This is a genomic window from Nocardioides sp. OK12, from assembly GCF_024341885.1.
GTDB classification, from domain to species: Bacteria; Actinomycetota; Actinomycetes; order Propionibacteriales; family Nocardioidaceae; genus Nocardioides; species Nocardioides marinisabuli.
Window position 1 is genome coordinate 1 of sequence record NZ_BNET01000009.1, and the last position, 55241, is coordinate 55241.

General features: G+C 74.3%; 56 protein-coding genes and 1 riboswitch (1 of these 57 running past the window's edge). Of the genes, 22 read left to right on the forward strand and 34 right to left on the reverse strand.

Annotated elements, in window-relative coordinates; genetic code table 11:
* Window positions 1-73: 73 nt before the first annotated feature.
* From OCU29_RS18655 to OCU29_RS18665, 3 genes are all read right to left on the reverse strand, one after another.
* Window positions 74-739 carry a hypothetical protein gene (locus OCU29_RS18655; RefSeq protein WP_261821104.1) on the reverse strand — a complete coding sequence of 222 codons (666 nt, stop codon included), beginning with the start codon at window positions 737-739 and terminating at the stop codon, window positions 74-76.
* The gene (locus OCU29_RS18660) at window positions 727-1575 is read right to left on the reverse strand and encodes a YwqG family protein (RefSeq protein WP_261821105.1); all 849 of its coding nucleotides are present in this window, start codon (window positions 1573-1575) and stop codon (window positions 727-729) included. Before OCU29_RS18660 ends, OCU29_RS18655 begins: the two co-directional genes overlap by 13 nt.
* A 100-nt stretch (window positions 1576-1675) precedes the next feature.
* On the reverse strand, window positions 1676-2305 hold the full coding sequence (locus tag OCU29_RS18665; RefSeq protein WP_261821106.1) for a YdeI family protein: 630 nt from the start codon (window positions 2303-2305) through the stop codon (window positions 1676-1678).
* A 93-nt stretch (window positions 2306-2398) separates the two neighbouring features.
* Between OCU29_RS18665 and OCU29_RS18670 the strand changes: the two genes are divergently transcribed.
* Window positions 2399-3424: an SGNH/GDSL hydrolase family protein gene (locus OCU29_RS18670; protein WP_261821107.1), complete on the forward strand. Its 1026-nt coding sequence runs from the start codon at window positions 2399-2401 to the stop codon at window positions 3422-3424.
* 10 nt (window positions 3425-3434) lie between these two features.
* Here the strand turns inward: OCU29_RS18670 and OCU29_RS18675 are convergent, their stop codons facing one another.
* Complete coding sequence (locus tag OCU29_RS18675) at window positions 3435-4091, reverse strand: histidine phosphatase family protein (RefSeq protein WP_261821108.1); 657 nt, start codon at window positions 4089-4091, stop codon at window positions 3435-3437.
* 37 nt (window positions 4092-4128) lie between these two features.
* On the opposite strand from OCU29_RS18675, the gene OCU29_RS18680 reads away from it, so the two are divergent.
* Window positions 4129-4851 (forward strand): SGNH/GDSL hydrolase family protein, encoded by a 723-nt coding sequence (locus OCU29_RS18680; RefSeq protein WP_261821109.1) that lies wholly within the window; start codon window positions 4129-4131, stop codon window positions 4849-4851.
* Window positions 4852-4985: 134 nt separating this feature from the next.
* Entirely contained in the window at window positions 4986-6005 is a 1020-nt protein-coding gene (locus tag OCU29_RS18685; protein ID WP_179616517.1) for a glycoside hydrolase family 26 protein, read from the forward strand.
* Window positions 6006-6032: 27 nt separating this feature from the next.
* Here OCU29_RS18685 and OCU29_RS18690 read toward each other — a convergent pair whose 3' ends face one another.
* Window positions 6033-6788: a sortase domain-bontaining protein gene (locus tag OCU29_RS18690; protein ID WP_261821110.1), complete on the reverse strand. Its 756-nt coding sequence runs from the start codon at window positions 6786-6788 to the stop codon at window positions 6033-6035.
* 123 nt (window positions 6789-6911) lie between these two features.
* Here OCU29_RS18690 and OCU29_RS18695 point away from each other — a divergent pair, with 123 nt between their 5' ends.
* The 4 genes from OCU29_RS18695 (at window position 6912) to OCU29_RS18710 (ending at window position 9499) form a co-directional block, all read left to right on the forward strand.
* Window positions 6912-7133: a hypothetical protein gene (locus OCU29_RS18695; protein ID WP_179616515.1), complete on the forward strand. Its 222-nt coding sequence runs from the start codon at window positions 6912-6914 to the stop codon at window positions 7131-7133.
* Window positions 7130-7579 carry a hypothetical protein gene (locus OCU29_RS18700; protein WP_179616514.1) on the forward strand — a complete coding sequence of 150 codons (450 nt, stop codon included), beginning with the start codon at window positions 7130-7132 and terminating at the stop codon, window positions 7577-7579. Before OCU29_RS18695 ends, OCU29_RS18700 begins: the two co-directional genes overlap by 4 nt.
* Window positions 7580-7605: 26 nt before the next feature.
* Window positions 7606-8691 (forward strand): alanine racemase, encoded by a 1086-nt coding sequence (locus tag OCU29_RS18705; protein ID WP_261821111.1) that lies wholly within the window; start codon window positions 7606-7608, stop codon window positions 8689-8691.
* A 73-nt stretch (window positions 8692-8764) separates the two neighbouring features.
* Entirely contained in the window at window positions 8765-9499 is a 735-nt protein-coding gene (locus OCU29_RS18710; protein WP_261821112.1) for a peptidylprolyl isomerase, read from the forward strand.
* A gap of 28 nt (window positions 9500-9527) precedes the next feature.
* On the opposite strand, the gene OCU29_RS18715 is transcribed toward OCU29_RS18710, so the two are convergent.
* Complete coding sequence (locus tag OCU29_RS18715; RefSeq protein WP_261821113.1) at window positions 9528-9992, reverse strand: OsmC family protein; 465 nt, start codon at window positions 9990-9992, stop codon at window positions 9528-9530.
* Window positions 9993-10104: 112 nt separating this feature from the next.
* Here OCU29_RS18715 and OCU29_RS18720 point away from each other — a divergent pair, with 112 nt between their 5' ends.
* Window positions 10105-10389 (forward strand): Fe-S cluster assembly protein HesB, encoded by a 285-nt coding sequence (locus OCU29_RS18720; RefSeq protein WP_179616510.1) that lies wholly within the window; start codon window positions 10105-10107, stop codon window positions 10387-10389.
* Between the two features lie 51 nt (window positions 10390-10440).
* Here OCU29_RS18720 and OCU29_RS18725 read toward each other — a convergent pair whose 3' ends face one another.
* The gene (locus OCU29_RS18725; protein ID WP_179616509.1) at window positions 10441-10584 is read right to left on the reverse strand and encodes a hypothetical protein; all 144 of its coding nucleotides are present in this window, start codon (window positions 10582-10584) and stop codon (window positions 10441-10443) included.
* A gap of 198 nt (window positions 10585-10782) precedes the next feature.
* On the opposite strand from OCU29_RS18725, the gene OCU29_RS18730 reads away from it, so the two are divergent.
* Entirely contained in the window at window positions 10783-11781 is a 999-nt protein-coding gene (locus tag OCU29_RS18730) for an NADP-dependent oxidoreductase (RefSeq protein WP_179616508.1), read from the forward strand.
* 211 nt (window positions 11782-11992) lie between these two features.
* Here OCU29_RS18730 and OCU29_RS18735 read toward each other — a convergent pair whose 3' ends face one another.
* Both OCU29_RS18735 and OCU29_RS18740 read right to left on the reverse strand, forming a co-directional pair.
* Window positions 11993-13702, reverse strand: a complete 1710-nt coding sequence (locus OCU29_RS18735) for an aminotransferase class V-fold PLP-dependent enzyme (RefSeq protein WP_261821114.1) — start codon at window positions 13700-13702, stop codon at window positions 11993-11995.
* An 88-nt stretch (window positions 13703-13790) separates the two neighbouring features.
* Window positions 13791-15593: a hypothetical protein gene (locus tag OCU29_RS18740; protein WP_261821115.1), complete on the reverse strand. Its 1803-nt coding sequence runs from the start codon at window positions 15591-15593 to the stop codon at window positions 13791-13793.
* A gap of 147 nt (window positions 15594-15740) precedes the next feature.
* Here OCU29_RS18740 and pepN point away from each other — a divergent pair, with 147 nt between their 5' ends.
* Window positions 15741-18221: an aminopeptidase N gene (pepN, locus tag OCU29_RS18745; RefSeq protein ID WP_261821116.1), complete on the forward strand. Its 2481-nt coding sequence runs from the start codon at window positions 15741-15743 to the stop codon at window positions 18219-18221.
* A 15-nt stretch (window positions 18222-18236) separates the two neighbouring features.
* Window positions 18237-19070 (forward strand): formate dehydrogenase accessory sulfurtransferase FdhD, encoded by an 834-nt coding sequence (locus tag OCU29_RS18750; protein ID WP_261821117.1) that lies wholly within the window; start codon window positions 18237-18239, stop codon window positions 19068-19070.
* A gap of 91 nt (window positions 19071-19161) precedes the next feature.
* On the opposite strand, the gene katG is transcribed toward OCU29_RS18750, so the two are convergent.
* From katG to OCU29_RS18765, 3 genes are all read right to left on the reverse strand, one after another.
* A complete protein-coding gene (gene katG, locus OCU29_RS18755) occupies window positions 19162-21381 on the reverse strand; it encodes a catalase/peroxidase HPI (RefSeq protein ID WP_261821118.1) in 2220 nt (739 codons plus the stop codon).
* 88 nt (window positions 21382-21469) lie between these two features.
* Window positions 21470-21871 (reverse strand): Fur family transcriptional regulator, encoded by a 402-nt coding sequence (locus tag OCU29_RS18760; protein WP_218877250.1) that lies wholly within the window; start codon window positions 21869-21871, stop codon window positions 21470-21472.
* 105 nt (window positions 21872-21976) lie between these two features.
* A complete protein-coding gene (locus OCU29_RS18765) occupies window positions 21977-22999 on the reverse strand; it encodes an NAD(P)/FAD-dependent oxidoreductase (protein ID WP_261821119.1) in 1023 nt (340 codons plus the stop codon).
* 72 nt (window positions 23000-23071) lie between these two features.
* On the opposite strand from OCU29_RS18765, the gene OCU29_RS18770 reads away from it, so the two are divergent.
* From OCU29_RS18770 to OCU29_RS18790, 5 genes are all read left to right on the forward strand, one after another.
* Window positions 23072-24259: an exonuclease SbcCD subunit D gene (locus OCU29_RS18770; RefSeq protein ID WP_261821120.1), complete on the forward strand. Its 1188-nt coding sequence runs from the start codon at window positions 23072-23074 to the stop codon at window positions 24257-24259.
* Window positions 24259-27384, forward strand: a complete 3126-nt coding sequence (locus tag OCU29_RS18775) for an SMC family ATPase (protein ID WP_261821121.1) — start codon at window positions 24259-24261, stop codon at window positions 27382-27384. Before OCU29_RS18770 ends, OCU29_RS18775 begins: the two co-directional genes overlap by 1 nt.
* Window positions 27385-27394: 10 nt before the next feature.
* Window positions 27395-28933 carry a TldD/PmbA family protein gene (locus OCU29_RS18780; protein ID WP_261821122.1) on the forward strand — a complete coding sequence of 513 codons (1539 nt, stop codon included), beginning with the start codon at window positions 27395-27397 and terminating at the stop codon, window positions 28931-28933.
* A complete protein-coding gene (locus tag OCU29_RS18785) occupies window positions 28933-30348 on the forward strand; it encodes a metallopeptidase TldD-related protein (RefSeq protein ID WP_261821123.1) in 1416 nt (471 codons plus the stop codon). Before OCU29_RS18780 ends, OCU29_RS18785 begins: the two co-directional genes overlap by 1 nt.
* 107 nt (window positions 30349-30455) lie before the next feature.
* Window positions 30456-31004, forward strand: a complete 549-nt coding sequence (locus OCU29_RS18790; RefSeq protein ID WP_261821124.1) for a hypothetical protein — start codon at window positions 30456-30458, stop codon at window positions 31002-31004.
* A 13-nt stretch (window positions 31005-31017) separates the two neighbouring features.
* Here OCU29_RS18790 and gcvP read toward each other — a convergent pair whose 3' ends face one another.
* The 15 genes from gcvP to OCU29_RS18865 all read right to left on the reverse strand — a co-directional run bounded on the left by gcvP (window position 31018) and on the right by OCU29_RS18865 (window position 44850).
* The gene (gene gcvP / locus OCU29_RS18795) at window positions 31018-33834 is read right to left on the reverse strand and encodes an aminomethyl-transferring glycine dehydrogenase (RefSeq protein ID WP_370463688.1); all 2817 of its coding nucleotides are present in this window, start codon (window positions 33832-33834) and stop codon (window positions 31018-31020) included.
* A gap of 162 nt (window positions 33835-33996) precedes the next feature.
* Window positions 33997-34106, reverse strand: a riboswitch (glycine riboswitch).
* A gap of 47 nt (window positions 34107-34153) precedes the next feature.
* Complete coding sequence (locus OCU29_RS18800; RefSeq protein ID WP_306799040.1) at window positions 34154-34735, reverse strand: MerR family transcriptional regulator; 582 nt, start codon at window positions 34733-34735, stop codon at window positions 34154-34156.
* Between the two features lie 232 nt (window positions 34736-34967).
* Window positions 34968-35441, reverse strand: a complete 474-nt coding sequence (locus tag OCU29_RS18805) for a bifunctional nuclease family protein (protein ID WP_179616494.1) — start codon at window positions 35439-35441, stop codon at window positions 34968-34970.
* Between the two features lie 60 nt (window positions 35442-35501).
* A complete protein-coding gene (locus OCU29_RS18810) occupies window positions 35502-36194 on the reverse strand; it encodes a MerR family transcriptional regulator (RefSeq protein ID WP_179617499.1) in 693 nt (230 codons plus the stop codon).
* A 57-nt stretch (window positions 36195-36251) separates the two neighbouring features.
* Entirely contained in the window at window positions 36252-36812 is a 561-nt protein-coding gene (locus OCU29_RS18815) for an FHA domain-containing protein (RefSeq protein ID WP_261821126.1), read from the reverse strand.
* A gap of 109 nt (window positions 36813-36921) precedes the next feature.
* Window positions 36922-37308, reverse strand: a complete 387-nt coding sequence (gene gcvH, locus OCU29_RS18820) for a glycine cleavage system protein GcvH (protein ID WP_179616492.1) — start codon at window positions 37306-37308, stop codon at window positions 36922-36924.
* A 31-nt stretch (window positions 37309-37339) separates the two neighbouring features.
* On the reverse strand, window positions 37340-38098 hold the full coding sequence (locus OCU29_RS18825) for a DUF881 domain-containing protein (RefSeq protein ID WP_218876364.1): 759 nt from the start codon (window positions 38096-38098) through the stop codon (window positions 37340-37342).
* Entirely contained in the window at window positions 38091-38423 is a 333-nt protein-coding gene (locus OCU29_RS18830; RefSeq protein WP_179616491.1) for a small basic family protein, read from the reverse strand. Before OCU29_RS18830 ends, OCU29_RS18825 begins: the two co-directional genes overlap by 8 nt.
* On the reverse strand, window positions 38420-39331 hold the full coding sequence (locus OCU29_RS18835) for a DUF881 domain-containing protein (protein ID WP_261821127.1): 912 nt from the start codon (window positions 39329-39331) through the stop codon (window positions 38420-38422). The genes OCU29_RS18830 and OCU29_RS18835 overlap by 4 nt, the downstream gene beginning before the upstream one ends.
* Window positions 39324-39923: a CDP-alcohol phosphatidyltransferase family protein gene (locus OCU29_RS18840; RefSeq protein ID WP_179616489.1), complete on the reverse strand. Its 600-nt coding sequence runs from the start codon at window positions 39921-39923 to the stop codon at window positions 39324-39326. Before OCU29_RS18840 ends, OCU29_RS18835 begins: the two co-directional genes overlap by 8 nt.
* A 91-nt stretch (window positions 39924-40014) precedes the next feature.
* The gene (locus tag OCU29_RS18845) at window positions 40015-41082 is read right to left on the reverse strand and encodes a hemolysin family protein (RefSeq protein ID WP_179616488.1); all 1068 of its coding nucleotides are present in this window, start codon (window positions 41080-41082) and stop codon (window positions 40015-40017) included.
* Window positions 41075-42436 (reverse strand): hemolysin family protein, encoded by a 1362-nt coding sequence (locus tag OCU29_RS18850; protein ID WP_179616487.1) that lies wholly within the window; start codon window positions 42434-42436, stop codon window positions 41075-41077. The genes OCU29_RS18845 and OCU29_RS18850 overlap by 8 nt, the downstream gene beginning before the upstream one ends.
* Window positions 42437-42575: 139 nt before the next feature.
* Complete coding sequence (locus tag OCU29_RS18855) at window positions 42576-43370, reverse strand: spermidine synthase (RefSeq protein WP_261821128.1); 795 nt, start codon at window positions 43368-43370, stop codon at window positions 42576-42578.
* Complete coding sequence (locus OCU29_RS18860; RefSeq protein WP_261821129.1) at window positions 43367-44008, reverse strand: GNAT family N-acetyltransferase; 642 nt, start codon at window positions 44006-44008, stop codon at window positions 43367-43369. The genes OCU29_RS18855 and OCU29_RS18860 overlap by 4 nt, the downstream gene beginning before the upstream one ends.
* Entirely contained in the window at window positions 44005-44850 is an 846-nt protein-coding gene (locus OCU29_RS18865) for an alpha/beta fold hydrolase (RefSeq protein WP_261821130.1), read from the reverse strand. Before OCU29_RS18865 ends, OCU29_RS18860 begins: the two co-directional genes overlap by 4 nt.
* 148 nt (window positions 44851-44998) lie before the next feature.
* On the opposite strand from OCU29_RS18865, the gene OCU29_RS18870 reads away from it, so the two are divergent.
* Complete coding sequence (locus tag OCU29_RS18870) at window positions 44999-45130, forward strand: hypothetical protein (RefSeq protein ID WP_258016968.1); 132 nt, start codon at window positions 44999-45001, stop codon at window positions 45128-45130.
* Between the two features lie 34 nt (window positions 45131-45164).
* Window positions 45165-45308 carry a hypothetical protein gene (locus tag OCU29_RS18875; RefSeq protein WP_179616483.1) on the forward strand — a complete coding sequence of 48 codons (144 nt, stop codon included), beginning with the start codon at window positions 45165-45167 and terminating at the stop codon, window positions 45306-45308.
* Here the strand turns inward: OCU29_RS18875 and OCU29_RS18880 are convergent.
* The 6 genes from OCU29_RS18880 to OCU29_RS18905 all read right to left on the reverse strand — a co-directional run bounded on the left by OCU29_RS18880 (window position 45305) and on the right by OCU29_RS18905 (window position 50543).
* Complete coding sequence (locus OCU29_RS18880) at window positions 45305-46576, reverse strand: NADH:flavin oxidoreductase (protein WP_261821131.1); 1272 nt, start codon at window positions 46574-46576, stop codon at window positions 45305-45307. The two genes, OCU29_RS18875 and OCU29_RS18880, sit on opposite strands and share 4 nt — an antisense overlap.
* A gap of 39 nt (window positions 46577-46615) precedes the next feature.
* Entirely contained in the window at window positions 46616-47374 is a 759-nt protein-coding gene (locus OCU29_RS18885) for a hypothetical protein (RefSeq protein WP_218876363.1), read from the reverse strand.
* Window positions 47371-48009: a SatD family protein gene (locus OCU29_RS18890; RefSeq protein ID WP_261821132.1), complete on the reverse strand. Its 639-nt coding sequence runs from the start codon at window positions 48007-48009 to the stop codon at window positions 47371-47373. Before OCU29_RS18890 ends, OCU29_RS18885 begins: the two co-directional genes overlap by 4 nt.
* Before the next feature lie 31 nt (window positions 48010-48040).
* On the reverse strand, window positions 48041-49300 hold the full coding sequence (locus OCU29_RS18895; protein WP_261821133.1) for an alpha/beta fold hydrolase: 1260 nt from the start codon (window positions 49298-49300) through the stop codon (window positions 48041-48043).
* Window positions 49301-49343: 43 nt separating this feature from the next.
* Window positions 49344-50054, reverse strand: coding sequence for a flavodoxin family protein (locus OCU29_RS18900; protein WP_261821134.1), 711 nt, complete (start codon window positions 50052-50054; stop codon window positions 49344-49346).
* Between the two features lie 84 nt (window positions 50055-50138).
* Window positions 50139-50543: a heavy metal-responsive transcriptional regulator gene (locus OCU29_RS18905; RefSeq protein WP_261821135.1), complete on the reverse strand. Its 405-nt coding sequence runs from the start codon at window positions 50541-50543 to the stop codon at window positions 50139-50141.
* 55 nt (window positions 50544-50598) lie between these two features.
* On the opposite strand from OCU29_RS18905, the gene OCU29_RS18910 reads away from it, so the two are divergent.
* The 4 genes from OCU29_RS18910 to OCU29_RS18925 all read left to right on the forward strand — a co-directional run bounded on the left by OCU29_RS18910 (window position 50599) and on the right by OCU29_RS18925 (window position 54442).
* Entirely contained in the window at window positions 50599-50898 is a 300-nt protein-coding gene (locus OCU29_RS18910) for a thioredoxin family protein (protein ID WP_261821136.1), read from the forward strand.
* A gap of 32 nt (window positions 50899-50930) precedes the next feature.
* Window positions 50931-52283, forward strand: a complete 1353-nt coding sequence (locus OCU29_RS18915; RefSeq protein ID WP_261821137.1) for an NAD(P)/FAD-dependent oxidoreductase — start codon at window positions 50931-50933, stop codon at window positions 52281-52283.
* A 72-nt stretch (window positions 52284-52355) separates the two neighbouring features.
* On the forward strand, window positions 52356-53417 hold the full coding sequence (locus tag OCU29_RS18920) for a YHYH protein (protein ID WP_261821138.1): 1062 nt from the start codon (window positions 52356-52358) through the stop codon (window positions 53415-53417).
* Window positions 53418-53428: 11 nt separating this feature from the next.
* Entirely contained in the window at window positions 53429-54442 is a 1014-nt protein-coding gene (locus tag OCU29_RS18925) for a hypothetical protein (protein WP_261821139.1), read from the forward strand.
* Window positions 54443-54448: 6 nt separating this feature from the next.
* Here the strand turns inward: OCU29_RS18925 and OCU29_RS18930 are convergent, their stop codons facing one another.
* Window positions 54449-55241 carry the 3' portion of a universal stress protein gene (locus tag OCU29_RS18930; RefSeq protein WP_261821140.1) on the reverse strand. It continues 116 nt past the right edge of the window, so 793 of the gene's 909 nt are visible here — the last part of the coding sequence; its start codon lies beyond the right edge, outside the window; the stop codon is at window positions 54449-54451.

Consider the following 55241-nt stretch of genomic DNA (forward strand, 5'->3'; position numbering starts at 1 on the left):
ACCACCGGCCCCACTCAGCGATCGGCAAGGCGACACCCATCACCAGGTTGGACAACCTGGCTGGACATCACACCTAGGGCTGCTGGAGACGATCCAGCCACGGGTGGCCCGGCGCGGTCTGCTCGACCGCCCGCCGCAGCCACGCGCGCTTCTGCGACGTCAGCACCGGCAGGCACGCCTCCAGGTCGGGGTCGTCCTTGGCCCGCCCGAGCCGGGCCTTGTAGGACAGCACGATCTCGGGCGCCAGGTAGCGGATGCCGTCGTCGGCCACCCACGTCACGTCCTCGACCCGGGCGTCCTCACCGGGCAGGAACTTGTGGGTCCAGCGCCCGTCACGGTCCGGCGTCAGGGGCACGTCGACCACCCACGGGTCCGCCGCGCTCGCGCGCAGCCACAGCTGGCTGGCGGGGTCCTCGACGTCGGCCCACCGCTCCCCCAGCGGCCGCAGCACGCCGCCCGCGTTGCTCCAGACGTGCCAGCGTCCGCGCAGGTGCTCGACGAGGGCCGGCACGTCGCAGGCCAGGATCGAGACGTCGAGGTCCTCGTGCTCGCGGCGGAACCCGGTCGCCGCCTCCACCGCCCAGCCGCCGACCACCCACCACGGCCGGTCGAAGCCGGCCATCTCGGCGGCCATCTGCAGCGGCGTCAGCGGCGCCCACTCGCCGTACAGGCGCAGGAACGCCTCGTCGTCCGCCTGCTCCGCGGGGCTGCGGACGAGCGGGACCCTCAGCTCGCCCACTCCCACCACAGCCGCGAGACGTCACCCGCGGCCAGGGCCTCGGGGTCGCCGAAGAGGTGGGCGTTGCCGACGTCGCCCCACTCGAAGAGCCCGCCGGCCATGCCGACCAGCACCTGCGACGAGCCGTACGCCGGCACGTCGGGGGCGCCCTGCACGAACGACGGCCAGCCGCCGACGTGGACCCCGCTCCACCGACCGTGCTCGGCCACGGCCTGCTCGAGCGCCTCGACGAGGTCCTCGCGGGTCTCGAGCAGCTCCTCGAGCGCAGCGAACGCCTCCGGGGCGGCCGCCACGTCGTCGGCCAGGTTCTCCCAGCCCAGCGGCAGCGACCAGATGGACGTGAACTCCAGCGCCACCGGGTGCTGCGGGTCGGCCAGCGGTGAGTCGTCGCTGGTGAAGACCGGCGTCGTCGAGGTCACCTCGACCGGTCGCGCCAGCGCGGCGGCGTCGTACCAGCGGCACAGCAGACCGCGGGTCCCGGCGGTGTCGTCGAAGGTGAGCCCGTGGGTCGAGTCGTCACGCACGAACATCTGCAGCAGCCCCTCGCGCGGGAAGCCCGGCAGGGCGGGCACGTCGGCGAAGGCCACCTGCAGCACGAAGTGCATCGGCCACTCGTCCGGGTCGCGGGGCCACTCGGCGTCGTCGGGCAGGAAGGGGTGCCCCCCGACGTAGGAGCCGGTCACGGGCGGCGCCACCGGCGTACGCCGGCGCAGGACGCCGGTGCGCTCGGTGTCCTCGCTGACCAGCCCGGCCGCACACGGGCGCAGCAGCGAACGCACCCCCGAGCCGGGCGGTGCCGCCGCCACCAGCGCGTCCAGCGCCTCCGCGTAGCCCACGCCGCTCCCCTCCCACGCACGGACCGGTGCCGCACGGGCGGCCCAGCATCGCAGCGGGCGCCTCCCCTGTCACCCACCCCGTCACTCACCGGGGTCCGGTTCAGCCCTGCGCGCGCTCCCCCACCGCCGCCCGGTCGGCCACCGCCGCGACCCGGCGGGCCCGGGTCTCCGGGCGCACGGCGCTGATCACCCACCACAGCATCGCCTTGCGGGCACTGGGCGGGAAGCCGTCCCACGCGACGCGGGCCGCCGGCGCTGCGTCGAGGGCGGCGGCCAGGTCGTCGGGCTCGACCAGGTCCTCCACCGGGTCGAGCACCGTCCACCAGCCGTTCGCGCGCGCCACCTCCACGGCCCGGCGCCCGGCGTCGGTCATCAGGCCCGCGGCCTCCAGGTCGGTGACCCGCTGCCGGTTCAGCCGGGTCCACGTGCTCCTCGCCCGGCGCGGCGTGAGCAGCTGCAGGCTCCGCTCGTCGTCGAGGTTGGTCATCGTCGAGTCGATCCAGCCGAAGCACAGCGCCTCCTCGACCACCTCGGGGTAGGGGCACCGCGGCCTGCCCGTCGCGCTGCGCCAGGAGCACAGCCACACCCCCGGCGCCACGCCGTGGTGCTCGGCCAGCCAGGCGCGCCACTGCGCGCGGGTCTCGGCGTGGAAGACCGGGTAGTCGAACCTCCAGGTCGCCGGGTGCTCCGACGACGACTGCGGTCCCCCCGCCTCCGGGTCTGCTGCCACCGCTCCAGCCTAGGCCCGTCGGATACCCCGTGTGGTACCTATGGGTGACCCGGGTCACATCGGGGTGACCCTGTCTCGGATCGGAAGTCTCACGTGGCTGCTCGTCCCACCGGCCGCGCCCTCCGGCGCGCCGCCCTGCCCCTCGCCGTCCTCGGCGCCCTGCTCTCCCCCGGGGGTCCCACGACCCCGGCCGTCTCCGCCGACCAGGCCGGGCCGTCGTACGTCGCCCTCGGGGACTCCTACTCCTCGGGCACCGGCACCCGCTCCTACGTCGCCGACGGCACCGACTGCCTGCGCTCGACCAAGGCCTACCCCAGCCTGCTGGCGGCCCGTCGCGGCTACTCGCTCAACCTGCGCGCGTGCTCGGGCGCGGTGGTCGCCGACGTGACCGCGGCCCAGCTCGGCGCGCTCAGCGCCTCGACCGCCTACGTCACCATCTCCGTGGGCGGCAACGACGCCGGGTTCGCCGACGTGCTGACCACCTGTGCCACGCCGTGGTGGATGGCCAGCTGCACGAAGGCCGTCGACGGGGCGCGCAGCTTCATCAACACCACCCTGCCCGGGCGGCTGTCCACCCTCTACTCCCAGATCCGCACCCGTGCACCGCAGGCGCGCGTGGTGGTCGCCGGCTACCCACGCATCTTCGGCGACGAGGACTGCAACGCGCTCACCTTCTTCTCCGCCTCCGAGCGCGCCCAGCTCAACGCGACCGCCGACCTGCTCAACCAGCGGCTGCGCGAGCAGGCCGCGGCCCGCGGCTTCGGCTTCGCCGACCCGACCAGCCGCTTCGTCGGCCACGCTGTGTGCGCCGACACCGAGTGGCTCAACGGCCTGTCCTACCCGGTCGTCGAGAGCTACCACCCCAACGTCCCGGGCCACGCCCAGGGCTACCTGCCCGCCGTCGAGGCCCAGGTGCCCGCCGGGACCGCCCGGCCCACCGGGGAGCGCCGGGTCCCGGCCGCCGAGATCGCCCGCAGCCAGCGGCCGTACGCCGACCTCGACGCCGGCATCGAGCCCGCCGTGGTGCTCGCACCCGACCTCGACAGCCGCCGGGCCCGACGGGCCGCCGACCGGGCGGGCGTCGACATCGAGCGGTGGCGGGCCCGCCAGCAGCGCTGAGGCCCGCGCCTCAGGGCGCGTCGAGGTGCCGCACGTCGCCAAGCACCTCGACGCGCCGGTCACCGGTCGCCGGGTCCTCGCGCAGCGTGGTGATGCTGCCCGGCGGCGTCCGGAAGCGCACCCTGCCCACCACCTCGAGCGGCAGCCCCAGCCAGGCCGTCACCACGTAGGTCGCGGCTCCCCCGTGGGTGACCACCACCAGGTGCTCGGGAGCCGCGGCCAGGTGGCGCTGCACCGCGGCGTGCACCCGGCCCACCACCTGCGCACGCGTCTCCGAGCCTGGGACGCCGTCGTGGTGGTGCAGCGCGTCGTCACCGGGGCCCGGCGGGCGCCACGGGTGGGTGCCGACCGGGTGACCCTCGGCCTCGCCGTAGGACTGCTCGCGGAGGCCGGCGTCGAGATCGACCGCCGGCGCGCGACCGGCGACGCGGGCCAGGGCGCCCGTCACCGCCTCGGCGGTGCGTCGACAGCGCCGCAGGTCCGAGGAGACGACCGCGACCCGCTCCCCCGACCCGAGCGGCGGCGCCAGGGCGGTCGCGAGCGCGGCAGCCACGGCCGCTGCCTGCGCCTCGCCGCGCGCGGTGAGCGCGGCGTCGTACCAACCGCCGACCAGGCCCTCGACGACGTGGGTCGCCTCGGGGTGGACCAGCAGGTGCAGCGTCACCATGGCGACCTCTCGTGGGGGTGTCGGACATGATCGTCACATGAGCCGACCGCCCGCCTACGCCAACCGCACCGGCCGACCACCCGGCCGCACCGTGCGGGCCCTGGGCGTCGTGGTGCCGGGTGTCGCCCGGGTGCGCCGGCAGGCCGAGCCGTACGCCGACGCCTGGCACGCGCGCTCCCGCGAGGCGGCGCTCGCGCCGGGGCGGCGCTGGGTGGTCCTCGGCGACTCGATGTCGCAGGCGATCGGCGCCGAGGGCCCCGACCGGGGCTGGGTCGACCAGCTCCTCGGCCGGCTCGGGCCGGCGGGCGCGGACCTGCAGGTGGTGAACCTGTCGGCCACCGGCGCGCGGGTGCCCGACGTCGTCGACCAGCAGCTGCCGGCCTGGGCGGCGCTGCCGGCCGCGCTCTCGCCCCTGCCCGACCTGGTCACGGTGATGGTCGGCTCCAACGACCTCTTCAGCGGCGCCCGGCACCGCACCCGGCTGCCCGACGCCATGGCCGAGCTCGTCTCGCGGCTGCCGCGCGGCAGCGTGGTCACCACGCTCCCCCAGCCCCGGGCCGCGGCCAGGCTGGCCAACCGCCACCTCGACGAGGCGGCGCGCCGCGGGCACCTGCGGGTCGTCGACCTGCGCACCGACGGGCCCGCCTCGTGGCGCGGCAAGCTGGCCGCCGACTTCTTCCACCCCAACGAGGCGGGCTACGCCGCCCTCACCGACGCCTTCGAGCCGGTGGTGCGCCAGGTGCTGCGCGCGGATCTGTGACGCACCGCTTACTAAAGTTTTCTGCAAGGTGAGCGCAAGGTCACCTCAAGGCCCCACCATGGTGTCCGTCGTGGTCCCCCGCCACGACGCGCCGCCCCACGGCGACGTCCACGATCCACCCCCGAGGATCCCCGATGTCCGAGCTCTCCCGTCGTCCCGACCGCTCCCGCCTCAGCCGCGCCGGCACCGCGGTCGTCGCCCTGGCCGTGGCCTCGCTCGGCATCCTGCTGCTCTCGGCGCCCGCCGACGCGGCCCGCCCGCGCAAGGCCCCGGCGCGCGCCGCCGCCGCTCCCCAGCCCACCGAGCGCCTGCTCGGGGTGGCGGTGCCCGGTGCGCCCACCGACCTGCGCGAGTACGAGGACCTCGGCAACGCCCTGGGCCGTCGCCCCGAGCAGGTCACCTTCTACGCGGCTTGGGCCACCGTGCCCGACTTCCCGGCCGCCGACGCCGCCCGCATCGCCGCGGCCGGGGCGGTGCCCGAGCTGACCTGGGAGCCGTGGGACCCCGCGGCCGGCACCACGCAGCCGGCGTACGCGCTCGACCGGATCGCCGCCGGCGCCCACGACGCCTACCTCAAGCGCTGGGCGCGCCAGGTGCGCTCCTACGGCGCCCCGCTGGTGATCCGGATGGCCCACGAGATGAACGGCTCCTGGTACCCCTGGGCCGAGGGCGTCAACGGCAACGAGGCCGGTGACTACCGCGCCGCCTGGCGCCACGTCGTCAAGGTCTTCCGCGCCCAGCGCGTCACCAACGTCTCGTGGTTCTGGGCCCCCAACGTGCCCTTCCACGGCTCGGTGCCGCTGGCCGGCCTCTACCCCGGCGACGACGTGGTGGACCGCGTCGGCCTCGACGGCTACAACTGGGGCACCACCCAGTCGTGGTCGAGCTGGCAGAGCGCCGAGCAGGTCTTCGGCCCCGGCCTCGCCGAGATCTCCGCCTTCACCTCGCGCCCGTTCTTCATCGGCGAGGTCGGCAGCGCCGAGCAGGGTGGCGACAAGGGCGCCTGGCTGCGCGACATGTGGGCCTGGCTCGACCGCACCCCCGCGGTGCGCGGGCTGACCTGGTTCCACTTCGACAAGGAGGCCGACTGGCGGATCTGGAGCAGCCCCGGCTCCTTCGAGGCCTTCCGGGCCGGGTACGCCGCCTTCCGCTGAGCAGGCGGGCCCCGGGGCCGGGCGTCCTCAACCGCCGGCGGGCACGATCCGGCGCAGCACACCGATCTTGTCGATGCGGTGCTCGGGGTTGCCGAACCGGTCGGACCAGTAGTTGCCCTCGGCGTGGTCCTCCAGGGTGCGGCAGGTCGACAGCACGATCATCGCCTGGGTGGGCTCGACCCCCGGGCGCCCCGGCACCGCCGCGCGCTGCTCGCGCAGCGAGCGGGCCGAGCGGAAGGAGGTCGTGCGGGTGCCGGTGATCTCGTAGACGTAGCGGGTGCCGAGGGCCTCGACGTGCACCCGGTCGCCACGCACCAGAGAGGGCAGCTCGCGGAACACCCCGCCCGCCGAGAGCCGGTGCCCGGTGACCTGGAAGCTGCCCACCCCGCCCGGGCCCACCCCGCCGCCGGGACCGTGGGGGCTCGCCGCGACCCCGCCGTCCTGGATCCGGCTGCCGGGGGCGTCGTCGGTGACGCCGCGGTAGGGCAGGACGGCCAGGTCGGTGATGCCCAGCCGCGGGATCGACAGGGCGGCGCGCACCGGTCGCCCGTCGGAGGCGAGCACGGGCTCCTCGGGCTCCAACGTCGCCGCGGGTTCCAGCCTCGCCTCCGGGGTCGCCTCCGGGGTGGCCTCCGGGGTGGCCGCGGGGGTCGTCTCGGGGGTCGCCGCAGGCTCGGGGTCCGCGGGGCCCGCGCAGCCGGCGGCGCCCAGCAGCGCGCCGGCCAGCACCGCCAGCACCACCGGCGCCGGCGCACGCCGCGACGTACCGGCTGCGGGCCTCATGGCCTCCACGGTAGGTCGCGGCCCCCAACCGGACCTCGCAGCCGGACCTCGCAGCCGGACCTCTTGGCCGGACCCCCCTGCAGGGTGGTGGGCGGCGCGTCCGCGCGACGTACGTTCACGGTCATGAGCGACAACAACCTCACGTCCGAGCAGGTCACCGCCGTCCAGGCCGTCGTCGACCGCGTCAACAGCTACCAGGAGAGCGCCCCCGAGGGCACCGTGGAGGCCAACCTGCGCGAGGGCCTCGCCGAGGCCGGCGTGCAGCTCAGCGACGACCAGGTCTCCGCCCTGACCCACGAGATCGAGGCCAACGGCTCGGCCGACGCCGGCCAGGTCCTGCGGTGAGCGACCGCCCCGACGCCGAGCACCAGCGCCCCGACGGCACCGACGACAAGACCGTCGAGGCGCTGGGCAAGGTCTCGGAGGCGCTCGAGGCGATCGAGATCGCGCGCGGGCACCTCTACACCTTCCACCGCCTCTCCGGCACCGCCGACCTGACCCTCGGCGAGGGCGTCGAGCAGCTGCGCGAGGCCGGGCACACCGAGCTGGCCGACCTCATCGACCGTGAGCTGGTGGGGCGCAACGTGCTGGACGGCCGCTGGACCTTCCAGGTCATGGAGGAGTACGACGACGGCTACTACGCCGACTTCAAGCGCCTCGAGAAGCAGGCGCGCGACGAGCTCGTCGGGGGCCGCCGCCACCTCTACGAGGCGGAGATGAAGGAGGACCGGCGCACCCACGGGCTGCCCCACCACACCGCCCGGCCGGGCGTCACCCCCGGCGCCGAGTGAGAACCGCCGCGACCTAGGCTGCGGGCATGCCCGTGCCGACCCCGCACCTGCGTGTGGACCTCGACCGGCTGCGCCACAACGTACGCCGCGCCGCCGACCACGCGGCGGCTGCGCGGGTGGCCCTGCGCCCGCACGTCAAGACTCACAAGAGCATCGAGATCGCCCGCCTCCAGCTGGTCTCCGGGGCGCGCGGGATCACCGTGGCCACGGTCGGGGAGGCCGAGGCCTTCGCGCGGCTCGGGTGCACCGACGTCTTCATCGCCTACCCGGTCTGGGTCGACGACGACCGCGCCGCCCGGCTGCGCGACCTCGCCGAGATCGCCCGGGTGGCGGTCGGCGTCGACTCGGCGCAGGGCGCCGCCAACACCGGGCGCCGCCTGGGCGGCACCGGCATCGAGGTGCTCGTCGAGATCGACTCCGGGCACCACCGCACGGGCGTCGCCCCCGAGCTGGCCGGCGTGGTCGCGCAGGCCGCGCGCCGCGCGGGACTGCCGGTGCGCGGGGTCTTCACCTTCCCCGGGCACGGCTACGCACCCGGGGCGGTCGCCGAGGTCGCCGCCGCCGAGGCGCACTCGCTGCGGGTGGCCCGGCGCTCGGTGGAGGCCACCGGCCTGCCCGTGCGCGTCGTCTCGGGCGGCTCCACCCCCACGCTCGCCGCCAGCCTGTCGGGCCCGCGGGCCTACGGCGACGACGACGACACCGCCGAGTTCGAGCTGCGCCCCGGCGTCTACGTCTTCGGCGACGCCCAGCAGTGGGAGCTCGGCACCTGCAGCCCCGACGACATCGCCCTGACCGCGCGCGCCACGGTGGTCAGCGTGGCCGGGGGCCGGGTCGTGCTCGACACCGGCAGCAAGGTGCTGGGGGCCGACCGGGCGTCGTACGCCAGCGGCTTCGGGCGCCTGCTGCACCGCCCCGACGCGCGCATCCTGTCCCTCTCGGAGCACCACGCCGTCGTGGACGCGGGGCCCGGACGCGCCCCGCGGCTGGGTGAGCAGCTCGACGTGGTGCCCAACCACGCCTGCGCCGCGGTCAACCTCGCCGACGAGCTCTGGGTCGAGGAGGCCGGCGGGCTGCGGCCCTGGCCGGTGACCGCCCGGGGCCTGAACTCCTGAGCGCCCCCGGGTCCCACCGGGTCGCAGCGGGTCGCTCAGGTCCCGCTCAGACGCCTCACCTACGATGCACGCCATGCTGACCCGACCCCTCGCCACCATGGCCGTCCTGGCCTGCGTCGGCGCCCTCGCCGCGTGCGGCTCCGAGAACGACTCGTCCGCCTCCGACTCCCCCACCACCGAGAGCGGCCAGAGCCCCGAGGCCTCCTCGGGCGAGGCCGGCGACACCGGCTCGTTCGGCCCCGCCGCGGAGGGCGAGTGCGCCTACGTCGAGGACGGCAACCCCTCCAAGGACGTCGACCTCCCGCCCGCCGACCCGACCGTCGAGGGCGAGATCCAGGTGACGATGGCGACCAGCATCGGCGACCTCGAGGCCACCCTCGACGCCTCCAGCACCCCGTGCACGGTCGGCTCCTTCGTCTCCCTGGCCGAGCAGGACTACTTCGCCGGCACCACCTGCCACCGCCTCACCACCCAGGGCATCTTCGTGCTCCAGTGCGGCGACCCGACCGCCACCGGCACCGGCGGCCCCGGCTACACGATCCCCGACGAGCTCAGCGGCGAGGAGACCTACCCCGCGGGCACGCTGGCGATGGCGAAGACGCCGTACCCCGACTCGGGCGGCTCGCAGTTCTTCATCGTCTACGAGGACACCCCGCTGCCGGCCCAGTACACCGTCTTCGGCACCGTCGACGCCGCCGGGGTGAAGGCTGTGGCCCAGGCCGCCGCCGACGGCGCCGACGACAGCAACGGCCCCGGCGACGGCGCCCCCAACACGGCCGTCGACATCGAGGGCGTCACCGTCGGCTGAGGCCGGGCGGCCCCGGGCCCGGGCGCGCTCAGTCCTGGTCGGCGGTGCGGTAGCGCACCTGGTCGCCCACGGTGATCGTGCGGCCCACGGTGCACAGCCGGTCCTGGACCTGCTGCACCGTGCGCGGCACGACGGCGCGCGCGGCGTCACCCTCGGGCCCCTCGGGGAACTCGATCTCGAACGTGACGGTGATGCCGGTGACCCGGTTGCCGCCCTCGTCACGGATCTTGTGGCCCTCGGCGTGCGCGGCGAAGGCCGTCGGCTCGGCGCGCTTGCCGGTCACCAGCGTCAGGTCGATGGCGCCGCAGCCGGCCACGGCGGCCAGCATCAGCTCGACAGGCGTGAAGTCGGGGTCGTCGCCGTGCCCGATGGGCAGCACGCCCCCGCGACCGTTGGTGGCCTTGAACCGCTCGGGCCCGATCTTGACCAGGTCGACGCTGCGCAGGGTCTCGGGACCGGTCTGGGGGCTGGTGCGGGGTTCGTCGTCGCTCATGGCCCCACCCTCCCACGACCGACACGCCCGGGATCGCCGCCGACTTGAAGCTCGGCGACGTGTCGGGTTGTGTGGAGGACTTCTGCACCCCACCTGAGGAAAGCGAGTCCACATGCTCACCCTCACCGAGAACGCCACCACCATCGTCAAGGAGATCGCGTCCCAGGACGGCCTCCCCGACACCGCCGGGCTCCGCATCACCTCGGAGTCCGAGACCGACCCCAGCTTCGCCGTCACGGCCGCTGACGCCGGCCAGCCCGGCGACCAGGTCGTCGAGCAGTCCGGCGCGACCATCTACCTCGACGAGTCGGCCGCGGTCATGCTCGACGACAAGGTGCTCGACGCCGCCGTCGACCCGACCGGCAAGGTCGAGTTCGCACTGGGCCTGCAGCAGTAGCCCCAGAGCCCCGAACGTCACGAGAGCCCCGGACCGACTGGTCCGGGTCGCTCAGCGACCGAGCAGGCGGCGGGTCAGCCGCTTGGGGCGCTGGGCCTCGACGGCCAGCTCGACGTTGCGCAGCAGTGCGTGCTCCTGGTCCGGGCGGCGCCGTCCGGCGGCGATGCCGTTGGCCAGGTCCAGCTGCGTGCTCATGATTCTCATCCCTCTCGGCCCATCTCGGACCAGGTCTCGTGGTGCGGTTCCATGACCGATCCGGTCATGAGTCATCCTCTTTGACGACGCTTACACTGTAGCGGTCGCTACACATGGACCCGTCTTTGCCGACGCTGTGATCTCACGCACCCCCCGGCGCGACCCGGGCCCGCCCGGCGCCCTGGCAGGATCGGGGGCATGAGCACCCCCACCCGACAGATCCAGCTGACCGCCCGCCCGCACGGGGAGCCGGTGCCCACCGACTTCCGCACCGTCGAGACCGAGCTGCCCGCCCCCGGCGCCGGCGAGGTCCTGGTGCGCAACACCTTCCTCTCCGTCGACCCCTACATGCGCGGCCGGATGAACGACACCAAGTCCTACGTGCCGCCGTACGCCCTCGACGCGCCCATGGAGGGCGGCGCCGTCGGCGAGGTGGTCGAGAGCAACGACGAGTCGCTGTCGGTCGGCGACACCGTGCTGCACATGGCCGGCTGGCGCGAGCACGCCGTGCTGCCCGCCTCGGCGGCGCGCAAGGTCGACACGTCCGCGATCCCCGCCTCCGCCTACCTCGGCGTCCTCGGCATGCCGGGCCTGACGGCGTACGTCGGCCTGACCCGGGTCGCGCAGATGGCGGAGGGCGACGTCGTCTTCGTCTCCGGCGCGGCCGGGGCCGTCGGCTCGCTGGCCGGCCAGATGGCCCGCCACCTCGGCGCCTCGAAGGTGATCGGCTCGGCCGGCACCCCGGAGAAGGTCCGCTGGCTGACCGAGGAGCTCGGCTTCGACGCCGCCTTCGACTACCACGACGGCCCGGTGCACAAGCAGCTGCGCGAGCACGGCCCCATCGACGTGTACTTCGACAACGTGGGCGGCGACCACCTCGAGGCCGCCATCGGCGCCATGGCCGACTTCGGCCGGGTGGCGGCCTGCGGCGCGATCGCCAGCTACAACGCCACCGAGGCTCCCAGCGGCCCGCGCAACATGATGATGCTGGTGCAGAAGCGCCTGACGCTGCGCGGCTTCATCGTCAGCGACCACGCCGAGGCCGCCGGCGAGTTCTACCGCCGCGCCGGCCAGTGGGTCGCCGACGGCGAGCTGGTCGCGCGCGAGACCGTCACCGAGGGCCTCGACAGCACCGTGGACGCCTTCCTCGGCCTGCTCTCCGGCGCCAACACCGGCAAGATGGTCGTGCGCCTCTGACGGCCGAGCGGTCACTTTTGAACCATCGAGCGGTCGGTTTTGACCCACCTAGCAGTCAGCTACGAACCCCCGGCGGGTCGGCGGCGTACCCACCGCGACGGCGTACGCCGGGGGTACGCCGGGGGTGGCGGGACGGTCCGGACCTGACCTGACCGGTGGGCGGTTCAAAGGTGACCGGTGGGTGGTTCAGAAGTGACCGCTCGGCCGACGTTCAGGCCAGGCACTCCGGCGGCAGGTCGAACCAGCGCAGGTGCTCGAAGTCGGCGGAGACCTGCCCCGGGTGGTCGGTGAGATCCGGGAGGTCGCGCTCGGCGGCGAGCACCTCGCGCGCGTCGCGCAGGTGCTCGGCAAGCAGCTCCTCTCCCCCGCGCTCGCGGTGCTGCGGCATGTGCGGCACCCCGCCGGCGTACGAGACCTGGCGCAGCGAGAGGGGCGGCTCGACGAGGCCGTCGCGGTGGCGCCACAGACCGGTGGCGACCTCGAAGCGGTAGTCGCCCAGCAGCCGCCAGCCGTCGCGGGCGACCATCCGCACCGCCTCGACCAGGTAGTCGACGACCGTGTCGGAGACGAAGTAGTTGAAGTTGATGCGCACCCAGCCGGGCTTGATGCCCTCGCACCCGCCGGCGATCTCGCGCTCGAACTCGTGGGAGCGCTCGAGGTCGATGCCCAGCAGGCGGTGCCCGTAGGGGCCGGCGCACGAGCAGCCGCCGCGCGACTGGATGCCGAAGAGGTCGTTGAGCAGCGCGACCACGTAGTTGTGGTGCAGGTAGCGCCCCGAGGGCGAGCGCACGACGAACGAGACGATCGAGAGCCGCTGGGCGTCGAGGCTGCCGAGCAGCTCCAGCGCCGGCTCGTCGCGCCAGGCGCCCACCGCGCGGGAGAGGTGGCGCTCCTCCTGCTCACGGATCGTGTCGGTGCCCACGGCCTGCTTGAGGCCGAAGACCAGGCCGGCGCGGATCGACTCGATGATGGCCGGGGTGCCGCCCTCCTCGCGGTGCGTGGGGTCGGCGAGGTAGCGGTGGTCGTCGTCGTTGACGTAGGCCACGGTCCCGCCCCCGGGCACGTCGGGCACCCGGTTGCCGAACAGCTCGCGGCGCGCCACCAGCACCCCGGGTGTCGACGGGCCGCCGATGAACTTGTGGGGGGAGATGAACACGGCGTCCTTGTAGGACAGCGGGCGCCCGGCGAGCGAGCCCATCTCGATGTCGACGTACGGCGCCGCCGCGGCGAAGTCCCACAGCGACAGCGCGCCGTGCTCGTGGAGCACCTCCGCGATGCCCGCGGTGTCGGAGAGGATGCCGGTCACGTTGCTGGCCGCCGAGAACGACCCGATCAGCAGCGGCCGGTCGGCGTGCTCCACGAGGCGCTCGCGCAGGCAGGCCTGGTCGATGTGGCCGTCGGCGTCCTCGGGGATCACGACGACGTCGGCGATGGTCTCGCGCCACGGCACCTCGTTGGAGTGGTGCTCGTAGGGCCCGACGAACACGACGGGGCGCTGCTCGGGCGCGATCCGGTCGGTGAGGTGGTGGGCGTCGTCGAGCACCGAGGGCACCCGCAGGCCCAGGACCCCGATCAGCTTGGCGATGGCACCGGTGCTCCCGGAGCCGGCGAAGAGCACCACCGTCGACTCGTCGCCGCCGCACGCCGCGCGGATCGTCTCGCGGGCCTCTTCGCGCAGCCGGGTGGTCTGCAGGCCGGTGCCGGAGGACTCGGTGTGGGTGTTGGCGTAGGCCGGCAGCACCTGCTCGCGCACGAAGTCCTCGATGAACGACAGGGCCCGGCCGGAGGCGGTGTAGTCGGCGTAGGTGACCCGGCGCGGCCCGTAGGGCGTGGCCATCACCTGGTCCTCGCCGATGACGGAGGTCCGCACCGTCTCCAGCAGCCGGTCCCGGTCCTCGCGCGCGCACTCCCCTGCTGACATGTCGCCAGCATAGGAACGGCGGGGCGGGACCAGTGGTCCCGCCCCGCCGTCCTGTCCTGTTGCTGCCCGGGTGCTGCTCAGGGGCTGCTCAGCAGCCGCGGCACCCGCGCGTGCCGCCCGAGCCCGTGACCTGCACCGAGAAGCTCTTCTGCCCCTCGACGACGGTGCTCTGCGGACCGGCCAGCTGCTCGAGCCGGCCGCCGTTGCGGCGCAGCCGCAGGTCGAAGACCACGTCGTCGTTGCGCGGCGAGGACTCGACGGCCTCGACCACGTCGGCGACCGACTTGGCCCGGTAGAGGTTCGTCCACGACCACGCGCCGCCCATCACGTTGAGGTAGCCCGAGCGGGCGCTCTTGGCGATGGGGGTGGTGAGGGGCGCGTAGCTGATCGAGTCGTCGTCGGCCTTGAGGACCGCGCGCACGCGCAGCGTGCGCCCGGCCTGGGCCACGACGCCGCGCCGGCGGTTGCTGACCTTGACCCACTCACCGCCGCGCTTCTGCTCCAGGCCGGTGACCCGCAGGGTGCCGGTCTCGTCGGTGACCACCGAGTCGAGGTCGACCGAGTCGACGTCGGCGTCGGGGATGTTCGACAGGGCCCACACGATGTCGCCGATGTCCCAGACCGGGGCGAAGGTGACGTCCCGGGTGTCGACGAAGACGTCGGACAGGTCGATGGTGAACGGCGCGCCGTCCTCGTCGGTGCCCCGCACCAGCATCTGCAGCGAGTCGGTGCCGCCGATGATCCCGTCGATGACCCGGTCGTGGTTGGCCACGTGCTGGGCGAAGGTGACCTCGGCGGCCCACTCCGAGACGTAGGCGTCGCTGGCGCCGGTGCGCTCGCGGGCGCCGTACTGCACCGCGGAGGTCACCGTCATCGCCTCGGGCAGCGCGCCGAACGTGCCGGTGATGCCGGCCAGCCGGTCGTCGGTGACGGTGCCCACCGCAGGGCTGATGTTGGCGACCTTGAACGGCGCCCCCAGCGACTCGGGCTGCACGAACAGCGCGTCGGCCGGGTGCAGGCCCAGGGTGGTCTCGCCCAGGAAGCCCATCGGGTGCCCGAAGCCGACGACCTCGCTGCCGCACACGGAGGTGACGGTGCCGACGCCGGCGTAGGTGATGTCGCCGTAGGAGAAGGAGGCACCCATGTTGCCGCCGGCGACCAGGTCGTCCACGCCGGCGCGGGAGGCGTCGTCGCGCCCGCCCCGCACGGCGCTCATCTCGTCGCTGCGGAAGTAGCGGGCCTTGCGCTCGACCGCGGCCTCTCGGGCCTGCTTCAGGCGGCTGCCGGCGATGCCGGACACCCCGACGGGCAGCCGCAGCTGTGAGAAGCCCTCCTCGACCTGCGCACGCGTGGAGCCCGAGCTGCGGGCGATGTCGCGCGCCTCGGTGCCGTCGACGCGCACCCGGCGCGGTGCGGCGGTGTCGAGGTAGTCGTCCATCTCGCTGAAGGGGGTGACGCCGGCGATCGGCGAGGGGCCCCAGGAGAGCCCGTAGGCGATGGCGCCGACGAGGTTGCCGTCGGCGGGGTCGCCGACGTAGACCGGCGAGCCCGACATGCCCTGCCAGATCCCACCGGCCCGCGACATCGCGGACCCGGCGTCGGGGTCCTCGAAGTCGACGACGAGCATGTCGAGACCGACGGCGATGCCGTCGTCGATCACGCCGATCACCGTGCCGGTGAACGCCTGCGGCGTGGTGCCGCGGACCACGCTGAGCGCGGTCAGGGTGTCACCCTCGGCCAACGTCGAGACGTCGACCGGGGTGGCGCAGTCGGGCGCCGGCGCGGACTGAGCGGGCCCGGAGGAGAGGGCGAGCCCCGAGATCATCAGTCCGAGCGCGGCGGTGGTGGACGCCAGGGCCTTTCCCTGGCGCGTGCTGGATGAACGCTTCATCGCGTGTGGTTCCTCCCGTGAGGTGGGGGCGAACAGGACGCCCCTCGCTCATGTTGACGCCGCCGCCCCCGATTTGGTTGCCGCCGCCCCGCGATGCACCCCGAACCGTTACCGCGGTCGCGGCCGGGGCGCGCCTAAGGTGTGCTGGTGACCCACCAGCACCCCGCCACCGCCGCCCGTGGACTCCAGCGCAGCGAGGCGCTCGCGCGCGCCGAGCTGCTCGAGGTGACGTCGTACGACGTGACGCTCGACCTGGCCTCCTCGGAGGAGACCTTCGACTCCACGACCCGTCTCGACTTCGTCTCCCGCGGCGGCCGGACCTTCCTGGACCTCAAGCCGCGCGCGGTGCGCAGCATCCGCCTCAACGGCCGTCCCGTCGACGTCGACCTGCTCCAGCGCGGCCGGGTGCCGCTCGAGACCGTCGAGGGCCCCAACCAGCTGGTGGTCGAGGCCGTGATGGCCTTCCGCAACGACGGCGAGGGCCTGCACCGCTCGATCGACCCCGCCGACGGCCGCCACTACGTCTACGGCATGTCCTTCATGGACGCCGCGCCCAGCATCTTCGCCTGCTTCGACCAGCCCGACCTCAAGGCGCCCTACACCTTCCACGTGCGCGCCCCCGAGGACTGGGTCGTGGTCGGCAACGCCCCCGGCACCAACCCCGAGCCGGGCGTCTGGGAGCTCGAGACCAGCAAGCCCCTGTCGACGTACTTCGTCACCCTCGTGGCCGGGCCCTACCACCTGGTGCGCGACGAGCACGACGGCATCCCGCTCGGGCTCTCGTGCCGCCAGTCGATCGCCGCCGAGCTCGAGGCCGACGCCGACGAGCTGCTGACGCTGACCCGGCAGTGCTTCGACGAGCTGCACCGGCTCTTCGGCATCCGCTACCCCTTCGGCGACTACCACCAGGCCTTCGTGCCCGAGTTCAACGCGGGCGCCATGGAGAACCCGGGCTGCGTCACCTTCCGCGACCCGCTCGTCTTCACCAGCAAGGTCACCCGCGGGCAGCGGATCCAGCGCGCCAGCACCGTGGCCCACGAGATGGCCCACCAGTGGTTCGGCAACATCACCACCCCGCTGTGGTGGGATGACCTGTGGCTCAACGAGTCCTTCGCCGAGTACATGGGCAACCGGGTCACCGCCGACGTGACCGAGTACGACGACGCGTGGGTGCAGAACGCCTACGCCCGGCGCCAGTGGGGGCTGCTCGCCGACCAGCGACCCAGCACCCACCCCGTCGCCGGCAACGGCGAGGACGACGCGACCGCGGCGCTGCAGAACTTCGACGGCATCTCCTACGCCAAGGGCTCCAGCATCCTCAAGCAGCTCAACGCGACCATGGGCGACGAGGTGTTCCTGGCCGGGGTGCGCGACCACCTCCAGGGCCACTTCTACGGCAACGCGACGATGCACGACCTGCTGGCCAGCTGGACCCGCGCCGGGGCCGTCGACCTGGGCGCCTTCGCCGACAACTGGCTGGTCACCGCCGGCCCCGACCGGATCGTGCTCGACCGGGGGGCCGGGCGCCTGCTGCGCACCCCGCCGACCGGGCACCCCGCCGACCGGGCCCACACGCTGCGCGTGGCGACCCGCTCCCCCGGCGACGCCGGGTGGCAGGTCGACGAGCTGGTCGTCGACGCCGCCGAGACGTCGTACGACGCGCCGGCGGGGGCCGCGGTGCTCCTCGACCCCTTCGAGGACACCTGGGCGGTCACCGAGCCCGACGCGGTGACCACGGCGCTGCTGCCCGAGCTGGTCGCCTCCACCGGCGACCCGCTGCTGCGCGCGGGGATGTGGAACTCGGTGCGCAGCGCCTACCACCACGCCCACGTGGCGCCCGAGGCCGTGCTCGACCTGCTCGAGGCGTGGCTGCCCGCCGAGGACCAGGACGCGGCGCTGCAGTACACGCTGGGCTGGGTGCTGGCCAAGGTGGTGCCGCTGGCCGCCGACCCCGGGACCGCCGCGGCGCGGGTGCACACCGCCTCGCTCGCGGCCGCGCAGGCGGCCGAGCCCGGGTCGACGCTGCAGCTCGCGGCCTACCAGGCCGCGGTGTCCTCGTGCGCCGCCACCGACCTGCTCGAGGGGTGGCTGATGGGCCGCGACCTGCCCGCCGGGGTCGAGCTCGACCTGGCGCTGCGCTGGCGGGTGCTGGTGCGGCTGGCGGTGCTCGGCGCCGTCGACCGCGACGACCTCGACGCCCACCTGGAGGCCGAGCCGACCGCCGTCTCCCGCGTCGAGCACACCCGCGCGATCGCCTCCATGCCGACCGCCGAGGCGAAGGCCTGGGCCTGGGAGCGCTTCACCGGCGAGGCGACGGCCCCGAACTACGAGCTCGAGGCCGCCGGCGAGGGCATGTGGCGTGCCGGGCAGGACGAGCTGCTGGCGCCGTACGTCGCCCGCTACTTCGACGAGCTGCCCGGCACCGCCGAGGTGCACAGCGGCTGGGTGCTGGCCGACGTGGCCGAGGCGTTCTTCCCGCTCACCAGCCTCGACGACACGACGCTCGAGCGGGCGCGGGCCCTCATCGCGCGGCCCGACCTCGACTCCTCGCTGCGCCGCCGCGTCGTCGACACCACCGACGAGCTCGAGCACCGGCTCGCGGTCCGACGAACCTTCGCAGGGCAGTGACGTGACGGGGTTGACGTGACCGGGCTGGCCCGGCGGCCGGGCCCGACGGTCCGCACCCGCGTCACCGAGCACGTGGGCGACGAGGTCCGTCACCACGAGGACCGGCTGGCCACCGAGGAGCCGCTGGAGGTGCGCCTGGTCTGGCCGGGCGCACCGGCCCGGCGGGTGTGGGTCACGATGCGCACGCCCGGCCACGACTTCGAGCTGGCCGCGGGCTGGGTGCGCCACGAGGGGCTCCTCTCCCCCGGCGCCGGGCTGTCGGGCGTGGCCTACTGCACCGACGCCGACCTGACCCGCGAGCAGGAGCTCAACGTGGTGACGGTCGCCCTCGACGCACCGCCCGCCCGCGAGCCCGGGCAGCGCCACGACGGGCTCTCCGCGGGCTCCTCGGCCTGCGGGGTGTGCGGCGCCGACAGCGTGGCCGACGCCCTGTCGGTGACCGCCGACGCCCCCTGGACCGGCGCGCTGCCCCCGCCCGACGTCGTACGCCGCCTGCCCGACCGGCTGCGGGAGTCGCAGCGGGTCTTCGACCGCACCGGTGGCGTGCACGCCGCCGGCCTGGCGACCGCCGAGGGCGAGCTGCTCGTGGTCCGCGAGGACGTCGGGCGCCACAACGCCGTCGACAAGGTGACCGGTGCCCGGCTGCTGGCCGGCACATCGCCCGCCGAGGCCTGCCTGGTGGTCTCGGGTCGCGCCGGCTTCGAGCTGGTGCAGAAGGCGGTCTCGGCCGGGGTCGGCTCCCTGGTCGCCGTCGGCGCACCCACCTCGCTCTCGGCCCGCCTGGCCGCCGAGCACGGCCTCGCGCTCTGGGGCTTCGTGCGCGGCCAGCGCGCCGTGCGCTACTGCTGAGCCCCGCCGGACGCAGGCACCGGGCAGCACGCACAGGACCCCCGCCGCCTCACGGCGACGGGGGTCCGGGTGCTGCAGGTGGTGCGGTGCCTCAGCGGTCGAAGCGGTCGGCCTCCATGACCTTGTCCCAGGCCGCGACGAAGTCGTGGACGAACTTCTCCTTCGCGTCGTCGCTGGCGTAGACCTCGGCGAGGGCGCGCAGCTCGGAGTTGGAGCCGAAGACCAGGTCGGCGCCGGTGGCGGTCCAGCGGGTCTGGCCGGCGGCGTCGGCGATCTCGTAGACGTTCTCGTCGTCCTGGGAGGCCCGCACCTTGTTGCCGGGCGTGAGCAGGTTGACGAAGAAGTCGGTCGAGAGGACGCCCGGGCGGTCGGTCAGGACCCCGTGGCGCGAGCCGCCGACCGTGGCGCCCAGGCTGCGCATGCCGCCGAGCAGCACGGTCAGCTCGGGAGCGGTCAGGTCGAGCATGTACGCCCGGTCGACCATGAGCGCCTCGGCCGGGATCTTCTCGCCGTCGCGCAGGTAGCCGCGGAAGGCGTCGGCGCGGGGCTCGAGGAAGCGGAACGAGTCGGCGTCGGTCTGCTCGGCGCTGGCGTCGGTGCGCCCGGGACGGAACGGCACCTCGACCTCGACGCCACCCTCGCGGGCGGCCTGCTCGACGGCCGCGACGCCGCCCAGCACGATCAGGTCGGCCAGCGAGATCCGCTTGCCGCCCGACTGGGCGTCGTTGAACTCCTGCTGCACGCGCTCGAGGGTCGCCAGCGCGGTGGCCAGCTCCTCGGGCTCGTTGGCCGCCCAGTCCTTCTGCGGGGCCAGGCGGATCCGTGCGCCGTTGGCGCCACCGCGCAGGTCGGTCTTGCGGAACGACGAGGCGGAGGCCCAGGCGGTCGCGACCAGGCGCTGCGGGCTCAGGCCCGAGTCGAGCAGCGTCGCCTTGAGCGAGGCCACGTCGGAGTCGTCCACGAGCTCGTGGTCGACGGCCGGCACGGGGTCCTGCCACAGCTGCGCCTCGGGGACCCAGGGGCCGCGCAGCCGCTCGATCGGGCCCATGTCGCGGTGCAGCAGCTTGTACCAGGCGCGGGCGAAGGCGTCGGCGAACTCGTCGAGGTTCTCGTGGAAGCGGCGCGAGATCTTCTCGTACGCCGGGTCCATGCGCAGCGACAGGTCCGTGGTCAGCATCGTGGGCTTGCGCTTGGGCGAGTCCTCGGTCGGGCCGGGGATGATCGCCTCGGCGTCCTTGGCCTCCCACTGCCAGGCCCCGCCGGGGCTCTTGACGAGCTCCCACTCGTGGCCGAAGAGCATGTCGAAGAAGCCGTTGCCCCACTGGGTGGGGGTGGGCGTCCAGGTGACCTCGAGGCCGGAGGTGATGGCGTCGGCGCCCTTGCCGCTGCCGTACCCGCTGGTCCAGCCCAGGCCCTGCTCGGTGATCTCGGCCGCCTCGGGCTCGGGGCCGACGTGGTCGTCGGCCACGGCCGCGCCGTGGGTCTTGCCGAAGGTGTGGCCACCGGCGATGAGGGCGACGGTCTCCTCGTCGTTCATCGCCATCCGGCCGAAGGTCTCGCGGATGTAGTGGGCGGCCTTGAGCGGGTCGGGCTCGCCCTGCGGGCCCTCGGGGTTGACGTAGATCAGGCCCATCTCGGTGGCGCCGAGGTCCTCGACCATGGTGCCGTCGCCGGTGTAGCGGCCGTCGGCCAGCCACTCGTCCTCGGCACCCCAGAAGACCTCCTCGGGCTCCCACACGTCGGCGCGGCCGAAGGCGAAGCCGAAGGTCTCGAAGCCCATGTCCTCGAGCGCCACGTTGCCGGCGAGCACGAGCAGGTCGGCCCACGAGATCTTCTGGCCGTACTTCTGCTTGACCGGCCAGAGGAGGCGACGGGCCTTGTCGAGGTTGGCGTTGTCGGGCCAGGAGTTGAGGGGCGCGTAGCGCTGCATGCCCTGGCCCGCCCCGCCGCGACCGTCGAAGAGGCGGTAGGTGCCGGCGGCGTGCCAGCTCAGGCGGATCATCAGACCGCCGTAGTGGCCGAAGTCGGCCGGCCACCAGTCCTGCGAGGTGCGCAGCACGTCGACGACGTCGGCCTTGAGGGCGTCGACGTCGAGCTGCTCGAGGGCCTGGTTGTAGTCGAAGTCGGCGCCCAGCGGGTCGCCCTTCGAGGAGTGCACGCGCAGCGGGGACAGGTCGAGCCGGTTGGGCCACCAGTCCATGTTGGTGCGGGGGGTCACGCCCTCACGGGGCGTGGGGCCCGGGATGCCGGGGTTCTCGCTCTCGGTGCCGCCGTGCTTCTGGGTGGCGCTCTCCTGGGCGGCGCCGCTCACGGGGCACCCCTGCTGCTCGTTGGTCATTGACTGCCTTTCCGTACGGGTGCGCGCTCTGACATGTGTGCTGCGTTGATCTGGCGGTGGTTCAGGGTCCTGCGGTGGTGCAGTCGGGGCAGGTGCCCCAGTAGACGACCTCGGCCTCGTCGACCGCGAAGCCGTGGTGGTCGCTGGCGGTGAGGCACGGCGCCTCGCCGACGGCGCAGGCGACGTCGACGATCGCCGCGCAGCCGCGGCACACGAGGTGGTGGTGGTTGTCGCCCACCCGGGTCTCGTAGCGCGCCACCGACCCGGCGGGCTGGATGCGTCGCACCAGCCCGGCGGTGGTGAGCGCGCGCAGCACGTCGTAGACCGCCTGGTGGGAGACCTCGCCGAGGTCGGCCCGCACGCTGCGCAGGATCGTGTCGGTGTCGCTGTGCGGACGCTCCTGCACGGCCGTCAGCACGGCGACCCGGGGTCGGGTCACGCGCAACGAGGCGGCACGCAGCATCGCCTCGAAGGTGCCGGCGCCCGTGCCGGCAGGCACGTCCTCGGAGAGGGGCGCGGCGTCGCTGGTCGTCATGGCAGCGAGTATGCCCCACTTCTCTGGAATGGTTCAAGACAAGGCCTGCGCCGGGCGTGTCGGGGAGCCTCGGCCCAGGCGGCGCACCAGCGCGCGACCCAGGTCGCGACCGCTCAGCCAGGCGCCCTCGACCCGGGGCCGCGCCGACCAGGCGTCGCCGCAGACGCCCAGCAGGTCCTCGCCGAGCAGGTACGTCGCGTGCTCGCGCCCGCGCGTCGGGCGGGCCATGCTCCAGCGGTGCACGTGGGCGTGGCCCGGCTCCTGGGCGGCCCCCACCAGCCGGCCCAGCGCGGCCACCAGGGCGGGGCCGGCGCCGGCCGGGTCGTCGAGGTGCCGGGCGGCGAGCCGCGGCGTCGAGTGCGCGACCAGGACCGGGGCGTCGTCGCCACGGCGCCGACCGTCGTCGGCGATCCACGACAGGTCGGGGTCGTCGTTGACGAAGGCGCCGTGCGGCAGGTCGCGCCAGCACCGCTCGGCGTACGTCGCGGTGAGCGCCAGCACGGGCTCGAAGTCGACGTCGAGCGCGGCGTGCACGTCGGCGTGGGCGCTCGGGTCGAGCAGCCGGGCCGCCTGCGGGTCGGGCATCGCCAGCACGACCGCCGCGGCGGGCTCGCCGTCGACCTCGAGGCCGCCCGTCGCCGAGCGCCCTGCGCGCGCCACCTCGCGGCCCGGCACCACGTCGAGCCCCTCGGCCAGGGACTCCACCAGGCTGCGGATCCCGCCCGGGGTGCCCCAGCGCAGCGGACCCGACGTCACCTCCGGCTCCTCCCCGGGGGCCAGCACGCCGAACGTGTCGGTCCACGGCTGCGCCAGGCCGCGCTCGCGCCAGCCCTCGACCACGGCCGCGAAGTCGTCGTCCTCCACCGTCAGGTACGACGCCCCGATGTCGGCGGGCCTGCCCTCGAAGCGGCGGCTGGCCATCCGTCCGCCGAGGCGGCGCCCGCGGTCGAGCAGGCGCACCGCGACCCCGGCCTCGTGCAGCTCCCGGGCGCACGCCACCCCGCTGATCCCGGCACCCACCACGACGACCTGCTGCTGCGCCACCCGACCTGTCATGTGACCAGCCTGCCAGCGCACCCCCGGCGTGGGACCACCTCGTTGTCGGTGGCCCCTCCTAGCGTCAGTGCCATGCGCATCCTCCACACCTCCGACTGGCACCTGGGCCGGTCCTTCCACCGTGAGGGGATGCTCACCCACCAGGCCACCTACCTCGACCACCTGCTCGAGGTCGTCGAGGCCGAGCGGGTCGACCTCGTGGTGGTCGCCGGCGACGTCTACGACCGGGCGCTGCCGCAGGTCGACGCCGTCCGGCTGGCCGACGACACCCTGGCGCGCCTGGCGGCCTCACGGGCCCGGGTCGTGATCAGCAGCGGCAACCACGACTCCGCCCGCCGGCTGGGCTTCAGCGCGCGGCTCATCGACTCGGCCGGGGTGCACCTGCGCACCGACCCGGCGGGCGTCGGCACCCCGGTGGTGCTGGGCGACGAGCACGGCGAGGTGGTGGTGCACGCGCTGCCCTACCTCGACCCCGACGCGGTCCGCGAGCCGTGGGGCCTGGGGGCCCGGTCGCACGCCGCCGCCCTCGGCGAGGCGATGCGCCGGGTGCGCACCGACCTGGCCGCACGCCCGGGCGCCCGGTCCGTGGTGCTGGCGCACGCCTTCGTCGGCGGCTCGGGCGACGCGGTCCAGGCCAGCGACTCCGAGCGCGACATCAGCGTCGGCGGCGTCTCGCTGGTGCCCACCTCGCTGTTCGAAGGCGTCGACTACACCGCCCTGGGCCACCTGCACGGGCGCCACGTGCTCACCGAGACCGTCCGCTACTCGGGCTCGCCGCTGGCCTACTCCTTCTCCGAGGCCGACCACCGCAAGGGGTCGTGGCTGGTCGACCTGGGCCCCGGCGGCGTGCGCTCCACCGAGTTCGTCGAGGCCCCGGTGCCCCGCCCGCTGGCCCGGCTGCGCGGCACGCTCGAGGAGCTGCTGGGCGACCCGTCGCTCGAGCGCCACGAGGGCTCGTGGGTGCAGGCGAGCCTCACCGACGCCGACCGCCCGGTCCAGGCCATGGACCGGCTGCGCCGCCGCTTCCCGCACACCATGGTGCTCACCTTCGAGGGCCGGGTGCCCGGGCTGGGTGCGCTGCCGGCCCGGCCCAGCGCCGGGCGCAGCGACCACGACGTCGTCGCCGAGTTCGTGCGCACCGTGCGCGGCACCGCCCCCAGCGACGACGAGGCCGCGCTGCTGCGCGAGGCCGTCGACTCGTGCTGCGAGGACTCCACCGCCGACCCCGTCGAGCGGGTCGGCGAGCGGGGGGTCGGCTGATGCGCCTGCACCGCCTCGAGATCACCGCCTTCGGCCCGTTCCCCGACACCGTCGAGGTCGACCTCGACCGGCTCTCCGAGAGCGGGCTCTTCCTGCTCACCGGGCCCACCGGCGCCGGGAAGACCAGCGTGCTCGACGCGGTGTGCTTCGCCCTGTACGGCGACGTGCCCGGCGACCGGGCCGGGGCCAAGCGGCTGCGGTGCGACCAGGCCGCCCCCGGGGTGGCGCCCCGGGTCGAGCTCGAGCTGACGCTGTCGGGGCGCCGCTTCCGCCTGGTGCGCTCACCGGCGTGGGAACGAGCCAAGAAGCGCGGCACCGGCACCACCACCGAGCCCGCCCACGTCGTCGTCTCCGAGCGTCGCGACGGCGGGTGGGAGACCCTCTCGACCCGCCTCGACGAGACCGGCCACCTCATGGGCGAGCTGCTCGGGATGAACCTCGTGCAGTTCACCCAGGTCGCGCTCCTGCCGCAGGGTCGCTTCCAGGCGTTCCTACGTGCCCGCTCCGACGAGCGGCACCGCCTGCTCCAGCAGCTCTTCCGCACCGGCCGGTTCGAGCAGGTCGAGGCCTGGCTCAAGGAGCGGCGCACCCGCCTGCGCCGGGACTCCCAGGAGGTCGAGGAGCAGGTCGCCGACCTGGCCAGCCGGATTAGCGAGGCAGCCCGCGCCGACCTGCCCGGCACCGTCGCACCGGGGGCCGACGCGGCAGCCGCCGCCGAGCCCCCCGACCTGGGCCTGCTGGCCGACGACGGCAGCCTCCAGGCATGGGCCGACGACCTGGCCGGCACCACCAGCACGGCGCTGTCCGCACGTCGCCAGGAGCTCGAGCAGCTCGCTGGCGTGGAGCGTCGCGCCGCCCACGACCTCGAGGTCGCCCGCGAGCGCGCCGCGCTGCGCGAGCGCCACCGGGAGGCGCTCGTCGAGCACGACACCCTCGTGGCTGCGAGCGACCGGCACACCCACGACCTCGAGCGGCTGGACCGGGCACGACGAGCCGCCGCCGTCGTCCCCCTGGGCGGGCTGGCCCGACGGGCCCGCGCCCGGGTCGAGGAGGCCCGGGCCCACGCCGGGTCGGCCGCAGCGACGGCGGCCGGCGTGCTGGGCGCCGACCACCCTCTCGACGACCCCGCGGCCCTGGCGGCGACCCACCGGGAGGCTCGCGCCGCCGTCACCACCCTCGAGACCCTGCGACCGCGGCTGCGCCGCCTGCACGAGACCGGCGCCCGGCTCGAGGACCTGCTCCGGCAGCAGACCCGCGACGCCCACCGGGTCGAGGAGCTCGAGGTGGACCTCCACCGGCTGCCCGGCGAGGTGCACGCCGCCCGCGAGGCGCTGGCCTCGCTGCGCGACCGGGCGGAGCGGGCCCCCGGACTGCGCGAGCGCCTCGACGTCGTGCTCGCCCGCACGGCCGCCCACGACGAGGTCGAGCACCTCGTCGCCGTGGCCGCACAGGCCCGCAGCGAGTGGCTCGAGGCCCGCGAGCGCGCCGCGGCCGCCCACGAGCACCTCCTGGCCGTGCGCGAGGCACGCATCGAGTCGATGGCCGCCGAGCTCGCCGGCGCCCTGGTCGTGGGTGGCTGCTGCCCGGTGTGCGGCTCCGACGAGCACCCCACCAAGGCGGTCGCCGCGCCCGGCGCCGCCGACGCCGGGTCCGAGCGCGCCGCCCAGCGCGCCCTCGACGACGCCAAGAGCCACGAGCACCTGCTCGACACCCGGCACCGCGACCTGCTCACGCGCCTCGAGGTCGCTCGCGAGCGCACCGGCGGCGCGACGCGCCAGGAGCTGGCCGAGCAGTCCGAGCAGCTGCGGGCCGACCTCGCGGGTGCCCAGGCCGCCGCGACCGAGCAGGCCACGGCCACCGAGCGGCTCGACCTGCTCGAGGCGACCCTCGCCACCACCACCCAGCAGCACACCGCGCTGGTCGCCGCCTGCACCGGGCACCAGGCCGGCGCCGCGGCCCTGCGCCACGAGCTGGAGGCCACCCGCGCCGACGTCGCCGCGGCGCTCGCAGCCGCCGACCACGACCTGCGCGACGAGCACGGCGAGCCCGACCCCGACACCGACACCGACCACCTCGCCCGGCAGCTCGAGGCCCTCCTGGAGCACCACCACGTCCGGGCCGCGGCCGCCGACGACCTGGTCTCGGCCCTCGAGGCGCTCGCCTCCACCGAGCAGGCGGCGCTCGAGGCGACCCGGGCGGCCGACGACGCCGCGGCCCACCACGACTTCGCCGACACCGGCGCCGCCGAGGCGGCGTACGTCGACGAGGCGGGGCTGCGGGCGCTGGAGCAGCGCACCGCCGACCACCAGCGCCGCCTCGACCGGGTCGAGCAGGTCCTCGCCGACGTCGCCGACCGACTCGGGGACCTGCCCCCGGAGCCGGAGGGCGAGCCCGACGCGGCCGCGGCCGTCGCGGCCCGGCAGGAGGCCCACGCCCGCGCGCGGCGGCGCGTCGAGGAGGTCGGCGCCGAGGTCGCCACCCTCGCGGCCCGCCGCGACCGGCTCGGCGGGCTCACCCTCGACCTCGCCGAGCGGCTGCGCGCCTGGGCGCCGTTGCGTCGCGACCTGGCCCTGGCCACCCGGCTCGGCACCTTCGTCGAGGGTCGCTCGAGCGACAACCACCTCCAGATGCGCCTGTCCGCCTACGTCCTGGCCTACCGGCTCTCCCAGGTGGTGGCCGCGGCCAACGAGCGCCTGGCCCGGATGTCGGAGCACCGCTACAGCCTCGAGCACACCGCCCAGCGGGGTGCGGGCGAGACCCGCGGCGGGCTGAGCCTGCGGGTGCGCGACGACTGGTCGGGCGAGGCGCGGGACCCGGCGACGCTGTCGGGCGGCGAGACGTTCGTGGTCTCGCTGGCCCTGGCCCTGGGGCTGGCCGACGTCATCACCGCCGAGGCGGGCGGGGCCGAGCTCGACACGCTCTTCGTCGACGAGGGCTTCGGCTCCCTCGACGCCGACACCCTCGAGGACGTCATGGACGTGCTCGACTCGCTGCGCGAGGGCGGCAGGGTCGTGGGCGTGGTCAGCCACGTCGCCGAGATGCGCGACCGGATCCCCACCCAGCTGCGGGTCCGCAAGTCGCGCAGCGGCTCGACGCTGGCGGTCGCGGGCGCCGCGATCGGCTAGGTTCACGCCCATGAGCCGGCCCAGCCTCGACGCGACCTTCCAGGCCCTGCCGCACCGCCGCCTCGGCGAGGTGGCCCTGGCCCGCGCCGCGGAGCTCGGCGTCAGCCACGCCGACTTCCGCTTCGAGCGGGTGCGCTACCAGGACCTCACCGCCCGCGACGGGGTGCTCCAGGCCGCCGACGACTCCGTCGACGTCGGCTTCGCCGTCCGTGTCGTCCACCGGGGCGCCTGGGGCTTCGCGTCCGGCGTCGTGCTGACCGAGCCGGAGGCGCGCAGCGTCGCCGAGCGGGCCGTCGCCGTCGCCGAGGTCGCCGCCACGATGACGAGCACGCCGGTCGAGCTGGCCCCCGAGCCGGTCCACGACGACGTCACCTGGGTCTCCGACTACGAGGTCGACCCGGTCGAGGTGCCGACGGCCGAGAAGGCGGCGGTCCTGGTCGAGTGGACCCGCCGGCTGCGCGAGCACGCCGCGGTCGAGCACGCCTCGGCCTTCCTCAGCGCCGTGCGCGAGAACAAGTACTACGCGGACCTGCACGGCACCCGCACCACCCAGCAGCGGGTCCGGCTGCAGCCCGGCTTCGAGGCGATGGGCTCCCACGGCGACGTCTTCGACTCGATGGCCTCCCTCGCGCCCCCGGTGGGACGCGGCTGGGAGTACGTCACGGGCTCGCCCCAGGTGGCCTGGGACTTCGACACCGAGGTCGCCGAGGTGCCCGATCTGCTGGCCGAGAAGCTCGCCGCGCCCGGCGTCGAGGCGGGCCGCTACGACCTAGTCGTGCACCCCTCCAACCTCTGGCTGACCATCCACGAGTCCATCGGCCACGCCACCGAGCTCGACCGGGCCCTGGGCTACGAGGCCAACTACGCCGGCACCTCGTTCGCCACCTACGACCAGCTCGGCACCCTGCGCTACGGCTCACCGGCGATGAACGTCACCGGCGACCGCACCTCGGTGCACGGGTTGGCGACCACCGGCTACGACGACGAGGGCGTCGCCGCCCAGGAGTGGGACATCGTCTCCGACGGTGTGCTGGTCGGCTACCAGCTCGACCGCTCGATGGCCGCGATGAAGCCCGAGCTGGCCGGGCCCGAGCACCCCCGCGGCCGCTCCAACGGCTGTGCGTACGCCGACTCCCCCGGCCACGTGCCGATCCAGCGGATGGCCAACGTCTCCCTCCGGCCCGACCCCGACGGGCCGGGGACCGACGAGCTGATCGGCCGCGTCGAGCGCGGCATCTACGTCGTCGGTGACCGGTCGTGGTCCATCGACATGCAGCGCTTCAACTTCCAGTTCACCGGTCAGCGGTTCTACCGCATCGTCGACGGCGAGCTGGCCGGCCAGGTGCGCGACGTCGCCTACCAGGCCACGACGACCGAGTTCTGGGGCTCGCTCGAGGCGGTCGGCGGTCCGCAGACCTACGTCGTGGGCGGCGCCTTCAACTGCGGCAAGGCCCAGCCGGGCCAGGTCGCCTCGGTGAGCCACGGCTGCCCGACCTCGCTCTTCCGCGACGTGCGGATCCTGAACACCACCGAGGAGGCGGGTCACTGATGACCTCCCCGAGCCACGCCCCCCACGTCACCACCCCGCAGTCGCTGGTCGAGCAGGGCCTGGCGGCCAGCGTCGCCGACGACTGCGTGGTCGTCGTGCGCGACACCACGAGCGCCAACCTGCGCTGGGCCGGCAACACGCTGACCACCAACGGCGTGATGCACCGGGTGCACGTCAGCGTGGTCTCCTTCGTGCGCGGCCCGGGCGGCACCGCCACCGGCACCGTCTCCTCGACGGCGACCACCCAGGCACAGGTCACCGAGCTCGTGCGGGCGGCCGACGCCGCGGCTCGTGCCGCCGAGCCGGCCGAGGACGCCGCCGACCTGGTGCCCGCGCGGGTCTCCCCCGACTGGGAGGACGCGGCGGTGCCCACCGACATCCACACCTACGACGCCTTCGCCCCGGCGCTCGGCGAGGCGTTCGGCCGCGCGGGCGCCGAGGGCCGGGTGCTCTACGGCTTCGTCAACCACGAGATCACCACCACCTACCTGGGCTCGACGACCGGGCTGCGGCTGCGCCACGTCCAGCCCACCGGCCACTACGGCTGCACCGGCAAGGACGCTGCCCTGACCCAGAGCGCCTGGGTCGGCGGGGCCACCCGTGACTTCGGCGACGTGGACGCGCTGGAGATGGACGCCGCGGTGGCCCGCCGGCTCGCCTGGGGCGCCCGGGGTCGCCACGAGCTGCCCGCGGGGCGCTACGACACCATCCTGCCGCCGTCGTCGGTGGCGGACCTGATGATCTCGGCCTACTGGTCCGCGGGGGCCCGGGTGGCCCACGAGGGGCAGTCGGTCTTCAGCGGCCGCGGGGGCGGCACGCGCATCGGTGAGCAGGTGGCGTCCGCGGGGGTGCACCTCTTCTCCGACCCGCTGCACCCGGGGCTGGAGTGCGCGCCCTTCGTGACCGCCGGCTCGTCCTCCAACGATACCTCGGTCTTCGACAACGGCCTCGCCCTGGGCCGCACCGACTGGATCCGGGACGGCCGGCTCGAGGCCCTGGGCCAGACCCGGCACTCGGCGCGGCTCACCGACCAGCCGGTCACGCCGTACGTCGACAACCTGGTGCTCGACGTCGACGGCGGCACCGGCCGCGTCGACGACCTGGTCGCGAGCACCGAGCGGGGCCTGCTGCTGACCTGCCTGTGGTACATCCGGGAGGTCGACCCCCAGTCCCTGCTGCTGACCGGCCTCACCCGCGACGGCGTCTACCTCGTCGAGGACGGCGAGGTCACCGGCCTGGTCAACAACTTCCGCTTCAACGAGAGCCCGGTCGACCTGCTGCGCCGCTTCTCGGCCGCGTCGGCGAGCGAGCCGAGCTTCAGCCGGGAGTGGGGCGACGACTACTTCAGCCGCACCGTCACCCCGGCGCTGCGGGTGCCGGACTTCAACATGTCGAGCGTGTCGCAGGCCATGTGACCCGCTGGGGAGCCAGGTGGGGTGGGCGTGCAACCGACCCGGGCCCCCGTGCGTACCCACGCTGAGAACCCGCCGACCCGGCGGGACACCACAGCGAGGAGTGCACCATGCGAGCAACCACCCACCCCGTCCCGACCACCCGCGCCGCGCTCGTGCTCGGCGCCACCGGCCTGGCCCTGACCGGCTCCCTCGCGGGCGTCGCGCCGGGCGCCCACGCCGAGGACCCCGGCGCCGGCAGCACGACCCACGAGGTCGGCCGGGTGCTGGAGTGCACCGGCAGCTGGCTGCGCCGCCCCGTCATCGCGACCGTCTACGAGAACCGCGGTCTCCTCAACGAGGTCGTCGTGCAGGTCGGCGACGGCCCGCGCGAGGTGAGCGCCGCGGTCACGCGGGAGCGCCGGTTCGTGCGCGACGGACGGGTCCGGGCCCGGCTCGACCTCGACGGGCGCACCGCCCGGCTGAGCGGCACCGTGGCCCGCAACGGCCAGCGCTCCACCGTGCACGAGGAGTACGACGACGCCGGTGAGCACGTCGTCGTCGACGGCGTGCACCGCGGGCTCGACACCGACCTCGCGCTGGTGTGGCGCGGACGGGGCACCAGCCTCGACTGCACCGGCTTCGCCTACGACCTGCAGGTCACCCGCACCCCGGCGTGAGGAGGGCGGCCCGCTACTCGGCGAAGGCCTCCAGCGGAGGGCAGGCGCAGACCAGGTTGCGGTCGCCGTAGGCCTGGTCGATGCGGGCCACCGGCGGCCAGTACTTGTCGGGGTCGACCCCGGTGGGGAAGACACCGAGCTCGCGGTCGTAGTCGCGGTCCCACTCGCCCACCAGGCAGCGGGCGGTGTGCGGAGCGCCCCGCAGCGGCGAGCGCTCCGGGCTCCACTCCCCCGCGGCCACGCGGTCGATCTCGCCCTTGATGGCGATCATCGCCTCGCAGAACCGGTCGATCTCGGCCAGGTCCTCCGACTCGGTCGGCTCCACCATGAGCGTGCCGGCGACGGGGAACGACATGGTCGGGGCGTGGAAGCCGTAGTCGACCAGCCGCTTGGCGACGTCGTCGACGCTGACGCCGGTGTCCTTGGTCAGGCCGCGCACGTCGAGGATGCACTCGTGGGCGACCAGGTCGCTGTGGCCGCGGTAGAGCACCGGGAAGTGCTCGCCCAGGCGCGCCGCGACGTAGTTGGCCGAGAGCACCGCCGAGGCGGTGGCCCGGGTCAGGCCCTCGGCGCCCATCATCCGCACGTAGGCCCACGAGATCGGCAGGATGCCCGCCGAGCCGTACGGCGCCGCGGAGATCGGGCCGATCCCCTCGCGCTTCCCGGCCTCGGGGTGCAGCGCGTGCGAGGGCAGGTAGGGCGCGAGGTGGGCGCGCACGGCGACCGGGCCGACGCCGGGGCCGCCCCCGCCGTGCGGGATGCAGAAGGTCTTGTGGAGGTTGAGGTGCGAGACGTCGCCGCCGAACTCACCGGGCTTGGCGTAGCCGAGCAGGGCGTTGAGGTTGGCGCCGTCGACGTAGACCTGGCCGCCGTGCTCGTGCACCACCCGGCACAGCTCGGTGATGGACTCCTCGTAGGCCCCGTGCGTGGAGGGGTAGGTGACCATGATGGCGGCCAGGTCGTCGGCGTGCTTCTCGCACTGCGCGCGCAGGTCGTCGAGGTCGACGGAGCCGTCGGCCCCGGCCTTGACGACCACCACCCGCATCCCGGCCATCACGGCCGAGGCAGCGTTGGTGCCGTGGGCCGAGCTCGGGATCAGGCACACGTCGCGCCCGGTGTCGCCGTGGGCGCGGTGGTAGCCGCGGATCGCCAGCAGCCCGGCCAGCTCGCCCTGAGAGCCGGCGTTGGGCTGGATGGAGACCCGGTCGTAGCCGGTGACCTCGGCGAGCCACTCCTCCAGCTGTCCGACCAGCTCGCGGTAGCCCTCGGCGTCCTCGGCCGGGGCGAAGGGGTGCAGGTCGGCGAAGCCCGGCAGCGAGACCGGCTCCATCTCGGTGGTGGCGTTGAGCTTCATCGTGCACGAGCCCAGCGGGATCATGCCGCGGTCGAGGGCGTAGTCGCGTGCCGAGAGGCGGCGCAGGTAGCGCAGCATCTGGGTCTCGCTGCGGTGCAGCGAGAAGACCTCGTGGGTCAGGTAGTCGGTGGTGCGCAGCAGCGCCTGCGGCAGCGCGTCGTCGGTGGTGCGGTCGAGGGCCTCGACCGCCGCGTCGTCGATGGCCGGTGCCGTCACCCCGGTGCCGTCGGTGCCGCGGGCGAAGGCCTGCAGCACGCGCACCAGGGTGGAGACGGTCGTGGTCTCGGAGGTGGAGATGCCCACGGTGTCGGCGTCGGTCAGGCGCAGGTGCAGCCCCAGCTCGCGGGCGGCCTCGACCACGTCGGCGGCCCGTCCGGGCACCGGCACGGTCAGGGTGTCGAAGAACTCCTCGTGGGCGACCGGGTGGCCGGCCTCGCCCAGCGCGGCCGCCAGCACCGCGGCGTAGCGGTGGGTGCGGGTCGCGATCGCCCGCAGCCCCTCGGGACCGTGGTAGACGGCGTACATCGAGGCGACGACGGCCAGCAGCACCTGCGCGGTGCAGATGTTGGAGGTCGCCTTGTCGCGGCGGATGTGCTGCTCGCGGGTCTGCAGGGCCAGGCGGTAGGCCGGGCGGCCCTCGGCGTCGACGGAGACCCCGACCAGGCGGCCGGGCAGGTGCCGTTCGAGGCCCTGCGCGACCGACATGAAGCCGGCGTGCGGGCCGCCGTAGAACAGCGGCACACCGAAGCGCTGCGAGGAGCCGACGACCACGTCGGCGCCCATCGAGCCGGGCGACTCCAGCAGGGTCAGGGCCAGCAGGTCGGCGGCCACCACGGCCAGGGCGCCCCGCTCGTGGGTCTCCTCGATGAGCGGGCGGGGGTCGAGCACCCGGCCCGACGCGCCGGGGTACTGCACCAGGACGCCGCAGAGCTCGCCGTCGGGGAGCCCGGAGGACAGGTCGGCGACCACCACGTCGATGCCCAGCCCCTCGGCCCGGGTGCGCACCACGTCGATGGTCTGGGGCAGGGCGTCGGCGTCGACGACGAAGGGGCCGCTGGCCTTGCGGTTCCCGCGGCGCACCAGGGTCATCGCCTCGGCCGCCGCGGTGCCCTCGTCGAGCAGCGAGGCGTTGGCGGTGGGCAGGCCGGTGAGGTCGCCGACCACCGTCTGGAAGTTGATGAGCGCCTCGAGGCGGCCCTGGGAGATCTCGGGCTGGTACGGCGTGTAGGCGGTGTACCAGGAGGGGTCCTCCAGCACGTTGCGCCGCACCACCGGCGGGGTGGTCGTGGCGTGGTAGCCCAGCCCGATCATCGCCTCGGCCGGCCGGTTGGCGGCGGCCAGGGCACGCAGCTCGCGGGCGGTCTCGGCCTCGCTCAGGGCCGGCGGCAGCGCCAGCTCGCCGGCCTGGCGGATGCCGCCGGGCACGGCGGCGTCCATCAGCGCGTCGAGGGAGCCGAAGCCGAGCCGGTCGAGCATCGTGGTGACGTCGTCGGGGCGCAGGCCCACGTGACGGTCGACGAAGGGCGACGCAGAGTCGAGCTGGGTGAGCGTGGGGCGGTCTGACACGGTGGCGGGCTCCTCGGGAGTGGTCGTCCGGGCGCCTCCCCCTCTGTCACGCGCAGCGCGCTCCAGAGTTGCCTGGCCCGCGCGGTCCTGGCGCCTGAGAGGTTCCGGGGAGGAATTGCCCCTTCGGCGCCCCGGTACGCCGCCGTGGTGGCCGGCTCCGGGGACTCTCCCGCACGGGATGGTCAGCGGGCCCCAATCTACTACCCCGGGCCCCGGGCAGGTGCGTGGGTCAGCCGGCGCTGCGCGCGGCGCGTCGTGCCGCCAGCTCGTCGCCGGCCCCGCCCGCGGACTCGTCGTCGGCCGCGGTGCGCTCGCTGGGCAGCTCGGCCAGGGTGCCCTCGATCTCGCGCCAGACACCGCCGATGGCGATGCCGAAGACGCCCTGCCCGCCCTGGAGCAGGTCGATGACCTCGTCGTTGCTGGTGCACTCGTAGACCGAGGCGCCGTCGCTCATCAGGGTGACGCGGGTCAGGTCGTCGGTGCCGCGCTCGCGCAGGTGCTGGACCGCGGTGCGGATCTGCTGCAGCGAGATGCCGGCGTCGAGCAGGCGCTTGATCACCTTGAGGATCAGGATGTCGCGGAAGGAGTAGAGCCGCTGCGAGCCCGAGCCCTTGGCGCCGCGCACGGTGGGCTCGACCAGCCCGGTGCGGGCCCAGTAGTCGAGCTGGCGGTAGGTGATGCCGGCGGCGTTGCAGGCCGTGGGCCCGCGGTAGCCGGTGTCGCTGGGCAGCGGCGACACGTCGTCGGTGAAGAGGAGTCCCTGCTCGTCGGCGGCCTCAGCCGCAGCGGCGGCGTCGCGGTTCGTCCGCAGCTCCTGCTCGTGCTCGTTCACGCGGTCCTCCGTGGGTCTACTCCGCTTTGGGCGTAACCCCCGGGGAAGGAGATGCGGTGCCGGGGCAACCACAACGGTGGAGTTACAACGAAGACGACTTCAAGGTATGCCTCCCGGGGACCGGGGTCAAAGACTCCAGCGGCGTGTCGCAACCCTCAACCTGAGGTTGAGGGTGAGGCGACCGGGCTCATTCCTGGCACTGCGCCTGGCCCTACTCCTGGGGAGCGTCGAAGTCCTCGGGCGTGACGTGGTCGAGGAACTCGCGGAACTTCTCGACCTCGTCCTCCTGCTCGGCCGGCACGGCGAGCCCGGCCTCGTCGAGGACCTCCTCGGAGCACACGATGCGGGTGCCGGTGCGCAGCGCCAGCGCGATCGAGTCGGAGGGCCGGGCGCTGACCTCGGTGCCGGAGCCGAGCACGAGGGTGGCGTAGAAGACCCCGTCGCGCACGTCGGTGATGCGGACCTCGACCAGCTCGTTGCCGGTGGCCTCGAGCACGTCCTTGAGCAGGTCGTGGGTCAGGGGCCGTGGCGGGGTCACCCCCTGCTGGGCGAAGGCGATCGCGGTCGCCTCCACCGCCCCGATCCAGATCGGGAGGTAGCGCTCCCCCGTCACCTCGCGCAGCAGCACGATCGGCTGGTTCGAGGGCATCTCGACCCGGACTCCCATGACATCGACTTCGCGCACATGATCACCTTACGCCGCAGGTGATGAGCCCGCGCGGGGCCCGGGTGCCGCGGGAGGGGCTCAGCGCAAGCCGGCCTTGACCAGCGTGGCGTGCAGGCGCACCGAGAGCGCCGCGATCTCGGTGACGGCCTCGGCGGCACGCCCCTTCGCGCCCGCGTCGCGACCGCGCTCCATCGGTGCGACCACCTGCTGCACCAGGCCGACCTCGCGGTCGGCGGCGGTCTTGAAGGCGCGCAGGTGGCGCGGCTCGAAGCCGAAGTCGGCGAGCTCGCGGGCGGTGCGCGCGATGACCAGCGCGTCGGTGTCGTAGTGACCGGTGCCCGGGCGCGCGCTCAGCAGCCCGAACTGCTCGAGCTGGTCGAGCAGCTCCTCGGTGATCTCGGCGACCTTGACCAGCTCGCGCCGCGAGAGGCGCAGGTCGTCGCGCCGCGCGAACGACGCCGCGCTGGGCAGGCCGTCGGCGGCCAGCGCCACCGACGGCACGGTCGGCACCACCGGTTCGATGGGCGGCGGCTCGAGGCCGCGGTCGATGGCGTCGAGGTGCTCACCGATGACCTTCAGCGGCAGGTAGTGGTCGCGCTGCATCCGCAGCACGTAGCGCAGCCGCTCCACGTCACCCTCGGAGAACTTGCGGTAGCCCGCGGGCGTGCGCTCGGGCTTGATCAGCCCCTTGTCCTCGAGGAAGCGGATCTTGGGGATCGTGACCTGCGGGAAGTCGGGTCGCAGCAGGTCGAGGACCTGCCCGATGTTCATCCGAGCGCGCGAGCCGCCTGTGGCCGTGTCGACCGGGACCGGACCGGGGACCACGGCTCAGCCGCCCTCGTGCCCCGAGAAGAAGACCAGCCGGTACTTGCCGATCTGGACCTCGTCACCGTCGCTGAGCCGCACCCGGTCGATGCGGTCGCGGTTGACGTAGGTGCCGTTGAGGCTGCCGGCGTCGCTGACGCTGAAGCTCGAGCCGCTGCGGTGGAACTCCGCGTGGCGGCGCGAGACGGTGACGTCGTCGAGGAAGATCTCGCTGTCGGGGTGGCGACCGGCGGTGACCACGTCGGCGTCGAGCAGGAACCTGCTGCCCGAGCCGGGGCCCTTCTGCACCACCAGCAGCGCGTGGCCGGCCGGCAGCGCGTCGACGGCCGCGGCGTCGACGGCGGTGAGCTGGCGGTCGGAGGTCTCGATCCGGCTGCCCTCGCCGGTGCCGGAGGCGCTCATGGCGCCGGCCTGCAGGGAGATGGTCGCGGTCGACTCCCCCGGGCCCTCGCCGGCGGCCTGCTCGCCCTGCGGGGCGTCGGCGCTCACCAGGCGGGTGCCGCACTGGGAGCAGAACCGTGCGTCGTCGGGGTTCTTCCTGCCACACGCGGTGCAGAACGGCATCGCTGTCTCCTCCTGTACGACGGGCGCCAACCCTCACCACCGGCTGGAGGGTGAAGGTTGGCCCGAACCTACCAGTCCGACGGGGCCGGGCAAGCCGGACCGGGGCGGCTCATCCCTCGAGCGAGGCCTCGTACGCCGCGGCGTCCATCAGCGAGTCGAGGGCACCGGCGTCGGCGGGCACGACCTCGAAGAGCCAGCCACCGCCGTAGGGGTCGTTGTTGACCAGCTCGGGGGTGGCGTCGAGCGACTCGTTGCGGGCCACGACCTCGCCGCTGAGCGGCGCGTAGATGTCGCTGACCGACTTGGTCGACTCGAGCTCGCCGCAGGTGCTGCCGGCCTCGAGGGCCTCGCCGATCTCGGGCAGCGACACGTAGACGATGTCACCGAGGGCGTCCTGGGCGTACTGGGTGATGCCGATGCGCACCGACCCCTCGTGCTCGCCGGGGCTGCGCACCCACTCGTGCTCGCTGGTGTAGGACAGGTCGTCGGGGTACATGGCGTCTCCTCTGGCTGGCGGTGCGCGCAGGCTACTGCGCGTCCTGGGGGCGGGCGAAGTCCGGCTCGACGGGGTCGGCCACGGCCTCGATGTCGATCGAGGCCAGCTCGGTGATCTCGACCTCGGCGCCCTCGTCCTGCAGGTCCACGCGGGGGCCCTCCAGGATGGTCATCGCGTTGGTCAGCGCCGACGGCGGCCCGATGACGTCGAAGACGTACGGCGCGGCGAGCACCTGCCCGTCGACCTCGAGCCCGCCGACGACGTCGGTGAAGGCGCTCTGCGCGACCAGGCGCACCTGGCCGTTGACCTGGATGGCCTCGGCCCCGGCCACGCGCAGGCTCTGGACCATGTCGACCACGGTGTCGGCGTTGACCGGGGCGGTGACCTCGCTGATCGTGATCCGCACGCCGGGCCCGCGCACCGGCACCAGCCCCGCGAGGATCGCGAGCGTGTCGGCCTCCGACTGCGCCTGCTGCAGGGCCGTGCGCTGGTCGGCGCTGTCGGAGGCCAGCTGGTCGCGGGTGGACTCGAGCCGCTCGATCTCGGCGCGGGCGCGCTGGCTGGTGCCGGCCAGGCCGTCGAGCACCGCGATCAGGTCCTCGTCGCGGTAGCCGGCGTAGGTGTCGTCGGCCTCGGTCGAGCGCACCTGCACCACCGCCGCGAAGGCGACCAGCGCCAGCAGCACCGCCACGACCACCTGGTTGCGGCTGGGGGTGCGCAGCGCCCGGAGCAGCCGGTTGCGCCCCGACTCCGGCACGTCCGAGCGGGTGCGGTCGTCGAGGTCAGGCATGGAAGAGGTGTCGCCGGATGGCGGCGGCGTTGGAGAAGATCCGGATGCCCAGCACCACGATGACACCGGTGGTCAGCTGGTTGCCCACGCCCAGCTTGTCACCCATCCACACGATGGCCGCCGCGATCACGACGTTGCTGACGAACGAGATCACGAAGACCTTGTCGTCGAAGATGCCGTCGAGGTAGGCGCGCAGGCCGCCGAACACGGCGTCCAGCGCGGCGACGACCGCGATCGGCAGGTAGGGCTCCATCGAGACGGGCACGTCGGGCTGGAGGACCAGGCCGAGCACGATGCCCAGCAGCAGACCGAGGGCGGCGATCATCGGGGACCCTCCTCGTTCTCTGCGCGCGGCTCGTCGGCCGTCAGTGGTTCGGCCGACAGGAGCGTACGACGTCGGGCCGCGGGCAGCCTCACGGAGGTCAGCGTCTCCTGGGTGTAGCCGAAGCCGAGGGCCTGCGCGACGTTGATCAGCGCGCTCCCGCTGGCGCTCTCCTGGAAGCGGGCCAGCAGGCTGCGGCTGTCACCGATGGCCGTCACGACGTACGGCGGGGCGATCGGCATCGAATTGACGTTGACGACCACCCCGGAGTTGCGGATCGCGCTGAGCGCGGTGAGCCGCTGGCCGTTGACGGCCACGGCCTCGGCGCCGGCGAGCCACAGGGCGTTGGCGGCCTTCTGCAGGTCGATGTCGCGGATCAGGTTGTCGCCGACGGCCGGGTTCTCGAGGGTGATCCGCACGCCCTCGCCTTGGACCGCGAGGTAGCCGGTGTTGACCTGGAGGCGGCGCAGCCGGCTCTGCGCCTCCACGGCGGTCTCGGTGAGCCGGGCGACGTTGGCGGTGGCCAGCTCGTTCTGCTCGCGCAGCTCGACGATGCGGTCCTGGAGGTCGGAGACGGTGGCGCGCCGGTCGTTGATCCGCTCGACCAGGGTCGCCCGCCCGGCGCGGTCCACGTCGGCGTCCTGGGCGGTCTGCACCGCCGCGGTGGTGACCAGGATGCCGAAGGCCGCGACCACGACGGCGGCGGTGCGGTGCGGGCGGGAGCGCGAGGAGGGCAGCTGGCCGCGCCCGCGTCGCTCCGCGACGTGGAGGTAGTCCTCGTCCATCGACTGCTGGGTGATGAGCGTGAGCAGGGGCATCGTCACCCGGGGCGGCAGCGCGTCCCGGGCCTCGGTGGCCTCGGCGGACTCGCTGGACCCCGCGGTCTCGCTGGCCCCGCGCTCGTCAGGCACGGGTGGTGCTCCGGCGCTCGGTGGTGGCCAGCAGCCGCCTGACCTGCCAGGCGTACAGGACCCCCGCCCACCAGTAGAGGCCGATGCCCCACAGCGCGAAGGACCAGCCGAAGACCTGCGCGAGCGTGGCGACGGCCCCCTCGCCGTCGCCCAGCAGCAGCAGCGGGAAGGCGTAGAGCAGGTTGAAGGTGGCGGCCTTGCCCAGGAAGTGCACCGGCAGGGAGCTGTAGCCGCGGGTGCGCAGCAGCGGGACCAGCCCCCACATCAGGGCGTCGCGCAGCGGCAGCGAGACGGCCATCCACCAGGGGATGACGTCGCGCAGCGCGAGCCCGACGACCACGGCCAGGATGTAGAGCCGGTCGGCGACCGGGTCGAGAACCTGGCCGAGCACCGAGGTCTGGCCCCAGCGGCGGGCCAGCCAGCCGTCGAGGAAGTCGGTGATGCCGGAGACCACGAGCAGCGCCAGGGCCCAGCCGTCGGCCTCGGGGCCCAGGACGAGCCACAGGAAGACCGGCACCCCGGCCAGGCGCAGGGCGCTCAGCGCGTTCGGGAGCGTCCAGACCCGGCTGCTGCGCTCAGCGTCGTCCACCACAGCTGTCTGCACTCCACCGTCTGGGCTCGTCGGTCGCGTCCTCGTCACGCCGGGCCCGTCCGGCCCGGCGAGCACACCCTAGACGAGGACCTCACGCACCGGCGTCAGCCACCGCGCCGTCGTCGTGGTGGGCCGCGTCGCGGATCTCGCCGACGAGCTCCTCGAGCACGTCCTCGAGGGTGGCCAGGCCCAGGGTGGTGCCCTCGGTGGTGACCACCCGGGCCATGTGTGCCCCGCGCCGCTGCAGCTGCTCGAGGGCGTCGTGCAGGGCGTCGTCGGGCGTGACCGGGGCGAAGGGACGGATCCACTTGTCCTCGAGGGGGCGCGTGCGGCGCTCCTCGTCGGGCTCCAGCACGTCCTTGATGTGCAGGTAGCCCACGAGCTCGCCGTCGTCGGCCTCGACCGGGAAGCGGCTGAACCCGGTGGCCGCGCAGAGCGCCTCGACCTCCGCCGGGGTGGAGCCGCGGCGCACGGTGGTGAGGGTCTCGGCGGGCATCAGCACGGAGGTGACGTCCTTCTCGGTGAAGCCCAGGGCACCGGCGAGGCGGTCGTACTCGTCGGCCTCGATGAGCCCCTCGCCGCGGGACTCCTCGACCAGCGCGGCGACCTCCTCGCGGGTGAAGGCCGAGCTGATCTCGTCCTTGGGCTCGACCCGCAGCAGGCGCAGGGTGGCGTTGGCGATGGCGTTGAGCGCGACGATCACCGGGCGCAGCAGCGTCACCACGAAGAGCAGCGGCGGGCCCAGGACCAGCGCCGAGCGCTCCGGGCCGGCGATGGCGATGTTCTTGGGCACCATCTCGCCGAGCACCACGTGCAGGAAGACCACGACGGTCAGCGCGATGACGAAGGCGATCGGGTGCAGCAGCGCCTCCGGCACCCCGGCCGCCTCGAAGAGCGGCTCGATGAGGTGGGCGACGGCGGGCTCGCCGACGGCGCCCAGGCCCACCGAGCAGATGGTGATGCCGAGCTGGGCGCCGGCCATCATCAGCGAGACGTTCTCCATGGCGTGCAGCGTGGTCCGCGCGACCCGCGAGCCGGCCTGGGCCCGGGGCTCGATCTGGCTGCGGCGTGCCGAGATCAGCGCGAACTCGGCGCCGACGAAGAAGGCGTTGAAGGCCAGCAGGCCGATGGCGATCAGCACGCCAGTGAGGTCACTCATCCTCGTCCTCCTCGGTCGGGTCGCCCTCGAGCAGGCGCAGCGTGAGCCGGTCGACGCGCAGGCCGTCCATGTGCTCGACGCTCAGCACCGCCAGCCGCTCGCGCGGCTCGTCGGGGTCGGACCGGTCGGGCACGGGGACCTCGGCGAGGTCACCGGCCACCGGCACCTTGCCGAGGACCTGGAGCACCAGTCCGGCGATGGTGTCGTAGGCCTCGTCCTCGGGCAGCTCGATGCCGGTGATGTCCTCGACCTCGTCGGGGCGCAGCAGGCCGGAGAGCACCCAGCTGCCGTCGCGGCGCTGGCGGGCCCGGGAGCCGAGCCGGTCGTGCTCGTCGGCGATGTCGCCCACGATCTCCTCGACGACGTCCTCGAGGGTGACGATGCCCGCGTGGCCGCCGTACTCGTCGAGCACGACGGCCATCTGGAAGCCGTCCTCGCGCAGCAGCTGGAGCAGGGGGTCCAGGCGCAGCGAGTCGGGCACCACGATCGGCTTGGCCATCAGGTGCTTGACCTTGGTGGTGGCGCGCTCGTGGACCGGCAGCGCCACGGCGTTCTTGACGTGCACGGTGCCCACGACGATGTCGTCGTCGTCGAGCACCGGGAAGCGCGAGTGGCCCGACTGGCGGGTCAGCTCGATGACGGCCGCGGCCCGGTCGTTGAGCTCCAGCGAGCGGGTGCGCACCCGAGGGGTCATGATCTCGCCGGCGGTGCGGGTCGCGAACTCCACCGAGCGCTCCATCAGCTCGGCGGTGTCGGCGTCGAGGGTGCCCTCGTCGGCCGAGCGCGCGATCAGCGAGGCGAGCTCGGTCGAGCTGCGCGCCGAGCGCAGCTCCTCCTGGGGTTCGACGCCCAGGCGGCGCACGAGGGCGTTGGCGGCGCCGTTGAGGATGCGGATCGGGCCCTTGTTGACGGCCGTGAAGAACCGCATCGGGCCCTGGGTGGCCCGGGCGGTGGCCAGCGGCAGGGCGATGGCCAGGTTCTTGGGCACCAGCTCGCCGAAGAGCATGGTCACGACGGTGCTCACGCTCAGCGCGAAGGCCAGCGCCACCGGCGTCACCGCGCCGTCGGGCACGCCGGCCGCGCCGAGCGGCTCGTCGATGAGGTCGGCGATCGCGGGCTCGGCGAGGAAGCCGATGCCGAGGTTGGTCAGGGTGATGCCGACCTGGGCCCCGGAGAGCTGGGTCGACAGCGAGCGCAGTGCGCTCTGCACCCCGACGGCGGCGGCGTCACCGTCGGCGGCGGCCTGCTCGACCTTGGTGCGGTCGACGGTCACGAGCGCGAACTCGGCGGCGACGAAGACGCCGCAGGCGATCACGAGGAACAGGGCTGCGAGGAGCAGCAGGGTGGCGGTCACAGGCGCTCTCCGGGGGCGGGCGCAGCACGGTGGTCAGACCGCGGCGGGCACGAGGAGAGCGGGCGACTTTGGGAGCCGTCCATCGGGGGTGTTCAGGGTCCTTTGCAGATGCGGGCCAGATCGCCGCTGAGTGTAGCGGTCAGGCGCCCCCGCCCCGAGCCGCCGGGTCGCGGCGCACCCGTCCACCCCCGAAGGAGCTGGCCACCGCGACGTCGTCGAGCACCCGGTACGGCGCGCCGGCGCTGCGGGCCCGGGCCGCCAGGGCCTCGCGCGGCACCGCCCCGGCGCCGGCGACCACCAGCAGGTTGCCGGCGCGGCGGGCGCGCAGCGTGGCCGGCTCGGCGGCCACCAGCACGTGCGGGAGGTGCTCGCGCAGGGCCGCGACCAGGTCCCGGGTGAGCGGGAACGGCGCGCGGTCGCTGACGTTGACCAGGGCCAGGCCGCCGGCGCCCAGCACCCGGGCCAGCTCGCCGGCCGCCTCGAGCGTCACCAGGTCGTCCGGCACCTCGCCGTCGACGAACGCGTCGACGACCACCAGGTCGACCGCGTCGTCGCGCACCGCCGCGAGCCCGGTGCGGCCGTCGTCGCCGCGCACCCGGATCCCGCTGCGGCGCGGCAGCGGCAGCTCGGCGCGCACCCGCTCGGTCAGCGCGACGTCGGGCTCGAGCACGACCTGCCACGAGCCGGGCCGGGTGGCGGCGACGTAGCGCGGCAGCGTCAGCCCGGCCCCGCCGACGTGCAGGACCCGCAGGGCCGCGCCCGCCGGGGCGTGGTCGTCGACGACGTCGGCGATGCGCCGCACGTAGTCGAAGGCGAGGTGGCGGGGGTCCTCGAGGTCGACCAGCGACTGGTCGCGCCCACCGACCCGCACCAGGTGGGCGCCCGGGCGGTCGGTGGCCACGATCTCGACCTGCGCCTGCCGCCCCTCGCTCACCGGGACGCCCCGCCGGCCGGGCGCCACATGGCGGTCGTGCTGCGGCCGCCCGGTCCGCGCACCGGCGCGGTGACCCGCCACCCCAGGCGCTCGTAGAAGCCGATCGTGCTGGTGGAGGACGACTCCAGGTGGGAGCCGACGCCCTCGGCGTCGGCGAGCACCAGCCGGTGCGCCAGCAGCGCGGTGGCCGCGCCCCGGGCGTCGGGCTCGGCCCGCGAGGCCAGGTAGGCCAGGTGCCAGTGCGGCTCAGCGGGGCGCGCACGGCGCGAGGCGGCGCGCGAGCGGGCGGCCGCAGGCAGGCGGCGTACGCCGAAGACGGCCAGCGCGGTGGACAGCTCCCGCCACGACCGCGGCACCGGTGCCCGGTCGGGTCCTGTCGGCGAGGGCGGGTGCCACCACGCCACCGCCAGGAGCCGGTCGTCGCCGCCCCGTCGGCCCACCGCCACCTCGGCGACCCCGTGGGGCAGGTGGTCGATCTCGCCGGCGACGGTGAAGAAGCGCCTCAGCCGCTCGTGACGACGGGCCCGCGGCACGAACGAGGAGAGGTTGGTGCCCTCGGCGAAGGCGCCGGCCAGGAGGTCGGCGGCCTCCGCCAGCTCCTCGCGCCGCATGGCACGGACCTCGACCGCGGCGCTCACGCTCCGGCGGGGCCGATCCGGCGCCGGACCTCCGCGGCGACCACCTCGGGCACCTCGTCGAGGGACCAGTGCGAGACGCCCTCGAGCGCCACGAAGCGGTAGTCGGCGTCGACGTGGTCGCCGCAGGCGTGCGCCGCCGCCGCCGCGGTGGCCTGGTCCTCCTCGCCCCACACGAAGGTGGTCGGCACGCGCACGTCGGGCAGCGCCGACATGTCGGTCATGGCGCGGTACCAGCCCAGCGCGGGGCCCAGCGCGCCCTCGCGCATCAGGGCGACGTCGCGCTCGACCGCCTCGGCCGGCACCCGGCCCGCGTAGACCGCCCGCAGCCCGGCCTCGCCGTCGGCGAGCAGCGACTCCTCGGCCTCCCCCGGGCGCCGGAAGACCTTGAGGTACGCCGAGCGCTCGCGCTGCTCGGGGTCCTCGACGAGCGCGCGGCCGAAGGCCGCCAGGTGCGGCACGGACAGGGCGGTGAGCGTGTGCAGCCGCTCGGGGTGGTGCCCGGCCAGCCACCACGCGACCGAGGCGCCCCAGTCGTGCCCGACCAGGTGCACCCGGTCCCGGCCCAGCGAGTCGACCAGCGCCAGCACGTCGCCGGCCAGCTCCTCGATCGCGTAGGCACCGACCTCGTCGGGCCGGGCCCGAGGTGAGTAGCCGCGCTGGTCGGGGGCGAGCAGCCGCAGCCCGGTGCCGGCCAGGTGCTCGGCGACCGGTCCCCAGCTCGCGGCGCTCTGCGGGAAGCCGTGCAGCAGCACCACGGGCTCGCCGTCCTCGGGTCCCCAGGTGTGGACGTCGAGGACCAGGTCCCCGAACGGTGTGGCGCGCGGCAGCTCGAGGTGGGCCATGGACGCAGCATGCCAGGCCCGGGCCCGCTCACCCTTCAGGACCGTCCTGGTGGTCCACAGGTTTGGACGGCGCGCGGCGGGGCCATGACCCGGGGTGGACCACCGGCGCCGGGACCCTCCCGGCGCAGCGACCCGACCAGGAGCAGCCATGAGCTCGACGATCCCCGTCGCCCCCGCCGTGCACGAGCACGAGTGGGGGTTGCGTGGCGTCGAGTTCGAGGACGGCGCGAGCGTGCGCGTCTTCGAGTGCACCGGCTGCGAGCAGGTCTGGTTCCGGTGAGGTCCGCCCACTCGCCCCACCTCAAGGAGAACCCATGATCATCCTCGGACTCGTGCTGCTGCTGATCGGGCTGCTGGCCAGCATCTCGATCCTGACCACGATCGGCGCGATCCTGCTGGTCGTCGGTCTGGTGCTCAACCTCGTCCCGATCGGCGGCACGCGCCGCCGGGTCTACTAGGCGCGACCCTGCTCGATCGGGGGCGCCGCCGCCAGCTCGAGGCGGCGGCGGCGCTCCCGCAGGCCGCGCACGGCCTCCCCGGTGACGAAGCCCGAGGCGGCGCGCACCGCGCTGAGCCCCGGGTCGACGTCGCGGCCCGCCCCGATGCGGCGCAGCTGGGTCTCGTACCACTCCGACTCCCCCGCCACCCCCGCCACGGTCGGCAGGCGGTAGGCCGGCAGCTCGCCCCCGGGCGCGCCGGCCAGCAATTTGGCCGGCAGCTCGGGGTCGATGGCCAGCGGACGCCCCAACCCGATCAGGTCGACGGCGCCCGAGTCGAGCAGCGCCTGCATCGCCGCCCGGGTGCGGATGCCGCCGGTGAGCATGATCGGCACGCCGTCGGCAGCGGCGCGGGCCCTCGCCGCGAAGGCCGCGAAGTAGGCCTCCTTCACCGAGGTGCCACCGGACTGGCTGCCGGACTGGCCGCCGGCGCCGACGCCGAAGAGCGCCGGGTTCTCGTAGGTGCCGCCGGAGACCTCCACGAGGTCGACCCCCTCGGCCACCAGCAGCCGCACGACCTGCTCGGCGTCGTCCTCGGTGAACCCGCCGTGGCGGAAGTCGGAGGAGTTCAGCTTGACCGCCACCGTGAAGCCGTCCCCGGTGCGCTCCCGCACGGCGCGCACGGCCCCCAGCAGCGCCGCGGCCCGGCCGGCGACGTCCCCGCCCCACCGGTCGGTGCGGCGGTTGACGTGGGGCGAGAGGAACTGCGCGAGCAGGTAGCCGTGGGCCGCGTGCACCTGCACCCCGTCGAGCCCGGCCTCCTCGCAGCGTGCCGCCGCGGCCCCGAACCCGGCCAGCACGTCCTCGACCTCGGCGGCGCTCAGGGCGCGGGGGCGCCGGAACAGCCCCATCATCGCGACCGCCGCGCCCTCGCTGGGCGCGACCGGCTCGCGGGAGACGAAGCGGTTGGTCTGGCGACCGGGGTGGCTCAGCTGCGCGAGCACGGGGACGCCCCGGGCGGCCTCGCGCAGGGCGGCCAGCCGCGACACGTCGAGGTGGGCGTCGGCGACGATGTTGCGGCTGCGCTCGAGGAAGCGCCGGTCGACCATCAGGTTGCCGGTCACCAGCAGCCCCGCACCGCCCTCGGCCCAGCGGCGGTAGAGCCGCTCGTGGGCGGGCGTGGGCTGGTTGCGCGCGTCGGCCAGGTTCTCGGTCATGGCGGCCTTGACCAGCCGGTTGGGCAGGCGCAGGCCGCTGGGCAGGACGAGCGGGTCGGCGAGGTCGGGCACGGGGGCTCCTGGGTGTGGGGGTGGCCGGGGGGGGACGGGTCAGGCGAGGTGGATGAGCGCCGCGCCGCCGAGGGCGACGAGCCAGCTGGCGAAGCTGCCGACGAGGAAGTACTCGGTGACGTCGCTGGGCCCGTCGGGCGGCAGCTGCTGCTGGGCGCGCTGCAGCTCGGGGAAGCGCAGCAGGCCCTTGGCCGCGATCACCAGCGCCGCCGCGGTCAGCTCGCCGACGGCACCGAGGCCGACGATGAAGAGCCTCTCCATCGGGCCCAGCACGCGCCCGCCCTTGAGCTGCTTCTCGTTGGAGGTGGCCGGCACCCCCACCGCGTCGAGCACGAGGCGCACCACGACGTTGGCGCTGGCGAGCTGGGCCAGCACCACCCCGGTCGCGACGACCACGTCGGAGGCCGGCCAGCGGGCCAGCACGGTGTCGCCCAGTCGGGCGGGCAGCACCGGCTCGGCGCTCAGCAGCGCGGCGCCGAGCACGGCCGCCACGGTGCCACCGCCGAGTGCCAGCAGCGCCAGGGAGCGGGCGCGCCCGCGCCAGGGTCCGGTCCGGTCGGGACCGACCGCCAGCGCCGAGCCCAGCAGCCACACCGCCTGCAGCGACCCGAGCAGCAGCAGGAGCAGCACCAGGCGCGCGGCCTCGAGGTCGAGGAGGACCAGGCCGCAGAGCAGCACCACCAGGGCCGCACCGACGCAGGCGGCGGCGCGCCGCGGCGAGACGACGTCGTACGACGCACGCACGAGGTCGCCGGCACCCACGGCGGCGAGCCAGGTGCCGAGCAGGGCCAGGCTCACGTGTCGTCCTCCCCGTCGCCCCGGGGCGGGGAGATCAGTGCCTGAGCATCGCGCACCGCGCCGACGCCGCGCGAGAACTGCTGGCTGACCGCCGACCGGGAGATGCCCTCGGCGGCGGCGATGTCGGCCTGGGTCGAGCCGCGCAGGGAGGCGGCGAGCAGCCGCAGCCCGCGCTCGCCGAGGCGGTCGACGAGCGCGTCACGCGCAAGCAGGAAGGCGTTGACGCGGGCCGCGGCGCCGGGGTCGGGGCCCTTGAACCAGGTGCGGGCGGCCGAGCGCCTGGGTCGCGCCAGCTCCTCCAGCGCGGCCCGGGCCGCCCACCAGCCGGGCCCGTCCTGCAGCAGCGGCGTGCTGGTCGGGTCGTGGACGACGACCTCGCCCTCCCCCAGCCCGCAGCGCACGTCTACCTCGGGCAGCAGCGCCAGGCGCACCATCAGCGCGGCCAGGGTGGCGGTGCCGACGTCGTCGAAGGCCCCCTGGAACTCGTCGCCCACGGTGGTCTCGAGGCGCTGGGCCGGGTCGAGCAGCCCGGTCACCTCGTTGAGCACCGCGGCCAGCCGGCGCTGCACGCCGGCGCGGTCGGGCAGGTCGCGCGAGCCGACCATGTCCCCGATCAGCGTCACCAGCAGCCCCATGTGTTCAGCATATGGGTTAACTCTTGCGAAGTTAAGCCTCCTGCGTCAGAGCGCTGGTGATCCGCATCTCGGCGGTGAGGGTCCGGTGCACCGGGCAGCGGTCCGCGATCTCGAGCAGCCGCTCGCGCTCGGCCTCGTCGAGGTCGCCGACCAGGGTGATCTCCCGGTGGATCGCCTCGACCCGGCAGGGCCCGTCCCCGTCGTGGCCGGCGGCGGCGCAGTCGTCGGGGTGGTGGCGCCGGTGGGACAGGCGGACCGAGACGTGCTCGAGCGCCAGCCGCTTGCGCTCGGCGTACATGCGCAGCGTCATGGAGGTGCAGGTGCCCAGCGCCGAGAGCAGCAGGTCGTAGGGCGTGGGCCCGGTGTCGTCGCCGACGCCGACGGGCTCGTCGGCGTGCCAGGTGTGGCGCCCGGCCTGGACGGACTGGGCGAGCCGGCGGTCCGGCTCCTCCTCGACCAGCACGGTGCCGGCGCCCAGCCCGGCCCCGTCGGCCCCGTCGGGCTCCTCGGCGGTGGCGGGCGCCGACTCGGGCAGGTAGCGACCCGCCCACACCGACAGCACGTCGGCGACGTACTCGGCGTCGCGGCGGTGGGTGAGCAGGTGGTCGGCCCCGTCGAGCGTCACGAAGCTCTTGGGGTGGCGGGCGGCCTCGTAGAGCAGGCGGGCGTTGTCGATCCCGACCTGCTGGTCGCCGGGGGCGTGCAGCACCAGGAGCGCCCGCTCGAGGCTGCCGAGCGCCGACTCGAGCTGCTGGGCGGCGACGTCCTCGAGCAGCTGGGCGCCGATGGTGAACCGGCGGCCCGCCAGCAGCACCTCGGCGCGCCCCTCGCGCTCGATGCGTGCCCGGGTGTCGTCGTCGAAGAGCTCGGCCACGTGACCGGGGTCGAAGGGGGCGCCGATAGTCGCGACCGCCGCCACCGACTCGATCCTCGGCGCCGCCGCGACGACCGCTGCCCCGCCCAGGCTGTGCCCCACCAGCAGCGAGGGTGCCGCGTGCCGCTGCTCGAGCGCGGTCGCGGCGGCGACGAGGTCCTCGACGTTGGAGGTGAAGTCGGTGTTGGCGAACTCGCCGTCGCTGCCGCCCAGCCCGGTGAAGTCGAAGCGCAGCACCCCGTAGCCGCGCTCGACCAGGCGCCGGCTGATGCGCGAGGCCGCCACCACGTCCTTGGAGCAGGTGAAGCAGTGGGCGAACAGCGCCAGCGCCCGCGGCTGCGCCTCGGGCAGGTCGAGGCGACCGGCGAGCTCGTGGCCGGCGGAGCCGGGGAAGGTGAACTTCTCGGAGCGGGTCACCGCTGCACCCTAGCCAGCGGCCCCCGACGGCAGGGCGGGGCGCTCAGCGGTACTCGGGGTTCTCGTAGTCGAACCGCGCGCCGTCGTCCCACGCCGGTCGCTGGTTGCCGTGGGCGGGCACGCCGCCGGCCTGCTTGAGCAGCCGGGCGGTGTGCAGCAGGTTCCAGGTCATGAAGGCGGTGTTGCGGTTGGTGAAGTCGTTCTCCGGTCCCCCGCTGCCCTCGTCGAGGTACGACGGCCCCGGGCCGGCCTCGCCGATCCATCCGGCGTCGGCCTGGGGCGGGATGGTGTAGCCGAGGTGGCCCAGGGAGTAGAGGACGTTCTGGGCGCAGTGCTTGATCCCGTCCTCGTTGCCGGTGATCAGGCAGCCGCCCACGCGGCCGTAGAAGATCGACTGGCCCTGGTCGTTGAGCATCCCGCTCTGGGCGTAGAGCCGCTCGATGACCCGCTTGGTGACGCTCGAGTTGTCGCCCAGCCAGATCGGCCCGCCGATGACCAGGATGTCGCTGGCCAGCACCCGGGGCCAGATCTCGGGCCACTCGTCGCTCGCCCAGCCGTGCTCGGTCATGTCGGGGTAGACGCCGGTGGCGATGTCGTGGTCGACGGCGCGCAGCACCTCCACCTCGACGCCGTGCTTGCGCATCACGTCGGCGCTGGCCTCGATCAGCCCGCCGGTGTGGCTGACGTCGGGGCTGCGCTTGAGCGTGCAGTTGATGAACATGGCCCGCAGGTCGGAGAAGTCGAGGTCGCTCATGACCCCACCATGCCTGCGACCCGGTTCGCGGGACTCACCCCTCAGGCCACCGGGCCGGGTGGGGCTACCGGCGCCCCACGGTCCTCAACGACGCTCCGCTGCGATGACGTGGCAGACCTGCGCGTCGCTGCAGTCCGCCGGGTCCAGCCCCTCGCTGCGGACGAGCAGCCCCTCGAGGTCGACCTCCAGCTCCTCGAGCTCGCGCCGACGCGCCCGCACCTCCGCCAGCCTGGCGTGCAACAGGGACTGCACGTGGCTGCACGGGACCGCGCCCTCCCGGCGCAGGTCGAGGATGCTGGCGATCTCGGCCAGGCTCAGACCGGCCGCCTGGGCACCGCGCACGAACGCGAGGCGCCCCAGCACCGTCGCGTCGTACTCGCGGTAGCCGTTGGGGCCGCGCGCCGGCTCCGGCAGCAGCCCCTCGCGCTCGTAGAAGCGGATGGTCTGGGGCGCCAGCCCGGACTGCTCTGCGACCTCTCCGATGCGCATGGCCCCATCGTAGACCTTGACCTTGTACCCGGCTTCAAGGTCTAGCCTCGGCGGCATGGAGATCACGCTGCTCTACTTCGACGGCTGCCCCAGCTGGGAGGTCACCGACAAGCACCTGCGTGTGCTGGTGGCCGAGCGCCCCGGGGCCATGGTGAAGCGGCACCGCGTCGACACGCCGGCCGAGGCGGACCGCACGGGGTTCCTCGGTTCGCCGAGCATCCAGGTCGACGGCGTCGACCTGTTCGCCGAGCCCGGCGCCCAGGTCGGGCTCGCCTGCCGCCGCTACCGCACGCCCGACGGGTACGCCGGGTCGCCCACGCTCGACCAGCTGCGCGCGGCTCTCGCCGGCGCGTGACCCGAGCCACGACCGCTCCAGGAGAGGACGACATGACCACGAAGCTCGACCTGCTCGTCATCGGCGCCGGCATGGCCGGCGTCGCCGCCGCCGACAAGTGCGCCGCCCAGGGATGGCAGGTCGCCATCGTCGACGCGCTGCCGTACGGCGGGACGTGCGCGCTGCGCGGGTGCGACCCCAAGAAGATCCTGCGCCGGGGCGCGGAGATCATCGACAGCGCGCGCCTGATGAGCGGCAAGGGCATCGACGAGGGCGGTCTCTCGATCAGCTGGCCGCACCTGATGGAGCACAAGCACGGGTTCACCGACCCGGTGCCCCGGAGCATGGAGGACGGCCTGGCCAGCCACGGCGTCACCACCCTGCACGGTCGCGCCAGGTTCACCGGGGCGCAGCGGGTGGAGATCGACGGGGTCCCCTACGACGCCGACCGGTTCCTGGTCGCCACCGGCGCCCGGCCCCGGCCGCTCGACTTCCCCGGTCACGAGCTCCTGGTCGACAGCAGCGACTTCCTCAGCCTGAAGGCGCTGCCCGACCGGATCCTGTTCGTCGGCGGCGGGTTCATCTCCTTCGAGTTCGCCCACATCGCGGCTCGGGCCGGCAGCTCGACGGTGGTCGTCGACCGCGGCGAGCGCCCGCTCAAGAGCTTCGACCCCGACCTCGTCGACCTCCTGGTCGAGCGTGGGCGGGACGTCGGCGTCGACCTGCGCCGCGCCACCAGCATCGTGGAGGTACGGCCCTCCGATGACGGCTACCAGGTCGTCGTCGAGCACGACGGAGGGCAGGAGACCATCGAGACCGACCTCGTGGTCCACGGTGCGGGGCGGGTCGCGGAGCTGGGCGGGCTGGGCCTCGAGAACGCCGGGGTCGAGTGGGGCGAGCGCGGCATCGTGGTCGCCGACCACCTGCAGAGCACGACCAACCCGGCCGTCTGGGCCGCCGGTGACGCTGCCGACACCCACGGGTTGCCGCTCACCCCCGTCGCGGTCTCCGAGGCGAAGGTCGCCGCCTCGAACATGATCAAGGAGACGACCACGGTCCCGGACTACTCCGGCACCCCCACGGCGGTCTTCACTATCCCCGAGCTGGTCCGGGTCGGTCTGCTCGAGCAGGAGGCCCACGACCAGGGGATCGACGTCGCGGTCCGCTACCACGACACCAGCGACTGGTACTCCAGCTACCGGGTCGGTGGGGCCACTTCCGCCGCCAAGATCCTGGTGGACCGGGCGACCGACCAGGTCGTGGGCGCCCACCTCCTCGGTCCCGAGTACGCCGAGCTGGTCAACACCCTCGGGGTGGCCGTCAAGCTCGGCCTGACGACCCGCCAGCTCAAGTCGGCGACCGCCGCCTACCCCACCGTGGGCTCGGACCTGGGTTCGCTGCTCTGAGCGACCTGCTTCGCGGCGTCCTGCCAGCACGCCCACAGGCCACGTCCAGGAAGCAGGCCGAGGATCTGGGGCATGACCACCTCCCTGCTGCCCCGACGCGCCCCGGCGGGCGTCGCCGCTGCCGCCGCCCTGTGCCTCGCCCTCGCCTCCTGCAGCTCCGACCCCACCACCGAGATCACCACGGGCTCCGACACCGGCGCCGCGGCCGCCGGGTCCACCTCGGACGGGACGACCACCGCCGGCGTGGAGGCGGCGCAGTGGGGTGACAACGTCACGATCACCGTCGAGGACGGCTCGTTCCGCTTCGAGTCCGACGGCCTGCCGGACCACGAGATCCCCGACCAGTTCCTCGTCCCGCAGACCGGCAGCTTCACCCCGCCGGTGACCGAGAGCGAGGTCTCGGCCGTCGACAGCGACGTGGCGGTCGTGGCCTCCCCCGTCGACCAGACCATCACGCTCGACCCGATCTACACCGACGAGGTGACCCAGACCGACCTCGGCCTGATCGGCGTGACGATCAGCGGCGCACAGCTCTTCAACGACTACGAGGACAACGCCCGCTCCTTCGTCGCGGTCGACGACAACTTCAGCGTCGGCGGGGTGTCCTTCGTCGACTCCTGCAACGGGCACCCGCTGGCGCTGCTGGCCGACGGCACCGGCGCGGGCAGCTACCACTACCACGGTGTGCCCTACTGCCTGACCGACGAGGTCGACGTCGAGGGCGAGCACTCCAGCGTGCTCGGCTTCCTGGTCGACGGCTTCCCCTTCTACGGGCCCCAGGACGAGGGCGGGGAGACGATCACCTCCGACGAGCTCGACGAGTGCTCCGGCCACGTGGGTGCCACCCCCGAGTTCCCCGAGGGCATCTACCACTACCACCTGACCGAGGACCGGTCGCCGTACACCGTCGACTGCTACCACGGCGAGGTCGAGACCGCCGGGCCCGACCAGCCGGGCGGCGCCCCCGACCTGGGCGAGGCGGCCGCGAGCCTGGGCGTCGACCAGGACGACCTGCTGGCGGCGCTGGGCCAGCCGCCCTTCGACCTGGCGGGCGCCGCCGAGACCCTCGGCGTCTCCGAGCAGGAGCTCGAGGACGCGCTCCCGGCGGCTCCCGCCGCGGCCGGCGCCCCGTGACCGGTCGAGCGGTGACCGGTCGCCCCGTGCTGCGCCGGCTGGTGCTGACCGGGGCGCTGACCCTGGTCGTCGGGGCCGGCGTCGTCGTCGGCTGGTCCCCCGGCGACACGGCACCGTCGGTGCTGCCCGACACGAGCACGGCCTTCTCGATCGACATGGAGGTGAGCGCTACCCTCGACCACGCCACGGTGTACGCCGTGGAGCAGCGCGCCCGGCCGGCGTACCGGATCTTCGCGCTGGATCCCGCCACCGGGGAGGACCGCACGGTCTTCACGGTGCCCGAGGACGCCATCGTCTACGGCATCGCGCTGAGCCCCGATGGCAGCAGCCTGGCGGTCGCCTACTCCCCCGACTTCCAGCTGTCGGGCAACGGCATCTCGCTGCTCGACCTTGCGACCGGCGACCTCACGGAGGTCTCGGCGACGGTACCGGGGGTGCACCTGACCGATCCGGTGTGGGCCGGGGACGGCGAGGAGGTGCTCGCCTCCCGTGTGGACCGCCGGTCCGACGACGAGGTGCTCGACGTGGTCTCGGTGTCGATGGCGGACGGCGGCGTCTCCGCGGTGGTCCCCGACGCGGTCGGGCCGGCCCTGGTCGACGGCGCCGTCTACTTCCTGCGGGTCGGCGACGACCTGGCGCGGCGAGACGTCGGGCGGCTCGAGGAGACGGGCGAGGTGACGACCCTCCAGGTCGCCGACGGTGAGCGGGACCTCGACCACCTGGTGGGCCAGGAGGGCGAGCTGTCGGTCGCCGTGCTCGAGGAGCAGGACGGCCAGGGCCTGACCCTCGGCAGCGCTGCGCAGGCCCACGGGAGCCACGTCGTCCCCTCCGTCCGGTGGTCGGTCCCGCTCACCGGCGGCTCCGCGCCCCAGGTCGAGGACGGGGGCTCCCTGGTCGTCCACGACGCCGCGGCGGACGGCGCGGGCGGCGTGGTCACCGCCGACCGGGAGGGGTTGTCGATCACCGTCGACGGCACCCGGCACGCGCTCGTGGAGTCGCGCGCGATCCGGTTCGTGACGGCCTAGTCCGACCTAGCCCGAGGCGCCCCGCCCCATGGCCGGGCCATGGGGGTCGACCAGCAGCACCGGGCACCGGGCGTCGTGCAGCACGCCCCGCGCGACCGGTCCGAGGTGGGAGCCCAGCGGCACCAGGGGGTCGTGGCGGCCGATCACCAGCAGGTCCGAGCCGCCGCTCGCCTCGACCAGCGCGTCGGCGGGCGAGCCGTGGCAGGTCTCGATGCTGAGCGGGACGCCGGCCGCCTCCTCGCCCATCTGCGTCATCGCGGCCCGTACGTCGGCGGCCGCCCGATCGGCCCACTCCTCGGCCTGCGCCCTGGCCACCACCACGTCCTCGTAGATCCCCGCGAGCTTCCAGGCGTGCAGCGCGTGCAGGGTGGCACCGCGGCTCCGCGCCGCCGCGACCGCCCAGCGCAGGACGCCCTCGGAGCGCACCGGCACGTCGACCCCGACGGTGACCCGCGGCTCGTGGCCGGGCGGACGCTGCGGGCTCCACGTGGAGGGGACCGAGACGACCGGCACCCGGCTCTGGGCGCCGAGCCCGTTGGTCACCGACCGCGACACGACCCGGCGTACCCGCGACAGGTCGCGGTGCTGCACGACGACCATGCGGGCGTCCTGGGTCGCGTCGCGCAGCGACTCGACCACGGACCCGACGGCCATCTCGGAGGTCAGGGTGGTGCCGGGCCGCAGGACGGCCCGGGCGTGGTCGAGGGACTGGTTCAGCGCCCGACGTCCTCGCTCCTGCACCTCGGGCGAGGTGACCAGGATGCTGTCGGGGCCGTGCACGAAGGCCGGGGCGACGTGC

What these genes read in the sequence shown, in the direction of transcription:
- OCU29_RS18675 (WP_261821108.1), bottom strand. Translation starts at nt 4,091, where the DNA reads ATGGTGACGCTGCACCTGCTGGTCCACCCCGAGGCGACCCACGTCGTC.
- OCU29_RS18680 (WP_261821109.1), top strand. Translation starts at nt 4,129, where the DNA reads ATGAGCCGACCGCCCGCCTACGCCAACCGCACCGGCCGACCACCCGGC.
- OCU29_RS18685 (WP_179616517.1), top strand. Translation starts at nt 4,986, where the DNA reads ATGTCCGAGCTCTCCCGTCGTCCCGACCGCTCCCGCCTCAGCCGCGCC.
- OCU29_RS18690 (WP_261821110.1), bottom strand. Translation starts at nt 6,788, where the DNA reads ATGAGGCCCGCAGCCGGTACGTCGCGGCGTGCGCCGGCGCCGGTGGTG.
- OCU29_RS18695 (WP_179616515.1), top strand. Translation starts at nt 6,912, where the DNA reads ATGAGCGACAACAACCTCACGTCCGAGCAGGTCACCGCCGTCCAGGCC.
- OCU29_RS18705 (WP_261821111.1), top strand. Translation starts at nt 7,606, where the DNA reads ATGCCCGTGCCGACCCCGCACCTGCGTGTGGACCTCGACCGGCTGCGC.
- OCU29_RS18710 (WP_261821112.1), top strand. Translation starts at nt 8,765, where the DNA reads ATGCTGACCCGACCCCTCGCCACCATGGCCGTCCTGGCCTGCGTCGGC.
- OCU29_RS18715 (WP_261821113.1), bottom strand. Translation starts at nt 9,992, where the DNA reads ATGAGCGACGACGAACCCCGCACCAGCCCCCAGACCGGTCCCGAGACC.
- OCU29_RS18720 (WP_179616510.1), top strand. Translation starts at nt 10,105, where the DNA reads ATGCTCACCCTCACCGAGAACGCCACCACCATCGTCAAGGAGATCGCG.
- OCU29_RS18725 (WP_179616509.1), bottom strand. Translation starts at nt 10,584, where the DNA reads ATGAGCACGCAGCTGGACCTGGCCAACGGCATCGCCGCCGGACGGCGC.
- OCU29_RS18730 (WP_179616508.1), top strand. Translation starts at nt 10,783, where the DNA reads ATGAGCACCCCCACCCGACAGATCCAGCTGACCGCCCGCCCGCACGGG.
- OCU29_RS18735 (WP_261821114.1), bottom strand. Translation starts at nt 13,702, where the DNA reads ATGTCAGCAGGGGAGTGCGCGCGCGAGGACCGGGACCGGCTGCTGGAG.
- OCU29_RS18740 (WP_261821115.1), bottom strand. Translation starts at nt 15,593, where the DNA reads ATGAAGCGTTCATCCAGCACGCGCCAGGGAAAGGCCCTGGCGTCCACC.
- OCU29_RS18760 (WP_218877250.1), bottom strand. Translation starts at nt 21,871, where the DNA reads ATGCTGCGTGCCGCCTCGTTGCGCGTGACCCGACCCCGGGTCGCCGTG.
- OCU29_RS18765 (WP_261821119.1), bottom strand. Translation starts at nt 22,999, where the DNA reads ATGACAGGTCGGGTGGCGCAGCAGCAGGTCGTCGTGGTGGGTGCCGGG.
- OCU29_RS18770 (WP_261821120.1), top strand. Translation starts at nt 23,072, where the DNA reads ATGCGCATCCTCCACACCTCCGACTGGCACCTGGGCCGGTCCTTCCAC.
- OCU29_RS18775 (WP_261821121.1), top strand. Translation starts at nt 24,259, where the DNA reads ATGCGCCTGCACCGCCTCGAGATCACCGCCTTCGGCCCGTTCCCCGAC.
- OCU29_RS18780 (WP_261821122.1), top strand. Translation starts at nt 27,395, where the DNA reads ATGAGCCGGCCCAGCCTCGACGCGACCTTCCAGGCCCTGCCGCACCGC.
- OCU29_RS18785 (WP_261821123.1), top strand. Translation starts at nt 28,933, where the DNA reads ATGACCTCCCCGAGCCACGCCCCCCACGTCACCACCCCGCAGTCGCTG.
- OCU29_RS18790 (WP_261821124.1), top strand. Translation starts at nt 30,456, where the DNA reads ATGCGAGCAACCACCCACCCCGTCCCGACCACCCGCGCCGCGCTCGTG.
- gcvP (WP_370463688.1), bottom strand. Translation starts at nt 33,834, where the DNA reads ATGCTCGACCGGCTCGGCTTCGGCTCCCTCGACGCGCTGATGGACGCC.
- OCU29_RS18810 (WP_179617499.1), bottom strand. Translation starts at nt 36,194, where the DNA reads ATGAACATCGGGCAGGTCCTCGACCTGCTGCGACCCGACTTCCCGCAG.
- OCU29_RS18815 (WP_261821126.1), bottom strand. Translation starts at nt 36,812, where the DNA reads ATGCCGTTCTGCACCGCGTGTGGCAGGAAGAACCCCGACGACGCACGG.
- gcvH (WP_179616492.1), bottom strand. Translation starts at nt 37,308, where the DNA reads ATGTACCCCGACGACCTGTCCTACACCAGCGAGCACGAGTGGGTGCGC.
- OCU29_RS18825 (WP_218876364.1), bottom strand. Translation starts at nt 38,098, where the DNA reads ATGCCTGACCTCGACGACCGCACCCGCTCGGACGTGCCGGAGTCGGGG.
- OCU29_RS18830 (WP_179616491.1), bottom strand. Translation starts at nt 38,423, where the DNA reads ATGATCGCCGCCCTCGGTCTGCTGCTGGGCATCGTGCTCGGCCTGGTC.
- OCU29_RS18845 (WP_179616488.1), bottom strand. Translation starts at nt 41,082, where the DNA reads ATGAGTGACCTCACTGGCGTGCTGATCGCCATCGGCCTGCTGGCCTTC.
- OCU29_RS18865 (WP_261821130.1), bottom strand. Translation starts at nt 44,850, where the DNA reads ATGGCCCACCTCGAGCTGCCGCGCGCCACACCGTTCGGGGACCTGGTC.
- OCU29_RS18870 (WP_258016968.1), top strand. Translation starts at nt 44,999, where the DNA reads ATGAGCTCGACGATCCCCGTCGCCCCCGCCGTGCACGAGCACGAGTGG.
- OCU29_RS18875 (WP_179616483.1), top strand. Translation starts at nt 45,165, where the DNA reads ATGATCATCCTCGGACTCGTGCTGCTGCTGATCGGGCTGCTGGCCAGC.
- OCU29_RS18890 (WP_261821132.1), bottom strand. Translation starts at nt 48,009, where the DNA reads ATGGGGCTGCTGGTGACGCTGATCGGGGACATGGTCGGCTCGCGCGAC.
- OCU29_RS18900 (WP_261821134.1), bottom strand. Translation starts at nt 50,054, where the DNA reads ATGAGCGACCTCGACTTCTCCGACCTGCGGGCCATGTTCATCAACTGC.
- OCU29_RS18905 (WP_261821135.1), bottom strand. Translation starts at nt 50,543, where the DNA reads ATGCGCATCGGAGAGGTCGCAGAGCAGTCCGGGCTGGCGCCCCAGACC.
- OCU29_RS18910 (WP_261821136.1), top strand. Translation starts at nt 50,599, where the DNA reads ATGGAGATCACGCTGCTCTACTTCGACGGCTGCCCCAGCTGGGAGGTC.
- OCU29_RS18915 (WP_261821137.1), top strand. Translation starts at nt 50,931, where the DNA reads ATGACCACGAAGCTCGACCTGCTCGTCATCGGCGCCGGCATGGCCGGC.
- OCU29_RS18920 (WP_261821138.1), top strand. Translation starts at nt 52,356, where the DNA reads ATGACCACCTCCCTGCTGCCCCGACGCGCCCCGGCGGGCGTCGCCGCT.